Source organism: Leifsonia sp. CL147, from assembly GCF_900114565.1.
Taxonomy (GTDB): domain Bacteria; phylum Actinomycetota; class Actinomycetes; order Actinomycetales; family Microbacteriaceae; genus Leifsonia.
This window is the reverse complement of the sequence record NZ_FOTM01000015.1, coordinates 1-55,575: the sequence shown is the minus strand read 5'-3', so window position 1 is coordinate 55,575 and position 55,575 is coordinate 1. Positions and strand designations below refer to the sequence as shown.

General features: G+C 66.8%; 56 protein-coding genes and 1 pseudogene (1 of these 57 only partly in view). 26 read left to right on the top strand and 31 right to left on the bottom strand.

All coding sequences use genetic code 11. The annotated features are described in order from the left end of the window. Positions 1 to 268, bottom strand: the 5' portion of a protein-coding gene (locus BM287_RS13045; RefSeq protein WP_090040358.1) for a tyrosine-type recombinase/integrase. It extends 896 nt beyond the left edge of the window; 268 of the gene's 1,164 nt are visible here — the first part of the coding sequence; its start codon is at positions 266 to 268; its stop codon lies off the left edge, out of view. A gap of 506 nt (positions 269 to 774) precedes the next feature. Further along, positions 775 to 3,351, bottom strand: a complete 2,577-nt coding sequence (locus tag BM287_RS13040; protein ID WP_090040502.1) for an AAA family ATPase — start codon at positions 3,349 to 3,351, stop codon at positions 775 to 777. 1,523 nt (positions 3,352 to 4,874) lie between these two features. Between BM287_RS13040 and BM287_RS13030 the strand changes: the two genes are divergently transcribed. Continuing rightward, positions 4,875 to 5,300: a very short patch repair endonuclease gene (locus BM287_RS13030; protein WP_090040365.1), complete on the top strand. Its 426-nt coding sequence runs from the start codon at positions 4,875 to 4,877 to the stop codon at positions 5,298 to 5,300. A gap of 46 nt (positions 5,301 to 5,346) precedes the next feature. Here BM287_RS13030 and BM287_RS17615 read toward each other — a convergent pair whose 3' ends face one another. Next, entirely contained in the window at positions 5,347 to 6,957 is a 1,611-nt protein-coding gene (locus BM287_RS17615; protein ID WP_139230679.1) for a hypothetical protein, read from the bottom strand. 43 nt (positions 6,958 to 7,000) lie between these two features. After that, positions 7,001 to 7,294: a helix-turn-helix transcriptional regulator gene (locus tag BM287_RS13020; RefSeq protein WP_090040370.1), complete on the bottom strand. Its 294-nt coding sequence runs from the start codon at positions 7,292 to 7,294 to the stop codon at positions 7,001 to 7,003. A gap of 51 nt (positions 7,295 to 7,345) precedes the next feature. Between BM287_RS13020 and BM287_RS13015 the strand changes: the two genes are divergently transcribed. Next, positions 7,346 to 8,494, top strand: a complete 1,149-nt coding sequence (locus BM287_RS13015; protein ID WP_090040372.1) for a DNA cytosine methyltransferase — start codon at positions 7,346 to 7,348, stop codon at positions 8,492 to 8,494. Positions 8,495 to 8,608: 114 nt separating this feature from the next. Further along, entirely contained in the window at positions 8,609 to 9,448 is an 840-nt protein-coding gene (locus tag BM287_RS13010; RefSeq protein WP_090107324.1) for a hypothetical protein, read from the top strand. Between the two features lie 59 nt (positions 9,449 to 9,507). On the opposite strand, the gene BM287_RS13005 is transcribed toward BM287_RS13010, so the two are convergent. Beyond that, positions 9,508 to 9,759, bottom strand: a complete 252-nt coding sequence (locus tag BM287_RS13005) for a hypothetical protein (protein ID WP_090040374.1) — start codon at positions 9,757 to 9,759, stop codon at positions 9,508 to 9,510. Between the two features lie 89 nt (positions 9,760 to 9,848). Beyond that, positions 9,849 to 11,483, bottom strand: a complete 1,635-nt coding sequence (locus BM287_RS17610) for a hypothetical protein (protein ID WP_139230678.1) — start codon at positions 11,481 to 11,483, stop codon at positions 9,849 to 9,851. Positions 11,484 to 12,215: 732 nt separating this feature from the next. Here BM287_RS17610 and BM287_RS12995 point away from each other — a divergent pair. Genes BM287_RS12995 through BM287_RS12980 form a run of 4 tightly spaced genes read left to right on the top strand, consistent with a single transcriptional unit; the run spans position 12,216 to position 20,345 of the window. Then, positions 12,216 to 13,814 carry a TIGR02677 family protein gene (locus BM287_RS12995; protein WP_090040384.1) on the top strand — a complete coding sequence of 533 codons (1,599 nt, stop codon included), beginning with the start codon at positions 12,216 to 12,218 and terminating at the stop codon, positions 13,812 to 13,814. After that, positions 13,811 to 14,986, top strand: coding sequence for a TIGR02678 family protein (locus BM287_RS12990; RefSeq protein WP_090040386.1), 1,176 nt, complete (start codon positions 13,811 to 13,813; stop codon positions 14,984 to 14,986). The genes BM287_RS12995 and BM287_RS12990 overlap by 4 nt, the downstream gene beginning before the upstream one ends. Further along, positions 14,983 to 19,104, top strand: a complete 4,122-nt coding sequence (locus tag BM287_RS12985; protein ID WP_090040389.1) for a TIGR02680 family protein — start codon at positions 14,983 to 14,985, stop codon at positions 19,102 to 19,104. The genes BM287_RS12990 and BM287_RS12985 overlap by 4 nt, the downstream gene beginning before the upstream one ends. Next, complete coding sequence (locus BM287_RS12980; RefSeq protein WP_170857544.1) at positions 19,101 to 20,345, top strand: TIGR02679 family protein; 1,245 nt, start codon at positions 19,101 to 19,103, stop codon at positions 20,343 to 20,345. Before BM287_RS12985 ends, BM287_RS12980 begins: the two co-directional genes overlap by 4 nt. A gap of 74 nt (positions 20,346 to 20,419) precedes the next feature. On the opposite strand, the gene BM287_RS12975 is transcribed toward BM287_RS12980, so the two are convergent. Both BM287_RS12975 and BM287_RS12970 read right to left on the bottom strand, forming a co-directional pair. Next, the gene (locus BM287_RS12975; protein WP_090040394.1) at positions 20,420 to 21,019 is read right to left on the bottom strand and encodes a DUF6036 family nucleotidyltransferase; all 600 of its coding nucleotides are present in this window, start codon (positions 21,017 to 21,019) and stop codon (positions 20,420 to 20,422) included. Continuing rightward, a complete protein-coding gene (locus tag BM287_RS12970) occupies positions 21,012 to 21,587 on the bottom strand; it encodes a helix-turn-helix transcriptional regulator (RefSeq protein WP_090107321.1) in 576 nt (191 codons plus the stop codon). Before BM287_RS12970 ends, BM287_RS12975 begins: the two co-directional genes overlap by 8 nt. Before the next feature lie 240 nt (positions 21,588 to 21,827). Here BM287_RS12970 and BM287_RS12965 point away from each other — a divergent pair, with 240 nt between their 5' ends. After that, positions 21,828 to 22,409: a superantigen-like protein SSL4 gene (locus BM287_RS12965; RefSeq protein ID WP_090040401.1), complete on the top strand. Its 582-nt coding sequence runs from the start codon at positions 21,828 to 21,830 to the stop codon at positions 22,407 to 22,409. 38 nt (positions 22,410 to 22,447) lie between these two features. Here BM287_RS12965 and BM287_RS12960 read toward each other — a convergent pair whose 3' ends face one another. Genes BM287_RS12960 through BM287_RS18220 form a run of 8 tightly spaced genes read right to left on the bottom strand, consistent with a single transcriptional unit; the run spans position 22,448 to position 30,904 of the window. Further along, positions 22,448 to 24,082: a fucose isomerase gene (locus BM287_RS12960; protein WP_090040402.1), complete on the bottom strand. Its 1,635-nt coding sequence runs from the start codon at positions 24,080 to 24,082 to the stop codon at positions 22,448 to 22,450. Beyond that, a complete protein-coding gene (locus BM287_RS12955; RefSeq protein WP_090040403.1) occupies positions 24,079 to 25,047 on the bottom strand; it encodes a dihydrodipicolinate synthase family protein in 969 nt (322 codons plus the stop codon). Before BM287_RS12955 ends, BM287_RS12960 begins: the two co-directional genes overlap by 4 nt. After that, entirely contained in the window at positions 25,041 to 25,874 is an 834-nt protein-coding gene (locus BM287_RS12950) for an SDR family oxidoreductase (RefSeq protein WP_090040404.1), read from the bottom strand. Before BM287_RS12950 ends, BM287_RS12955 begins: the two co-directional genes overlap by 7 nt. 44 nt (positions 25,875 to 25,918) lie before the next feature. Next, a complete protein-coding gene (locus BM287_RS12945) occupies positions 25,919 to 27,049 on the bottom strand; it encodes a mandelate racemase/muconate lactonizing enzyme family protein (RefSeq protein ID WP_090040405.1) in 1,131 nt (376 codons plus the stop codon). Between the two features lie 34 nt (positions 27,050 to 27,083). Continuing rightward, complete coding sequence (locus BM287_RS12940) at positions 27,084 to 27,995, bottom strand: carbohydrate ABC transporter permease (RefSeq protein ID WP_090040406.1); 912 nt, start codon at positions 27,993 to 27,995, stop codon at positions 27,084 to 27,086. Then, positions 27,992 to 28,903: a carbohydrate ABC transporter permease gene (locus BM287_RS12935; protein WP_090040408.1), complete on the bottom strand. Its 912-nt coding sequence runs from the start codon at positions 28,901 to 28,903 to the stop codon at positions 27,992 to 27,994. The genes BM287_RS12940 and BM287_RS12935 overlap by 4 nt, the downstream gene beginning before the upstream one ends. Position 28,904: 1 nt before the next feature. Then, positions 28,905 to 30,173 carry an ABC transporter substrate-binding protein gene (locus BM287_RS12930; RefSeq protein WP_090040410.1) on the bottom strand — a complete coding sequence of 423 codons (1,269 nt, stop codon included), beginning with the start codon at positions 30,171 to 30,173 and terminating at the stop codon, positions 28,905 to 28,907. A 23-nt stretch (positions 30,174 to 30,196) separates the two neighbouring features. Next, positions 30,197 to 30,904 carry a FadR/GntR family transcriptional regulator gene (locus BM287_RS18220; protein WP_090040414.1) on the bottom strand — a complete coding sequence of 236 codons (708 nt, stop codon included), beginning with the start codon at positions 30,902 to 30,904 and terminating at the stop codon, positions 30,197 to 30,199. Positions 30,905 to 31,163: 259 nt separating this feature from the next. On the opposite strand from BM287_RS18220, the gene BM287_RS18090 reads away from it, so the two are divergent. Further along, positions 31,164 to 31,961 carry an SHOCT domain-containing protein gene (locus BM287_RS18090; protein ID WP_090040505.1) on the top strand — a complete coding sequence of 266 codons (798 nt, stop codon included), beginning with the start codon at positions 31,164 to 31,166 and terminating at the stop codon, positions 31,959 to 31,961. A gap of 68 nt (positions 31,962 to 32,029) precedes the next feature. Here BM287_RS18090 and BM287_RS12915 read toward each other — a convergent pair whose 3' ends face one another. From BM287_RS12915 to BM287_RS12905, 3 genes are all read right to left on the bottom strand, one after another. After that, positions 32,030 to 33,205: a DUF4190 domain-containing protein gene (locus BM287_RS12915; protein WP_090040417.1), complete on the bottom strand. Its 1,176-nt coding sequence runs from the start codon at positions 33,203 to 33,205 to the stop codon at positions 32,030 to 32,032. A 62-nt stretch (positions 33,206 to 33,267) separates the two neighbouring features. Continuing rightward, complete coding sequence (locus BM287_RS12910) at positions 33,268 to 33,921, bottom strand: response regulator (protein WP_090040419.1); 654 nt, start codon at positions 33,919 to 33,921, stop codon at positions 33,268 to 33,270. A gap of 68 nt (positions 33,922 to 33,989) precedes the next feature. Further along, positions 33,990 to 35,234 (bottom strand): sensor histidine kinase, encoded by a 1,245-nt coding sequence (locus tag BM287_RS12905; RefSeq protein WP_090040421.1) that lies wholly within the window; start codon positions 35,232 to 35,234, stop codon positions 33,990 to 33,992. 164 nt (positions 35,235 to 35,398) lie between these two features. Here BM287_RS12905 and BM287_RS12900 point away from each other — a divergent pair, with 164 nt between their 5' ends. From BM287_RS12900 to BM287_RS12880, 5 genes are all read left to right on the top strand, one after another. Further along, positions 35,399 to 35,944 (top strand): DUF4352 domain-containing protein, encoded by a 546-nt coding sequence (locus BM287_RS12900; RefSeq protein WP_170857543.1) that lies wholly within the window; start codon positions 35,399 to 35,401, stop codon positions 35,942 to 35,944. A gap of 175 nt (positions 35,945 to 36,119) precedes the next feature. Next, positions 36,120 to 36,770 (top strand): DUF1345 domain-containing protein, encoded by a 651-nt coding sequence (locus BM287_RS12895; RefSeq protein WP_090040425.1) that lies wholly within the window; start codon positions 36,120 to 36,122, stop codon positions 36,768 to 36,770. 261 nt (positions 36,771 to 37,031) lie between these two features. Further along, positions 37,032 to 37,442, top strand: a complete 411-nt coding sequence (locus tag BM287_RS12890; protein ID WP_170857542.1) for a DUF3060 domain-containing protein — start codon at positions 37,032 to 37,034, stop codon at positions 37,440 to 37,442. Between the two features lie 63 nt (positions 37,443 to 37,505). Further along, positions 37,506 to 37,769 (top strand): DUF4190 domain-containing protein, encoded by a 264-nt coding sequence (locus BM287_RS12885; RefSeq protein ID WP_090040431.1) that lies wholly within the window; start codon positions 37,506 to 37,508, stop codon positions 37,767 to 37,769. A gap of 181 nt (positions 37,770 to 37,950) precedes the next feature. After that, positions 37,951 to 38,388 carry a hypothetical protein gene (locus BM287_RS12880; protein ID WP_139230677.1) on the top strand — a complete coding sequence of 146 codons (438 nt, stop codon included), beginning with the start codon at positions 37,951 to 37,953 and terminating at the stop codon, positions 38,386 to 38,388. 8 nt (positions 38,389 to 38,396) lie between these two features. Here BM287_RS12880 and BM287_RS12875 read toward each other — a convergent pair whose 3' ends face one another. Continuing rightward, entirely contained in the window at positions 38,397 to 38,897 is a 501-nt protein-coding gene (locus tag BM287_RS12875; RefSeq protein ID WP_090040437.1) for a SixA phosphatase family protein, read from the bottom strand. A 65-nt stretch (positions 38,898 to 38,962) separates the two neighbouring features. After that, complete coding sequence (gene arfB, locus BM287_RS12870; protein WP_090040440.1) at positions 38,963 to 39,400, bottom strand: alternative ribosome rescue aminoacyl-tRNA hydrolase ArfB; 438 nt, start codon at positions 39,398 to 39,400, stop codon at positions 38,963 to 38,965. Between the two features lie 101 nt (positions 39,401 to 39,501). Here arfB and BM287_RS12865 point away from each other — a divergent pair, with 101 nt between their 5' ends. Together BM287_RS12865 and BM287_RS12860 are read left to right on the top strand one after the other, a co-directional pair. Beyond that, entirely contained in the window at positions 39,502 to 39,729 is a 228-nt protein-coding gene (locus tag BM287_RS12865; protein WP_090040442.1) for an RNA-binding S4 domain-containing protein, read from the top strand. 11 nt (positions 39,730 to 39,740) lie between these two features. After that, positions 39,741 to 40,112, top strand: a complete 372-nt coding sequence (locus tag BM287_RS12860) for a LysR family transcriptional regulator (protein ID WP_244528260.1) — start codon at positions 39,741 to 39,743, stop codon at positions 40,110 to 40,112. A 65-nt stretch (positions 40,113 to 40,177) separates the two neighbouring features. On the opposite strand, the gene BM287_RS12855 is transcribed toward BM287_RS12860, so the two are convergent. Then, entirely contained in the window at positions 40,178 to 40,771 is a 594-nt protein-coding gene (locus tag BM287_RS12855; protein ID WP_090040447.1) for a TetR/AcrR family transcriptional regulator, read from the bottom strand. Positions 40,772 to 40,836: 65 nt separating this feature from the next. Beyond that, entirely contained in the window at positions 40,837 to 41,190 is a 354-nt protein-coding gene (locus BM287_RS12850) for an SPW repeat protein (RefSeq protein WP_090040450.1), read from the bottom strand. Between the two features lie 326 nt (positions 41,191 to 41,516). Between BM287_RS12850 and BM287_RS12845 the strand changes: the two genes are divergently transcribed. Then, on the top strand, positions 41,517 to 41,789 hold the full coding sequence (locus tag BM287_RS12845; protein WP_090040452.1) for a DUF3311 domain-containing protein: 273 nt from the start codon (positions 41,517 to 41,519) through the stop codon (positions 41,787 to 41,789). Further along, positions 41,786 to 43,462: a monocarboxylate uptake permease MctP gene (locus BM287_RS12840; protein ID WP_090040454.1), complete on the top strand. Its 1,677-nt coding sequence runs from the start codon at positions 41,786 to 41,788 to the stop codon at positions 43,460 to 43,462. The genes BM287_RS12845 and BM287_RS12840 overlap by 4 nt, the downstream gene beginning before the upstream one ends. Positions 43,463 to 43,588: 126 nt before the next feature. Here BM287_RS12840 and BM287_RS17970 read toward each other — a convergent pair whose 3' ends face one another. Continuing rightward, a complete protein-coding gene (locus tag BM287_RS17970; protein WP_211772977.1) occupies positions 43,589 to 43,924 on the bottom strand; it encodes an MmcQ/YjbR family DNA-binding protein in 336 nt (111 codons plus the stop codon). 263 nt (positions 43,925 to 44,187) lie between these two features. On the opposite strand from BM287_RS17970, the gene BM287_RS12830 reads away from it, so the two are divergent. Beyond that, on the top strand, positions 44,188 to 44,730 hold the full coding sequence (locus BM287_RS12830; RefSeq protein WP_090040457.1) for a GNAT family N-acetyltransferase: 543 nt from the start codon (positions 44,188 to 44,190) through the stop codon (positions 44,728 to 44,730). 188 nt (positions 44,731 to 44,918) lie between these two features. Next, the gene (rox, locus tag BM287_RS12825; RefSeq protein ID WP_244528258.1) at positions 44,919 to 46,385 is read left to right on the top strand and encodes a rifampin monooxygenase; all 1,467 of its coding nucleotides are present in this window, start codon (positions 44,919 to 44,921) and stop codon (positions 46,383 to 46,385) included. A 7-nt stretch (positions 46,386 to 46,392) separates the two neighbouring features. Here the strand turns inward: rox and BM287_RS12820 are convergent, their stop codons facing one another. Beyond that, a complete protein-coding gene (locus BM287_RS12820; RefSeq protein ID WP_090040459.1) occupies positions 46,393 to 47,022 on the bottom strand; it encodes a class I SAM-dependent methyltransferase in 630 nt (209 codons plus the stop codon). 345 nt (positions 47,023 to 47,367) lie between these two features. Between BM287_RS12820 and BM287_RS12815 the strand changes: the two genes are divergently transcribed. The 3 genes and pseudogenes from BM287_RS12815 to BM287_RS12805 all read left to right on the top strand — a co-directional run bounded on the left by BM287_RS12815 (position 47,368) and on the right by BM287_RS12805 (position 49,240). Further along, positions 47,368 to 47,988, top strand: a complete 621-nt coding sequence (locus BM287_RS12815) for a DnaJ family domain-containing protein (protein ID WP_090040462.1) — start codon at positions 47,368 to 47,370, stop codon at positions 47,986 to 47,988. A 130-nt stretch (positions 47,989 to 48,118) separates the two neighbouring features. Continuing rightward, positions 48,119 to 48,322 (top strand): annotated as a pseudogene (locus BM287_RS12810) (zinc-binding dehydrogenase); the annotation flags it as partial. Positions 48,323 to 48,385: 63 nt separating this feature from the next. Continuing rightward, positions 48,386 to 49,240: an alpha/beta fold hydrolase gene (locus BM287_RS12805; RefSeq protein ID WP_090040464.1), complete on the top strand. Its 855-nt coding sequence runs from the start codon at positions 48,386 to 48,388 to the stop codon at positions 49,238 to 49,240. A gap of 66 nt (positions 49,241 to 49,306) precedes the next feature. On the opposite strand, the gene BM287_RS12800 is transcribed toward BM287_RS12805, so the two are convergent. The 4 genes from BM287_RS12800 to BM287_RS12785 all read right to left on the bottom strand — a co-directional run bounded on the left by BM287_RS12800 (position 49,307) and on the right by BM287_RS12785 (position 51,897). Beyond that, on the bottom strand, positions 49,307 to 49,909 hold the full coding sequence (locus tag BM287_RS12800; RefSeq protein WP_090040466.1) for a TetR/AcrR family transcriptional regulator: 603 nt from the start codon (positions 49,907 to 49,909) through the stop codon (positions 49,307 to 49,309). Between the two features lie 112 nt (positions 49,910 to 50,021). Further along, positions 50,022 to 50,747: a hypothetical protein gene (locus BM287_RS12795; protein ID WP_090040468.1), complete on the bottom strand. Its 726-nt coding sequence runs from the start codon at positions 50,745 to 50,747 to the stop codon at positions 50,022 to 50,024. After that, positions 50,744 to 51,310: a DUF6114 domain-containing protein gene (locus BM287_RS12790; protein ID WP_090040470.1), complete on the bottom strand. Its 567-nt coding sequence runs from the start codon at positions 51,308 to 51,310 to the stop codon at positions 50,744 to 50,746. The genes BM287_RS12795 and BM287_RS12790 overlap by 4 nt, the downstream gene beginning before the upstream one ends. Further along, complete coding sequence (locus BM287_RS12785; RefSeq protein WP_090040472.1) at positions 51,301 to 51,897, bottom strand: DUF6230 family protein; 597 nt, start codon at positions 51,895 to 51,897, stop codon at positions 51,301 to 51,303. The genes BM287_RS12790 and BM287_RS12785 overlap by 10 nt, the downstream gene beginning before the upstream one ends. A gap of 130 nt (positions 51,898 to 52,027) precedes the next feature. On the opposite strand from BM287_RS12785, the gene BM287_RS12780 reads away from it, so the two are divergent. Beyond that, on the top strand, positions 52,028 to 52,624 hold the full coding sequence (locus BM287_RS12780) for a TetR/AcrR family transcriptional regulator (protein ID WP_090040475.1): 597 nt from the start codon (positions 52,028 to 52,030) through the stop codon (positions 52,622 to 52,624). On the opposite strand, the gene BM287_RS12775 is transcribed toward BM287_RS12780, so the two are convergent. Together BM287_RS12775 and BM287_RS12770 are read right to left on the bottom strand one after the other, a co-directional pair. After that, the gene (locus BM287_RS12775) at positions 52,621 to 52,989 is read right to left on the bottom strand and encodes a hypothetical protein (protein ID WP_090040477.1); all 369 of its coding nucleotides are present in this window, start codon (positions 52,987 to 52,989) and stop codon (positions 52,621 to 52,623) included. The two genes, BM287_RS12780 and BM287_RS12775, sit on opposite strands and share 4 nt — an antisense overlap. Positions 52,990 to 53,184: 195 nt before the next feature. Then, the gene (locus tag BM287_RS12770) at positions 53,185 to 54,093 is read right to left on the bottom strand and encodes a DsbA family protein (protein ID WP_244528254.1); all 909 of its coding nucleotides are present in this window, start codon (positions 54,091 to 54,093) and stop codon (positions 53,185 to 53,187) included. 121 nt (positions 54,094 to 54,214) lie between these two features. Between BM287_RS12770 and BM287_RS12765 the strand changes: the two genes are divergently transcribed. Next, positions 54,215 to 54,898, top strand: coding sequence for a class I SAM-dependent methyltransferase (locus BM287_RS12765; RefSeq protein WP_244528252.1), 684 nt, complete (start codon positions 54,215 to 54,217; stop codon positions 54,896 to 54,898). A 440-nt stretch (positions 54,899 to 55,338) separates the two neighbouring features. Then, on the top strand, positions 55,339 to 55,575 hold a 237-nt coding region (locus BM287_RS17965), incomplete at its 3' end, for a transposase (protein WP_211772976.1).

The following is a 55,575-nucleotide window of genomic DNA, read 5'->3' as shown; positions in this document are numbered from 1 at the left end:
CGATGCGGATGGGGGAGAAGCTGGAGGGTTTGAGGGCCTGCTCCTTGTTGGCGAGCCATTCCTCGGCAAGCTCACCGACAGTGATCTTGGATTGAGACGCCTCGAAGTAGGTCCCCTTCATCATCGCTACTTCGACCGTCGCGTTATAGAGCTCCGCTTCACGCTTTGTGCGGAACCCTCGCTTCTCGCGCTGTTGATGCTCGGGGTCGCGCCAGCGCACACGATAGCGCCGGCCCTTGGCCGACTCGTAAGCGTCGATGCTTCCCACTTGCAGAACTTAACTCTTGCCACCGACGAGGGTGGCGCGCGTGGGCGGTCTTGATGCGGGTCGCCGAGCATCTGAGGATGGGTGCACTCTGGATGTGTGAGAGAGACACCTGAACCAAGGCCGCGAGGAGCGACCGACGACGAGGCCGTGGAGCTTTGCCGGGAGTGGATGCGCTACCTCGGTGCTTCGGACGCTGTCGTGGCAACGGGTGAATCGCGCCAGATCTGCGCCGTGTATTCGTCTGGCTATCTCGGTTGGGTCGAGAACAAGCGAGGGAACCTCGGACTCGACGTCGTCGAACGAGCTGGGAGGACTGTCGCAGCAGATGGGCGCCGGGGGCTGATCTTCATTCGCCACGGCGCTCTCCCGCATGCGGTCGATAGAGCTGATCACCTCGGCATGGCAATCTTCGGTTTCGATCCTGAGGGTGGGACTCTGGATGGAGTCAACTTGGTCGGCCGCGATTGGCGCGCAAGGGGTTTGGCCAGTTAGCCACTTCGGATCGATCACTTGAGGCCGGCCGCTGTTAGTCCACGGGCGGCCGTATTGATGACCGGTCCTGTTGGGTTCTGGGCAGCTCGCTTTAGCTCGGCCCGTGCTGCCGCTCGCGATTTCCCAATCGTCTCTTCCAGCGGCTGGCGTTGCATGGTCTCTACCAGCTGGGCCTTGGCGGACTCGGACGTCGGCGCGACTAGTACGGCGGCGTTGTGCTGCTTCCCGCGAGTGAGGCCAACGTAGAGTCCTGCGGCGTCGACTCCCGGCCCGACGAGGGCGCGGTCGGTCGTCTCCCCCTGGACTCCGTACACCGTTGTGGCGTAGGCGAGGTGCATGTGCGACGCGGCGTAGTCGAGGTTGACCCTCCTCAGATCGGTCGTGTCGGAGCTCGCCGCAAGGACCAGGTGGTCCGCACCGATGGTCTTCACGACCCAGTTCTGGCGGTTCTGGACGTCAGAAACCCGGTCGTTGCGTCGGGTTTGAACGACGTCGCCGACGAAGATCGCCTGACCCGATTGTCCAGAAAATGCTCGCTCAGGGCGGATCGCCCCGACTTCGAGTCGGCGGCGCTGGATTGCTTCGCTGATCTCCTGCGCTTCAGAGTGCGTCGCCGTCACTAGCGCGATCGTCTCGTGCCGCCGGGTGGCCTCGAACCATCCGTTGACCATCGCTTCGCGCGCTGCGGCATCACTATCCGTCAGCACGACATGACCGGTTCCGACGAGGTCCTCAGCAACCTCGCGTGTTTGGTCCTCGCTGTCGGGCTGGCGAAGCCGAAGCGTGAGCTCGGACCAAGCTGGATCCTTGAATCGGTGGATACTCGTGAGCTCGACGCGGCGCGAAGACCGGTGCCAGAACAACGCCATGGCACCCGAGTGTCCGACCGGCAGGGCTTGTTGCTGATCGCCAACGAGCGCCACGCCGGCACCGGTTGCGCGTACGACGTCAAGCAGTGCGGACGCAGCCTCAAGGTCCAGCATGCCGGCTTCATCCACGACGACGCGATCCCCAGGGTTGATGCTAATTCGGGGTCCGCGATAGATACCGCCCGATTTCGGGTCACTCTGGCCGATGGAGAGCCGCTGCCACTGGGTTGCGCCAGACGCAGCGGTCGACCACCGCCATCCGTAGTCGTAGAGGAGTTGGTGGAGAGATGACGAAGCGCTCATAGTTTCGCGACCCGCGACAGCAGAAGCCTTCTTGGTGGGCGCGACAATGATCATGTTTCGGCCGCGTCGCCGGAGAGCGGCTCCGGCAACTTTCAGCATCGCGGTCTTACCGGTGCCGGCCGGCCCGGACACTACCACGTTGCGCGAGGTGCCGGCGATTGCAGCTGCCCCGTCGAGTTGCGCGGCGTCGAGGGTCCGATCGGGCTCAATGGCGCGGCCGATCGCGTCGATCAGATCCGTGTCCAGGATCTGTCCGGGTGCGGAGAGCGCGTCGACCTTTTGGGCGAGGCCGGCCTTCAGCGTGGCGGTGGAGACCGCCATGAGGCGTTTGACGTGCTTCGGGGCGTCTAGTTCGGAGATGAGGGCCACCGTGTGCGAGTACGCCACGACTTCTTCGGCAAGCTTCGCGAGTTCGTCCCGATCGGCGACAACACCGCTGGCGGCGATCGCGCGGAGGGCGCCGGCCTGTACATCCATGATGCTGAAGCGGCCACCGCTGCCGGTCGATCGCGCGTCCGCATCGACTACGGCTTTAGCTGCCAGCAGCTCGAGGTCGAGATCCTGGACGGCGACAGAGGACAGCAGCGCAGGAGAACGCGGCATGCCCAGCGCAGGGTCGGCAGTCTGTAGTTCTTCACGGACAAGCGCGGCCCAGTCGTCTTCGTCCAGGTCGCCCGGTTTGTTGGGCCGCCCGACAGCCCAGGCCCAGTGATCAATCTGGCTCATCACATCGTGAGAGGGCTCTTGGCCAAGGTGCTGCTCCTTCCACCAGGCGGTGCGGATGGCCCTGTTGGCTTCGATCTGCGCGGACCGCTTCGACAGGGGCCGCACCAGATGCTGTAGCTGGGTGATCTCCCCGTCGTCGTTGAGCGTGAACCCTTTAGCTGCGAGAGCATTGATCCAGGCCGGGTCGGTGCGGGAGGCGAGGTCGCCTTCAGCGTTGATCACGTTCTGGAACCGCAACGCGACGCGAGTGTCGATGTTGGACCATTTGCCGTCGACGCCTTGGACTTTGACGTTGAGCCAGAGGTGGCGGTGCTTGTGGGGGTCCAGGGACCGGGAGCGTTCGTGGCGGAGTTCGGCGACTTCGATCCGGGCGAGGTCTTCGCGAATGGCTCCGCCCTTGCCGCGGCGGGCGTTGAGCTCGGACTGCCAGAGCTTGATGATCCGGTCGCGGAGTCGGTCTTGGAGGTCTTCATAAGCGGCGGCGAGGTCGGGGTCGAGCATGGCGGCGATCGAGAACGACTTCGGGGCGTTGATCGTCGCATCGAGAATCAGATCCGCAACGGGGAACTCAAGGTCACGCCCGCGGCGCTCCCCCGTGAGCGGGTCGAGTCCGTCAACCCAGGCTTTGAGCTGTTCCCGGGTGAGCAGGTCGTCACGGATGGCGCCGTTCTCAACGATGTACCGGGTCATCATCGCGTCGGCATAGCCAGCGGCGGCGATGACACCGTCGGCGGTCTTGGCGGTGAGGGTGGCGTCACAGACACCGCTGAAGGCGTAGTTGACTGCTTGCTTGACCCCGTGGGAGGACTGTCCTCGCTTCCACCTGGCTACTCCACCTCGCACCTTGCACTCACCTCCCTCCCTTGGCTTCCGAATTTGGGCAGTCTTGTCCTTTGTTCGGAAATGTCCCTCTACTTATTACTTCCGGTTCGGAGCGCGTTTTTGCGCGCATTTGGCGCGCAGGCGGGCCTTTCCGGCAAGTTGCGCTCTCCCGGGCCGGCAGGGAACAGGCTGGACCCGTAGGCCACGGAGCCCGCCGGCGAACTGTGCTGCGGTGCGGTGTCCGGAACCAATGCCCTCATACCTACACGTTGTGTTTCCCAGCAGGTTTTGACGCGCAAATCCAAAAATTCGTCGGATCCAGTTGCCCAGGGCAAGCCCTACCGGAGGGCGACTGAGGTGTGAGCCGAACCTCTTGGAGGCTCAGGATGCGCCGCGAGCCGGGTCAGATTGACGAACGGCACGCACGCGGTCTCTGCGGTGAGGGCGGCAAGCCAACCGATAGGGGTGTGCGGGTACGCGGCAATCGCCCACCCAGCCATCACGTACTGGCTTACGGTCTCCACGCATGCTTTCTTCTCTGCGGCAGTTGGCTTGGTGGGCCCTTCCACCCCGATGAGTCCGCCTTGCAGTTCCGGTGCCATGTTGCTGGTGTCGATGATGAATACCCGCATCCCACTCACTTCCAAGGTCGATCGTTTTTGAGCGCCTTTCCGGCGGGTGATCGAGAGCGAGTGGGAGGTGCGTAGTGCCGGGACCGTGGAGTACCGGGGGAGCGCAGCGGAGGAGGCTACGCCGCGAAAGCCCGGCACGGAACACCGGGAGCGAGCTACGATCGGGCGACGGAAAGGCCCTCAAACCTCAGCAGGGCAGCGCCGCGAGCGGTGTCCTCGATCAGAGTCCTGGGCCGAGATGGATGTGGCAACTGGGCCGCGCACGGAGAGTCGATGATGGCCGTCAGGCGCGAGTCCGCTGCCCGCAAGCAGATGATTTCGTCCTCGTGCAGGTGGGACTGTAGGGCGAAAGATCGAACTCCGAGCATCGCGCGGTCCGCTGCAACCAGGTTGACACGGGACCCCTTCGGAACCGGCCCAGCGCGGGTCGCTCCACTTAAGTGCCTACGTGCATTCGCTCTTCGTTTACTTCCTCTCGGTCTTGGTCCGTTCTACCTCTCCTTTGGTTCTATATCTGCTTCTGTTTCGTGATTGGCCTTCGCTTGGTTCGTCCTTCGTTAGATCTTTCTCCTCTATTTCCTCAGCGAATTTGGTCCCAACCTGCCAAACGGGTCGACCACGCGTTCCCTGTTCTGCCTCTCAATCGGGACCACAGGCCTATCCGGAGCAGCACTCGTTCCTACGAGACCCGGCGTCGGTGACGGGGTGTACAAGCCGTTCGAGGAGAGTGTGGGCAACGCTGAGGAGGCATACCTTTGACGTATGTATGTGCCGTGGGCGTCGAGCGCGGCCGTGCGCAAGGTGATGCAAGGCAACCGGAGTCGCGATACCAAAGCCGAAATCGCTGTACGCCGGCTCGTCCATGCCAAGGGATTGCGCTACCGCGTTAGCGCAAAGCCGGAAGCCGACCTTCGAAGATCGGCGGACCTGATTTTCCGTTCAGTGAAGGTCGTGGTCTTCATCGATGGTTGTTACTGGCATGGCTGCCCCGAACACTTCAAGAGTCCACAAACAAACGCTGCGTACTGGAGTAGCAAGGTTGGTCGCAATCGCCTCCGCGATGTCGAGACGACTCGCATTCTCGAGGAACGAGGGTGGCTGGTGATGCGCTTCTGGGAGCATGAAGAGCCGCAGCTTGTTGCCGACCGAATTGGAAACGTCGTGCAACAGAGGCGCGCGAGACTCTAGGGGCGAACTGCAGCGAGTCTGAGTTGCTCAGGTTTGAAAGGGCTGCCTAGATGCCGACCGGCGGCATGCCTGTAGCGATTATCTCGACAAACTTGTCACGCGCGGACTGGCGGATATTTGTTTTATTCAAAGCCGCCACAACCAACTCGTTGAATACTGCGAGATGCCACTCTGGGTCACCGTCGCCGATCGCGGCGTCACGCAATTGCGCATAGTCGATGTACTCGTACTGAACTCTCACGCCGTGCATTACTTCAATATCTGGCAGACCGTCGGCATCTCGGGAGTGCGCCACGAACACAACCCTGATTGACCAATTGGCGGGATCGTCAAGGTCCGCCCATGAATCCACCAGTCGCTGTTCAACGATTCGAGCCAGGGATCGCTGATGATCGCGAACGTACACGGCAGACAAGTGGCCACCGTGAGCTTCGAGTGCAATCGCCGTCCTCGAGTTCACGTTAGTGAACTCGACGTCGCCCAGCTTGTGCTGACTGAGATTGGTCCAGTTGATTCCATCGCCGATGCCCTTGGAACGCCAACCTGGTCTATCGAAAGCCAGCGTCGCAAGACAATCGACCACACACTGCTCAATGACCCCCTGGGTATTCGTTTCGGAGGTAGTGATGTAGCTGGTAACGGTCGTGAAGTCGTCGATGGTGGCGACCATATTGAGCAACGTTGGCTCGACGGTCTCAAGTTCGATCACGCGGATCAGCCAGGAACGGAAGACTCTCGCGACCTGGCGCCGGGCGCTGAAAGGCAGAGATTCCAACAGGCGGAGCAACTCGACCAGTGCGTGACTGTCATCCCCGCCGCGATTACGTGCCCACGTCGCGTTAAGCGTCTCAACCGCCTTGGCGTTGTTCAGGACTGGATTGCCAGTGACGGTCGGGTACCTTCCAAAAAGAGCAATACCGATAGCGCCACGTGGTCCAAACTCGTATAGGTAACTTGCGGGGTGGTCGTAGAATTCCAACGCCGTCGTGCACCAATGAAGTATCTGTAGATAGGGCCAGCGGATCTCTTCAGCCGCGTTTGCGCGGCACAGTGTGATGAGAAGCTCTGCGGTGTTAGCTTCGGGCGCCCACTTCGCTGCCTCGAGTCCAGTCACCTCGCATGTCTCAACGAGGTTGCTGTCAGGGAAAAGCGTGAGCGCGCGCTCCTGGTCGGTGCGCCAGAGATCGTCTCCGACCTCTGCGGCGTCCAGTGCTGGCAGTAGCGACAGTGCACGCGCTATAACCTGAACAGCGGCGTGAGGCACGCTAAGGCTGTTTTCCGTTGAATGGAGGAGCCGTGCGATTTGGGAGCACGACAAACGTTCTGCCGACAGAAGATGCGCGATAAGGCTAGTACGCGATAACAGGCGTCGTGCAAGAGTATGCGAAAGTCCCACGGCGTCGTCAGTGCCGGCCCGGAGGCGCTTATATAGGGCGAAATAGGTGCCGCCGTTGATGGCCCCGAATGAGTCGGCGCCGACTTGGAGAGCTTCTGCCACGGAATCGCGAAGCACAGGCGCGACCACCCCGTAGGCGCTCCAATCTCGCAGCGCTTGATCCAGCAGAATTACAAGGTCATCCTCGTTAACAGCGAAGCGAGGCGCTAGGGCGCGCACTGCATCGACCGCTTCGGACTCAAGCGCCGTGTCGAGAGGCAATTGGAGCTCGCTAAGAAGCTCTCCGAGACTTCGCGCCAATAGGTCAGGCATTGTGCTCCGTCCAAAAGCCGGGAGGGCGTCCTCCATGCGTACGCCAAAGCTCCGCAAGGGTGTCAGATGTGTCGTCTATGGTGAAGCCAAGCGCCTCGAACCAGGCGAACGTCTCTCCAACTGTCAATCGTCGGTGACCGGACTCAACTCGCGAGACAGCCGCCTGATCGATGCCGAGCTCAGCGGCAAGAGAGCCTTGCGACAGGTGCGCGTCGAGTCGGCTGCTTGCAAGAAGGTTCGCGAGCGCTCGATGGAAGTCGCCTTCGGCAGTGAACGAGGAAGACACGCCATGACGTTAGTGCGCTCGGATGTCGTTAGTTGCAATTAGGGTGAGGCTATGTCAAAAGCGCATAGCACTGTCCTCCCGACATCCGGGGCGAATGGCCTATCGTTCGTGTCCCTTTATTCGGGCGCGGGCGGCCTTGATCTGGGCTTCGCGCGGGCGGGGTTCACGCCGGTGTTTGCGAACGACATTGATCCATTCGCGGTCCAGACCTACAACAGGCTGCACGAGGTCCGAGACCCCGAATGGGCTGAAGCCGCTAAACGCTTTCAGGGCCACACTGCGGTCAGTGGCGACGTGCGGATTGCGGGTGCCGCTTTGGAAGAAGGCATGGCCGACCTAGTGATCGGCGGACCTCCGTGCCAGGGGTTCTCGGTTGCCGGGCGCATGGACCCGAATGATCCCCGATCACGCCATGTATTCGACTTTCTCGGTCTAGTGGCGCGAATCAAGCCGCAAGCGTTCGTTATGGAGAATGTGGCTGCGCTGGCGCGGAACAGACGTTGGGCCGACATAATTGCCGCTCTTAAGGACACCGCGGCACTCGATTACAAGGTGGAACTTGTCGTCCTCAACGCTTCCCATTGGGGCGTGCCCCAAGCCCGCGAGCGCATGTTTCTTGTTGGCGTTCCGCAGGACGGCGCTGATTTCCTTTTGCCCGATCCTCCAAGCAGCGATAAGCCCCCGACTGTTCGCGATGCGCTAGCCGAGTTGCCGCCCGCTGGAGAGGAGGGAAACGACTCGCTCTGCACGGCATCGATCACGCTGGCGAAGTCTCCGGTACTCCGACGCTCGCCATACGCCGGCATGCTCTTCAACGGGCAGGGGCGCGTTATGAACCTGGACCGGCCCGCGCCCACCTTGCCAGCGACGATGGGTGGAAACCGCACCCCGATCGTTGACGAAGGTCAGCTCTATCGCCGCGGGGATCCCTGGATTGAGTCATATCACGAGCGACTCTTCAAACACGGCATGCCGGCGCTCCCCGCGCTTCCGGATCAGGCGAGCTTGCGCCGGATCACGGTAGAGGAGGCGGCCGCAATACAGACGTTCCCTCACGACGTCCCGTGGCAGGGTCGCCAGTCGGCGCGCTACCGCCAGATCGGCAATGCTGTTCCGCCGCGTCTGGCGTACCACGTGGCCGCCGCGGTAGCGCGGGTTCTGCAGGAGAATGCATCCGAGGCTGAGCAGCCGGCGGCATAGTCGAACCTTTTGACGGTGCCGCGTTGATGTCAGGTGACCGGTATCGGGCATCGGGAGACCCGTGGAGCGACGTGCTCCAACGGGTTTCAGAGCAATAGAAGGGTCGGCACCGGCGTGGCGTTGGACGACGATGATTTTGCGCAATTCGTCTCAATGATGGAGGAGCTACGCGCGAAGGCGCGGCGGATAGAGGGTCAAAGACTACTCAGCCAAGCGAGCAAAGACTTGTCGAAGGTCCAAGACCTCATCGACCGTGTGCAAGTTGAGGAGGGTGGAGTCGCGGCCGCGCTAGATCAATCGTTCGCGGCATCAGGAACGCTCTTGCCGTCGACACTGATACGCACCCAACTCCGACTCGCGGCTCAATACCTTCAGGCTGCGCACCGCGCCGAACCCCCTGAGCTTTCGTGCTTTGTCGTATTACGCGCTGCGATCGAGTGCGCGGCTTCCGCGCACTGGTTGATGTCCGGCGGGAGCCACCGCGGGAACATGGGGCGAATTCTCAAACGCATGTGGTGGGACACCCTGAGTGCGGCGGATCTCGCCCGTACCGCCGACGAGAATCCCGACCTTAGCTCCTTGGAAGATCTCCGGCGAAGAATTGCGGACATCACTGGCCCGGTCAAGCGACTCGACGCAGAGTCGATCACAAACTCGCCGCGCGTTAGGCTGTCGGGCATCGTCAAGGACGCGAGTGAGGCACTACGTCCCGAGGATCCGACAATCCTTTATGCCACTTGGATGGTGTGCGCCGCCGTGTCCCACGGAAACGTACCCGTCTCGGCGGGTGCTGGAATCACCGCAGCGTCGATCCAACGACCCTCTCAACATCCCATCGACACGGTCGTATTCGCCCAGCTCGTATCGGTTACCACCACCAACCTTCGGATGACCGCTGAGTTATTCGAACGCCGAGCTGCCGAAAGGCACAAGCACGAACCTCGACGCCCTTAGTTGAGCTAAATAAATCGTCTCAATTGGGCCTAGTGGCGCTACGACAGACAGATTTAGCTCTAGCTGCGACTCCCGGTGATGGCGGGTGGAAGTTCGGGGAGGTCGATCACGTCAATGGGAGCAGTCTCAGGATGGTGGGATCCGTTGGCTTCGTTTTCGGCCCGCGCCAGCCCCTGCTGCATGGACTCCAGGAACACCTCGTACTCGGGGATCTGGGCGTTGGGTGCCGGGTCGGGTAGCGACGGAGCTGTCTGCAGGCTTTCTGGGAAGTACCAGCCGGTGCCGAACCCTGGGAACACCATCTCAACCACTGAGTAAACCTCGCTTGATCTCTTTCGTTAGTCGAAGTATAGGCATCGCCACTGACTCGCCCAAGATCGACACTGGCCCCAAGACGGGGTTAGTCTCTGGCTTCGACAAAATGCGACTGCAGACGCGCACGTTGGTACCAGGAGACGACCGGCGCGATGGCGTTCAGCGTCGCGAGTAGGGCCAACACCAGCCACGCCTGTTTGTGAGAAGCATCGCCAAGCATGATGCTGAACCATGCGGCGATGGCTGCTAAGCCAACAGTGGCCACAGAACTAACGCGCGCAGCTAGCACTCCTTCGCCAATGCGTCGCTCCGTTTGCACTCCGAGCCACAGCCCGATCGCCGACGGGAACGCCAGGACCAACGCCGCGAACTCCCAGTTATCGAATAGCACTCCGCGCCCCGACAGGACGGCGAAGAAGGCAAGCCATACAAGCACAGTGACCGAGCCCGCTGATGCGGCAGCCGAGCCCATCGAGCCGGGCATTCGCTCGTAATACTGCGTGTTATACACAAAGTCCTCGGTCTTCGATGCGGATCGAATATATAGGTGGGCATGTCGTTGGCCTAGGCGCTTTGGGCCTACGACGTGGCCCGAAATCGCTGCTGATGGCGCGGAGGGATTCGGGGTGCTTTGCCTGGCCAGGTAGGTGTTCTCTGGGCCGATGACCTCGAGATGGTAGCTTGCAGCGCGCTCCGCATTCACGAGGGGCACCGAGATCAGGGTTGGTCGGATGCCGAATACGACCCTAATCCGATCGATAGCCCGAGGTGCCGTCTTCCTCGAATGGGTTGAGTCGTAGTGGAATTCGGCGATGATTCTGCGACGAGCCGATAACCGAAGGGTCCGTTCGTACGTCGGCTGTGAAGACCCACGTTCCTCTTCAGCAACTGCGGAGCGATGCCGTGACTCTGCGGCGCGGGTGATTTCATCTGAGACCTCGGCGAAGCGCGGAGCCGTAGCGCCTGAATCGAACCTCGTTGTCATGTCTTCAATCGGCACGGCCACACAGATAGGTTCGCGCTTGTAGTAGGTGGCGAGAAACTTCGCGACAGCGTCTCGCTCGAATTGCGGCGAGTCTGTTTCAAGTTCCCTGATCGCCTCAATCGCAGTCGAAAGATAGCTTGGATCGGCTACACCATCGTAGAAGAGGAGGGATGCTAAGTAGCGTTCGAGCTGGCCCAAGTACTTCGAGTAAGGGATTGGCCCCCAACTCTGCACTGCTCGGCGCGTGACAGCGAGCGTATATGCGACGGTGTCTAGCCGAGTCATTGATGAAAGCCGGTCGCCCTTCGGCCCCACAAATCGCATGCCATCTTCGACGGTTCCGCGCCCCCGTAGCAACAAAGGAACGACTACCGTTTCCCGCGCCGTTGTGGGCAGTCTGAGCGTTGCTGTCGTGGTGATGCTGAAGGACCGAGTTAGCGCCTCGACAGACTCCGAGATCCGATCAAAGTACTCCTGCGGGCGTGTTGACAGGTAGATGAATCGAACCGCTTGAGCATCGGTGATACTCGCAAAGCGGTCGACTCTCTCCAATAGAGCATCGATTGCCTCCGCTCTCGCCGGCTCTGTCGTCGACCTATCTGCAAAATCAGGCTCGACGTAGATCTTCCACATCAGCCGCAGGTAGGCCGCGGCCAATCCAACACTGAGAACGGTACACATTAGGGCTAGAAGCCAGACCTTTATGGCAAGTACCCACAAGAATGCCGCGCTCACTGCTAAGACGATTGATGGGGTGGCGAGCCAGAGACGAAAGGAACGGCTAAGGATCCACCGCCGAAGGGTCCCCGTTGAATCGCCCGATGGCGAGCCGGTTTCCGCCGCCTCTTCTGTCATGGTCGCTCCCGTGCCCCACCGCAAAGCTGCAGCCCTGAACATACCGCAGTTAAGTCGCTCACGTGGTGGAACCTCGTGTCGTGTAGCGTGTCCGGGACCTCGACTCGTCGGAGCCGGTCAGGGGCGGACGCGTCTGTTGAGCCCTTCCGCGATAGTCGCCCTTCTGGCGAGATCTGAACATCGCCGGATGCAGACCGATGCGACGATCAGCGCCAGTCTGGATACAGTTCCAGGAATCGAGTGGCGGAAGTAGCAACTAGACAACCTAAATGGTTGTCGCTCGCGGTAGGTTAGATTTCAGATTTGACGCATGGCCTAATTTGCCCACAATTTGCCCACAATCGAGTGAGTTCCTATGTGATCGCAGTCATCTCGCCGAGGTCAAAAAGCGCGGAATTCCGCGGAATTTGGCATCACGGTAACAGTGCTTAAGGGTGGTCGCAGTTTTCGAGTCCCTCCAGGGGCACCTTGTCGTGGCCTCCACCCTTTCCGCATCCCTCCCACCACCTCCGTTCGCCTACCCCCCTTAACCGTCGTCGTCCCACCCCCCGCCCTATCGCCCGAACCCGACACCTCGACCTGACTGTCGCCCCATCGTGATAGACAACTGGTATGAGTCCCGATTCGGCATCCGGCGCTTTCGGCGTGTTCAGTCACCTGAACGCGCCGAACGCTGAGTTGTACCGGAGGGTGCTCGGCGCGTTCGTGGCGTCGAAGGAGCGGTTCCACCTTCATCTTCGCCCTGACGACGTGCTCGCACAGCTTCGCAGGTCCGCCGAGGGCGACGATGTGGTCCCGACGATCGAGGCGACGACAGCCGCGCTCGAGTCGCTCGTCGAGTGGGGGAATCTCATCGCGACCCCGGATACGGGGAGGGTCGTCCAGGTCGAGGACTTCTATTCGAAGCGGCAACTCTTCCAGCTGAGCCGGGCCGGCGACGCTGCCGAGCTCGCCCTGCAGCGATTCGATGAGGCGCTGGGGCGGCGTGGCTCGCTGCAGACAGTGGCGCTGGAGGACATCGCCGCGACGCTGGGACAGTTCCTCGGCCTGATCGGCGCGGACGAGCTCGACGTGGCGCTCATCCAGACGAGCCTCACCGCACTCACGACCCGCTTCACCGAGCTGGCCGAGAACGCCAGCGCCTTCATGGGCTCGCTGCAGCGGACGATCGATCTCACCGACACCGACGAGGACGCATTCGTCGCCTACAAATCACGACTGGTGGAGTACCTGGAGCGATTCATCCGCGACCTGACGGTGCGCGGGCCCCAGATCGCATCGATGCTCCACGACGCCGATCCGGACCTCGTAGAGCGCGCACTCCGCGCCCTTGCTGACAGAGATTCCTTCGCTGACGCGCCGGTGCTCGACGACGAGGAGGTGGCACAGCAATCCGACCGCTACTTCTCCGTCTGGATGAACCGCTGGGAGGGACTGAACGGCTGGTTCCTCTCCGACGGGCGCCGGGACAGCCAGGCGAAGCTGCTGCGGATGGCGGCACTCGCAGCGATTCCCACGCTTCTCAGCGCGGTTCAGGCCGTTCACGCCCGCCGTTCCGGCCGGTCCGACCGTTCCACCGACTATCTGAGGCTCGCCGTGTGGTTCCAGGAGGCCGACAACGATGAAGACCGTCACCGACTCGCGCGTGCGGCCTTCGGCCTCTATTCGGCCCGGCATCTGACGGTCGATTCCGAGACCTGGCAGCGATGGAACGAAGACCAGTCGCTGGCCGGAGCACGGTGGGCGGATGCACCGCCGGTCGAGATCTCCCCGCAGCTTCGGCGCACGGGGAGCTACGAGCGCAAGGGCCGACCGAATCAGGTCGTCGACCGCTCAGCGGAGCGAGCGATGCTCGCCCTGCGCGTGCGGCAGGAAGCGGAGCAGATCGCGCGGGCCCGACGGCGACTGGCCACCCGCGGCGAGGTTCGGCTCAGCGCGCTCGCGGGTCTCGACCGCACCTCATTCGGCCTCTTCCTCTCGCTTCTCGGGGACGCTCTCGTCGCGAAGAGGCCCGGCGAGCGGACCGTGAGCACCGCCTCCAGTGACGGCATGATGCACATCGAACTCACCCAGCTCGACTCGGATGCGATGGTGGCTCTCGAGACGGCGTCGGGCACGCTCTGGGGGCCCGATCATCGAGTCCGGATCACGGACCTCAGCCAGGGCGCCGGAGAGCAGCTCGGCTCGACCGCGGTCGAGCGCGCATCGTGAGCGTCGTCTCGAGCATCGATGACCGGCAGCGCGCTGCGAGGCTTCTGCTGCGCCATCCGCTCATCCGCTCCTCCGATGCGGACCGGTTTCGGCTGGTTCGCCGTCATGCCGGCGACCTGGCCGAATGGTTCGACATCAACACAGGCTGGGTGCTCCACCGGGACAGCGAGGTCGTGCGCCTCGATCGCGAGCCGGCGACGGTCACCGATGCGACTCATCCCTTCGCGACGAAGGCGTCCTCGACCCCGTTCTCGAGGCGGCGGTACGTCGTGTTGATGCTCTGCCTGTCCGTGCTGGAGCGCAGCGACAGTCAGATCGCGTTGGGCCGCCTGGCGGAGCAGGTGATCCTGGCGGGAGGCGCGGACGAGCTGGTCTCGGCCGGATTCTCCTTCGGGCTGACCAGCCGGGAGGAGCGCGGCGACCTGGTCGCGGCGGTTCAGCTGCTTCTCCACTGGGGAGTCCTCTCCCGCGTCGCCGGTGATGAACAGGATTTCGTGCGGGAAACCGGAGATGCCCTCTACGACGTATCGCGGCGCGTTCTTTCGCAACTGCTCGTGACACGTCGTGGTCCGTCGACCGTCGGCGGCCGGACGCTCGACGAACGCTTGAACGGGATGCGTGACCGAGGGGCCGCTCCGACCGACGAACTGCGCAACCGTCGCCTGCGGCACCGCCTCACTCGTCGGCTCCTCGATGATCCGGTGCTCTATTTCGCCGAGCTGACCGACGAGGAGAACGCCTACCTGCGCAGTCAGCGTGCAGCGATCTCCCGTCGTATCACCGAGCTCACCGGCCTGGTGCCCGAACAACGGGAGGAAGGCCTTGCGATGGTGGATTTCGACGACGACCTCAGTGACGTGCGCATGCCCGAGAAGGGGACCGAGGGACACGTGACCCTGCTCATCGCCGAACATCTCGCGCGATCGGGTGAGGTGATCCACGATGTGGACCGCCTCGTCGGCGCGGTTCGCGCGTGGGCGCCTCAGTTCGCCAAGTATTGGAGGGCCGGGGCGCGCGACTCCGCCGCGGCACCGGAACTCGTGGAGGTCGCGCTCGCGCGGCTCGCGGCCCTCCGTCTCATCACTCGTGGCGAGGACACGGTCGAGGCGCTTCCGGCGCTCAGTCGCTTCGCCCTCGCCGAGCCGACCATCCTGGGGAATCCGAAACTGTGACCATCGAAACCACTGCATCCGTGCCGACCACCGGTTCCGCGTTGCAGACCCCGACGAGCGTTCGCTGGCAGCCCCTCCGCTTGGGGATCGTCGACCTCTTCTATTACGAGGACGAGGAATTCCCGTTCGTCGACGGTCGCCTGCTGCTGCGCGGGAACAACGGCGCCGGCAAGTCGAAGGTCCTCGCGCTGACATTGCCGTTGCTGTTCGACGGCGACCTGTCGCCGCAACGGGTCGAACCGGACGGTGACCGCCAGAAGCGCATGGAGTGGAACCTCCTGCTCGGGGACGAGCACCCGAACAACGAACGCGTCGGCTACAGCTGGCTGGAATTCGGGCGCCTCGACGAGAACGGCGAGCCGCACTTCACGACAATCGGGCTCGGGCTCAAGGCCGCGAGAGGCCGCGCCATCACCAAGCATTGGTTCTTCGTCACCGAGCAGCGAGTCGGCGAGCAGTTGCAGCTCATCGATAAGGGGCGACTGGTGCTCGGGCGAGACCGCCTGGCGTCCGCACTCGAAGGCTCCGGCCGTGTCTACGACAGCAAAGGCGAGTACCGGCACGCGGTCGATCAGCGGCTTTTCGGCTTGGGGGAGCGCCGGTACGCGGAACTGATCGAGCTCTTGCTGCAGATTCGCGCCCCGCAGTTGTCGAAGAAGCCGAGCGAGGCTGCGCTGTCGGAGGCTCTCACGCGAGCGCTCACTCCGGTCGGGGACGACGTGATCAAGGCTGTTGCCGATGGGCTGCGGTCGCTCGACGAGGAGCGCGACGAGGTCAAGCAGCTCGTCGCGGACCAGAAGGCGGTGCGCGGATTCCTGGACCATTACCGGGAGTACGCGAGGGTGATGCTCAAGCGCCAGGCGGAGCCGCCGCGCGCCCATCAGTCGGAATACGAGCGCTATGGTCGCGACATCATCCAGGCGACCGCGGAACTCGACCGGCTGGACGAGCAACTCGCGGACCTCGGAACGCAGCTCGCCCTGTTGCGTCAGGAACGCGTCGAACTGAGCGGCGAACGCGAGGCCCTGCGAGACAGCGAGAACGCTGAAAGCGAGCGCTTGCTGGAGATGGCAGTGACGGCGGCCCAGGAGGCGGACGAGCGCGCTGACTTGGCGAGCGACGCGAAGAAGCGCGCGGAAGACCGCCTCAATGTCGCGCGGGAGGAGGCTGACGCCGATCACGATCGCACGGACCAGGCGCGTCGTCGTGCACACGACGCGACACGCGCTGCCGATCAGGCGGGCGCCGCAGCCGGGGTCACGCGTCGCCACGACGAGCTGCTCCAGGTGCCGGCCGAGCAGCTGGCCGACGCGATCGAGGAGGATCGTGCGGCCACCAGCGCCGAGATCGGCCGCATGCGCGAGGCACTGGAGCGGGTGAAGGCGCTTCTCGAGGCAGTGGCCGGAGCCGAGGCCGCCGTGGCCCAGAGCGCGCTCCGCGAGGCCGAGGCCGAGACCCGACGGTCGGATGCGATGGAGGAGCGGGTCGTCGCCGATGCCGCGGTCGATGAAGCGGTCGACTCCTATCTGTCTGAGGTGGAGATCACGCTCGCCGCTCTCACGGAACTGTCGATCTCCGCTGCCGCTTTCGAAGAGCTGGCCGATTGGGTCCGGGTCCGGACCGGTGAGAACCCGGCGGTCAAGGCGCTCCGCGCGTCCGCGGACGAGGTGATGGACGATCTGCGGGCGCAGCGCGCCTCCGCGGAGATCCAGGTGGAGGAGCTGGTCCGTCGATGCGACGAGCTCCAGACCGAGATCGAGGCGCTGGAGTCCGGAGAATCCGTCGAGCCTGAGGTGCCCTCGATGCACCGCGCAGCACCGGCGGAGTCGATCCCGCTGTGGCGGGCGGTGAGTTTTCGCAACGAGGTCGACGACGCAGCTCGTGCCGGACTGGAGGCGGCGCTCGAGGCGAGCGGATTTCTCACCGCTGCCGTCGTCTCCGACGGCTCCGTCCGGAGCGCCGAAGACGGCCAGCTTCTCCTGCTCGCGACCGGGGCGCCTGCGCCGGGCGCGCCGGGTCGGACTCTCGCCGACGTCCTGATCGCGGAGCCTCCGACGGGTTCTCCGGTGACGGAACCCACGATCACGATGGTGCTCCGAAGCATTGCTCTGAGCGAGGGGCCGGATGCGGATCCCGCGCCGGTGTGGGTGGGTACCTCCGGCCGTTACCGCCTCGGAGCGGCCTACGGTGCATGGTCCACCGAGACCGCACGGTTCATCGGCGAGACCGCCCGATCGGCCGCGCGCGAGCGCCGGCTCGCTGAGGCGCGCCTCGAACGCGACCGGCTCCTCGCCGAGCGGTCCGCGGTTGAGGAGATCCTGGCCGCGATTGCCGGACGTGCAGCGACGGTCGAACGGGAGAGAGCAGCGATCCCGTACCCGCAAGCGCTGCAAGACGCGGATCGGGCCGCTCACGCCGCTGCCGAGCAAGTGAGACGCTGCGAGGTGCAGCTGACCGCGGCTCGTGAGGCGGTCCGGGTTGCCGCGGACCGCGCTCGGTCGGCTGCGGAAGAACTTCGGTTGGACGCGGAGGTCCTCGGGCTTCCCGCGGACGCGCAGAGCATTCGAGCGCTCGATGGGGCGCTGTCCGTGTACGAGCGACGCGCCGAGACCGCCTGGAACGACCTGGACCGGCTCGCAACCGCCGAGAGAGAGTCGGTGCGCTCCGCAGAACGACGAGAGCAGGCTCAGCAGGATGCTGCTCGTGCCTCGGAAGCGAAGGAGTCCGCGGATACCGATCTGATCGCCAAACGTTCGCACGCCGACGCCTTGCGGATGTCTGTCGGCAGTGACGTGGAACTCCATCGGCAGCGCGTCGCGGAAAACGCACACCGCATCAAGAAGGTGGAAGGAGAACTCTCGCGGCTGGATCGGGAGGAGCGCGGGTTCAGCGACGCGCGCATCCGGCTCAGTGAGAGGCTCGACGGGCTGCGAGGCGACCAGGAGCGCAGCAACACCGCCCGAGTGGCAGCCGTCGAGGGCCTCCGTCGAACGACAGCGCTCGGGCTGGCGCGCGTGGCCGAGCTCGCAGCTGAGGAACCCGAAGGAGCGGAGTGGCCGGTAACCTCCGGCGTGCTGTTCGCACGCGCCCTCGATGCCGAACTCGCGAACGTCGACGCGTCGGTCGAGCGGTACAACCGGCTTCTGTCGCAGGTCCACACCGAGTTCACCGAGCTCCAGCGTTCGCTCGGCCGTCATGGGGACGAGGCGGCGTACATCCCGACCGACGACGGCGTGCGCGTGGTCGTCACGGTGTCGGGCAAAGAGATGCTGCTCGTCGACCGAGCAGCCCAGCTGGGCGAGCGTATCGAAGAGCATGAGCGTCTGCTCAACTCCAAGGAGCGGGAGATCATCCAGACCCACCTCGTCGCCGAGGTCGGGGCTCAGCTGTCGGAGCTGATCGGCGAGGCCGACCAGCAGAGTGTCGAGCTGAACAAGGAATTGCGAAACCGCCCCACCTCCACGGGCATGATCCTGCGGGTTCTGTGGAGGCCGCGCGCCGACGGTCCTGCGGGCCTCGCCGAGGCGCGGCGGATCCTCGGAACGACGGCGGATGTCTGGAGCGAGGAGGACCGCACCGTTCTGGGTGCGTTCCTGCAGGCGCGGATCGCGGAGGTCCGGGACGCGGACGAGGGCGGCAACTGGTACGACCACCTCGGTGAAGCTCTCGACTACCGGCGCTGGCACCGCTTCGCCGTCGAGCGTCTGCAGGGCGGAAAGTGGAAACCGGCGACGGGTCCCGCTTCCGGTGGGGAGCGCGTGCTGGCGGCGAGCATCCCGCTCTTCGCCGCCGCCTCCTCCCACTACCGAACCGCTGCGAACCGCCATGCGCCGCGGCTGATCATGCTCGACGAGGCTTTCGCGGGAGTCGACGACAGTGCCCGAGCCGACTGCCTCGGGCTCTTGGCGGAGTTCGACCTCGACGTCGTCATGACCAGCGAGCGGGAGTGGGGATGCTATCCCGAGGTTCCCGGGCTTTCCATCGCACAGCTCACGCGCTTCGACGGTGCTAACGCCGTTCATGTACAGCGCTGGAGGTGGGATGGCCGGCAGCGCACGCAGGCAGTCGAACGCATGTCGATCGGCGAGCCCGCCGGCGCAGCGGGTGAACTGTGGTGAGCGAGGATGCTTCCCACGTTGAGCGGCTGCGCGGAGTTCTCGGCACGCCGGACACCGCGTGGTTGCTCAACCGGTTGCGATCGCGCCTGGAACAGAAGGGTTCTCTGACCGGCACCGTCAGCAAACGGTCCGCGAGCACCGCGGAGCGGATCGCCGTCTCCCGGCTGTTCGGGAATCCCGTCCGCACGGGGTCCAGCGCGACGGTCTCGCTGGAGATGCTCGACGCGAAGCTGCGTCGCGGAGCCTGGCCGGACGGGCTGGAGTCCGCCGTCGTCGCCCTCACAGGGCCGGTGATCGGACCAGACGAACGCCGAGCCGAGCGCGAAGCCTGGGATGAGGCCTCCCACGTGCTCCGCCAGGTCACCGGCATCCACCTTCAGCTCGCAGATTGGGTGGAGCAGGCCGAGCGCTGGGGCACGCTCAAACGTGCCGTTCGGTCGCCGGCCGAGGCCAGTCGTCTGGCAGGTCAGCTTGTGATGCTGGCCAAAGCGCTCCCCGCGGAAGGGGAGGTGCTGGGGGTGCTCGCTGCGCGGCTCTTCGGGGACGCCCACGCGCTCGACCCGAAGACGACGCTCGGTGCGCTGGCGGCGGGCCTCGCCGCAGCGCTCGGGGAGCGGCCCAGCCCGTCGAGCGCCCACGACCGACGGGAAGCATGGCTTGCGTGCGGCGTCGTTGTGGACGACCTCTCCTCGACAGTCATCGCACTGGGACTTCCCGGCGGCGACTCGTCACCGACGGCCCGAGCCCTGGCGGCACTATCCGATTCGGGTCAGCCGGCCGTGCTGACCTATCGGCAGCTGGCCGTCGATGACATCGGCGTCTGCCCGGGGGTGGTCTGGGTGTGTGAGAACCCCGCGGTCATCGCATCGGCTGCAGACCGCTTTCGGGGTTCGGCGCCGGCGCTCGTGTGTGTGAACGGACAGCCGGGCGCTGCTGTGGTCCGCTTGCTGAGCCGGCTGATCGAGGGCGGTTCCCGTCTGCGCTACCACGGTGACTTCGATGCGGGCGGTGTCTCGATCGCGCGAACCTTGGCACGTAGGGTGCCGTGGTCGCCGTGGCGCTTCGACGAGAAGCACTACCGTGCCGCGTGCGCGGGTGGGGAGTCGTTCTCGAGTTTCACGGGAATGGTGGGGGAGACGCCTTGGGATCCCGGTCTGTCGGCCGCAATGCAGGAGTTCCGCCTTCGGGTCGAAGAGGAGTCGGTTCTTCAGGAGCTCTTGGAAGATCTCGAGGAACGCTAGGTGGCTGTTGATCGGTGCTCTGTTCGCTGACCTTTCTAACCGATTAGAGGGGCACGGACAGTGACCGCCAGGGCTCACGGCGCCTGTGGATTCAACTTCGGTTCGGGGAGTGTCGGCACGTGGAATTCTGCGCGGTGCGCCACGGCGCGACCCACGAGTGCGTACACACGGTCGTTCAGAGCGTCGCCAGGATAGTAGGCCGAGAAGATGGATTCGGCGTCGTCGGCGCTTTCGATGTCAAGCTCGGCGACGAGGCTGACGATGTCGGCGGTGTCGCGCCCAGGCCGGCTCATCGCGGCGCGGAGTTTCATGGCGAGGAGCGCGTCCGCCGGCGCCACTTCGACTCGGATGCCGTCGCGGTCGTAAAGCGGTCTCCAGTCCACGGACCTGCCCCAGTCGGGGAAGAACTGGGAGGCATTCGAGTTCAGCCAGTCCGCAGGCCAATCCCGCTCGACAGCGATCCTCTCTGCGATACGAACGAGTGCGTCGTGCGGGTCTAATCGCGCGTCGACGTCGACCGTTCGGCGGCGGTCCACGTGGGAGAGCGCGAGAGCTGCGCCTCCGACGATACTGATCCGAACGGGCCCGATCTCCGCGGCCCGTATTCGCTCGATGAGATCGTTCAGTCCGGCAATGAGTGACGCCCGGTCTAGCCCTGGAGTTTGGTCAGACACTTGCCAGCGTGCCTTCCTCGATCAGGATGCCGCGCTCCAGGAACTCGGGCGGGACACGGGTGACGTCTGGCGCATCATCCAGGGGGTGCAGATGCGGGGCCCGCAGCTCACGGTCATCGGTAATCGCTTGCTTCGTCCAGCTGGCAGCGGGGAGGCCCGCCTGGCGAAGTCGGTAAGCAACAGTTCCGGACAACGCGGCGTCCCACTCTCGGCTGCCAGTGCTTCGTGGCTGGGCGACGACGAGCGCGGCGACGACCAAGGGAGGTTCCTTGGCTAGCCCATCGGAGAGGTCGAGAAGCGCCCGGAATGCGCCATCTCTGCTGTCTTCCTCGAGGGCGTCCGCGATTCTCGCCGCGGTTTCCACTGCGCTCGGATGCGTCGCCGGAATGAGAAGAAGGCGGTGCCGGGCAGCGCGGGCGAGGTGCGCGGCGGAGGCGACCCCCGTGTCTCGCTTGCCGCGTTCCACGCCAGAGACGATCGGTTGGTACGTGTCCGCCCGGTCGGCGATCTCTGCCTGACTGTATCCGGCCGCCGCGCGCGCAGCGCGAATGAGATCCGCGAAAGCCATGCCGATCACCTCCTTATGGTTATACTCAATGCAGTATAGCAGGCACTCGGGCGAACCAGGTGGCAGTCGGTCGGCGGCCAGGAAGCACTTGCGCCCACGGCCGCGATACATCTGCGGGTACCTCGCACGGGGGCTTGCAGCCTCTCCCGGCAAGCCGCAATCCTGGTCCCTGACCGCGATTCCCGACGACGGTTGCTCGTGCCTACGCAGGTACCAACGGAGATCAGGAGAATCCAGGCCATGTCGCTCATCACCGCGGTCGTCGGCAGCAAGCTGGCCATTGCGCTTATCGCGCTCGGAACGATCACGGTGGGCGGCTCCGCAGCCGCCGCGTACACCGGCTCGCTTCCGCCCGGTCTGCAGGACGATGCGCATTCGCTCCTCGGCGCTCCGGCCGCGGCGCCTACCGACACTGCCACCGGAACGCCGACTGCAGAGCCAACCGACGACGCCACCGAAACACCGACACCGGATCCCAGCGCAACAGCCCCGGCGGGGCCGGACGCGACGGGTCCGGCAGCGCATGGATTGTGCACCGCGTTCCAGCACGGCGGCCTCGCCCCGACGTCGGTTGCCTACGCCTCGCTCGCGAAGGCCTCCGGAGGCGCGGACGGCATTGCGGCCTACTGCGCGGTGGTCCTGACGCCTAAGCCCGCAGCGGGACAGGGCGCGGGGAAGGGTGCGACGCCAACGCCGGACCCGACTTCTGATGCTCCCGAGGCAGCTGCGCAGCCGAACGGGTCCGCCGATCACTCGAGTCATGGCGCTCCCGCGGCGCCGGGCGGTTCCGGCCACTCCGGCGGAAGTCACGGGCGCCCGTAGCCTCGCCTCGATCGACCGGCGAGATGGAACAGCCCGCCTCAGAGGTTCACACGGCCCACCAGGTTGACCCGGATCCCGACACGGTCGAGCATCGCCGCCTTCGCCGCGAGCGCCTTGTCGGCGGTCTCCGCGTCCGGCGCGTAGGCGACCTGGGCGTGGTTCGCCTTATGGCGCGCCATGAACTGGTCGCGCGTGACGTCGTGCAGCACCACGTTGGCGATCGGCCACTCCGGGTTGGTGGCGTCCTTCCGTCGCTGCGTCTCCTCCGCCGGCAACTCCACGACGGTGGCGCGGAAGATGTCGGCCTGCAGGATGCCCTCGGCGATGAAGACGCGCGAGATCACGACCTCGCCGGGCTGGGAGACGCCGTTGATCGTGGCGCCGCCGGCCGGGAAGAAGACGTGGCCCTGGCGCCATCCCTCCGCGTTCTGCCAGCCGCCCAGGTGAGAGGCCGGCACCGAGCCGGAGATCTCGTAGACCCATACGAACTCGCCGTCGAACTCCTCGCCCCAGCGGACATCGTGGAGGGTGTTGTCGGGCACGAGTCCCATCGCGCGCCACACGCGGTCGGTCACGAGCGCATCGACCGCGACGCCCTCGTCGGCCTCGTTGAAGTGCGGGAAGGCGCGGCCGGCGTGCAGCTCCCGCGATCCGTCCCGGCTGAGGACCGGCGGCCGCTCGGTGGAGTTCAGCATGCCCTCCGCGAGGTCCGACGCCGGAACGAGGTCCTTCAGGCCCTGCTGGTACTGGATGCCGACGGCATCCAGTCCGAAGTCGTCCGCGATGCGCAGGGCCGCGATGTACATCCTCAGCTGCCACTGCACCTGATCGCGGGTGAGCTCGGTTGCCGCATCCTCCCCGTAGACGAAGGTCATGCCGTGGCCGATCAGCCAGTCGTAAACGCTATCCGCCTCGGCATCCGTCACGCGCAGCATCTCCGCGTACAGCGCGGATTGCGAGAGGCGCTCCTTGTACACGCCGATGCGGTTCAGCAGCTCGTCGTCGAAGATCGCGTTGTACATGCCCATGCAGCCCTCGTCGAACACGCCGATGATGGCCTTGTCCGTCAGGAGCTGATCGCCGAGCGCGCGTCCGAGGGCCACCTCCGGGGTGCCGGGCAGCTCCGGCAGGGGACGGACGTGGGAGGCGTCGTGCACGATGGCCCCCGTCTCCACCCACTCGCGCAGGCCGTCGCGGAACCAGTCGTCGGTGAAGTCGACCGACCAGGTCGTCGCGTACGGCTTGCCCATCTTCGTGAGGCCCGCGTTCAGTCCCAGGAGGCCGACGAGCCCCGGCCAGTCGCCGGCGAAATTCGCGACCGTCAGGATCGGCCCACGGTGCGTGCGGAGCCCGGCGAGGATGTGGTGGGAGTACTGCCAGTTCGCGATCGCGACGACGAGCGGCGACTCCGGCGGGATCTTCGTGAAGATCTCCATGCCCATCCGCTGGCTCGAGATGAAGCCGTGCCCGGTCGCCGGGTCGACACCGAACGGCCGGATGACCTGCCAGCCCAGCTCGTTCAGCACGCCGGTGACCGCGGCCTCCAGTTCGACCTGTGTCGGCCATCCCGCGAGGTTCGCGGATTCGCGCAGGTCGCCGGAGGTGATGAGATAGGCCGTGCGCTCCGGGGCGTCGGGCCGCACGGGGGTCGGGGGCAGTGCGTAGTCGGTCATGTCGTCTCCTGTGGTGTGAGGTTCTGCGTGCCGTGTGGATGTCGCGCGCGCGCCGCGTCTTCGGCTGCCGTGGCCGCGATGCTGTCCTGCAGCCGGCTCCAGAGCGCATCGAGGTTCGCCCGGTTGCCGGCGGTGAGCGCCGCCATCGGTCGACGGCACGAACCGCACGCAACGGCGTACTTGCCGACCAGGTACTTGGCAGCCGGGAACACTCCTTCGCGGATCATCCCGTCGAGCGTCTCGTTGATGCGCACCTGCACCGTCCGTGCGCCGTCGAGGTCGCCGGCCTTCACGCGCGCCCGCAGCGAGCGGAAGAGCTCGATCTGCAGCCCGACGGTCGTGCCGATGGAGGCGGTCGCACCCATCATGAGGGCGGGCAGGTAGAGCTCGTCGAAGCCGTTGATGAGCTTCACGTCCGGATACTGGGCCACGAGACGTTCCGCGCCGAACAGGTTCTGCGAGGTGTGCTTGATGCCGACGACCTGGGGGAGCGACAGCAGCGCCTCATACCCTCCCTCCACCACGTCGCGACCGGTGAACTGGGGGATGTTGTAGACGATGAACGGGAGGCCGACCTGGTCGATGACGGCACGGTAGTGAGCCACGACCTCCTCCGTCGAGTAGTGGTAGTAGAGGGGAGGGATCATGGAGACGGCCGCGACGCCCGCCTCTTCCGCCGCCTGGGCCAGCCGGATCGCGTCGCGGGTCGTCATGGCGCCGACGTGCGCGATGACGGGGACGCGTCCCGCCGCGGCGTCGACGGCGGTGCGTGCGGCGGACTCGCGCTCTTCGAGCGACAGGAGCATCCCTTCGCCGGTGGACCCTCCGATGTAGATGCCCTCGACTCCGCGCGCGATGTCGATGTCGACGAGTGCCGCGAGGTTGTCCAGATCGACCGACTCGTCCGCACGCATCGGAGTGGGGGTCGCGGCGATGATCCGCTCACCGATGACGTCGCTCACCATGCGGTCCAGCCCCCGTCGACCACGAGGTTCGAGCCCGTCATGTAGCGGGAGGCGTCCGACGCGAGGAAGATCAGCGCGCCGTTGTACTCGTCGGCCTGCGCCATCCGGCCGATCGGGATGCGGGCCTCGTAGTTCGCGTGGAACTTCTCGTCCTGCGTCTCCCGCCACACTCCGGCCGGCGTCAGCGTATTCACGCGGATCCCGGTCCGGCCCCAGTAGGTGGCGCAGTACCGGGTGAGGTTGTAGATCCCCGACTTCGCGGCCGAATAGGCGACCGGCTTGATGAACGGCACACCCGTATCGACCGCCTTGTACGCATAGATGTCCTGCACCGGCGATACCATCCCGTAGATCGATCCGACGTTGATGAGCGACCCTCCGAGTCCCGCCTCTCGCATACGGCGGCCCGCTGCCTGAGTGACGAGGAAGGTGCCCACGAGATTCGTGTCCACGACCTCCCGGAACACCTCGGCGGGGAACTGCTCGAACGGGCCGGACACCTCCGGTGGCGCGCTGGGCTGCGTGTCGATGCCGGCGTTGTTGACGACGATCGTCGGGATGCCCCAGGCATCGACGACCCGATCGAACGCGGCCTCTACGCTCGCCTGGTCGGTGATGTCCAGCTGGACCGCCATCAGCCGGTCCCGGTCCTGCGCGATGCCCAGGCGTTCGCCCGCGTCCGCGTCGGCATCGCGGGAGGTCACGACGACGCGTGCCCCGCGTGCGTGCAGCGCCCGGGCGAACTCGGCGCCGATCTGGCCGAACGCACCTGTCACCACCGCGATTCTGCCCGCCACCGAGAACAGCGGATCTTCGGTTCCATCCATCGAGTTGATCTCCTTGCCCGTGGGACTTGCGTCCACGTCCTGTGTCAGATGCGGTGTTCCGCGAGGTAGTCGCGGTCGAGGACCAGGCCGTGTCCGGGCGCGGTGGGCGGGTAGTAGACGCCGCGGCGCGTCTCACCGGTCGACGAGAAGATGCCGAGGTCGGTCCACGTCCCGCCGTCCGTCATCTCGGCGTACGAGATGTTCGGGACGGCGGCGAGGATGCTGGCGCTGAGCTCCATCACGAAGTGCGGCGTCATCGGCAGGTTGCGGGTCCGCGCGGCCGCGGCGATGTCGAGGTATCCGGTGATGCCCCCGACGCGCCCGAGGTCGGCCTGCACGAAGTCGACTCCGCCGCCGTCGAAGTACTGGACGAACTGGTCGACCGTGTAGACGTTCTCGCCGAGTCCGATCGGGGTGCGCACCTCGCGGGCCAGCCGCGCGTGGCCGGAGATGTCGTCCGCGGGGAGCGGCTCCTCGATCCACAGCAGGTCGAACTGCTCGAAGCGCGAGAACGCGCGGAGCGCCTGGGGGTAGTTCCATCCCTGGTTGGCATCGACGGCGAGCGGGAATGCTCCCACCGCTTCGCGGATCCGCGCGAGCCGCTCGACGTCCTCCTCGAGGTCGGGCTTGCCGACCTTCACTTTGGCGGCCGCATAGCCGTCGGCCTTCCAGCGGCGCACCTGCTCGACGACCTCGTCGGCGGAGAGGTTCAGATTGATGCCGCTTCCGTACAGAGGGACGCTGTCGCGCACCCGGCCGATGATGTCGATGACGTTGACGCCCAGGCTCTTGCCGAGGAGGTCCCAGGCCGCGATGTCGAACGCGGAGATCGCGTGGGTGGTGACACCTGCGCCGCCGATGTCGTGCACGAAGCGGTACGCGCGATTCCACAGGCCACGCGGTGACACCCGCTGGCCCACCAGCGTCGGCGCGATCTCGTGCGCGAGCGCGCCGATCGTGCGGGCGCCCATCCCGGAGGTGTGGCTGAAGCCCGTTCCGACCAGGCCGTTGTCGCCGTGCAGGTCGACCACGGTGACCTCGATGTCGGTCACCCGGTGGATCTGGTCGCCCCACGGGCCCTGGGGGAGAGGCACGCGCGCGAGCGAGATCTCCGCCCCTTCGATACGGGGGATCCCGGTGGTCAGCCGACCGGATCCTGTCTGCAGAATCGTCATGTGTTGCCTTTCGAGAGGTGGAGCGGGGAGCGGCTCAGCCTTTGACGGCGCCGGCGGCGAGACCGCCGATGAGCTGCTTCTGGACGAGCATGAAACCGAGGAGGACGGGCACCGCCGCGATGACGCCGCCGGCCGTCAGCAGGTCCCAGCGGATCTGGTAGTCGCCGATGAACAGCTGCAGGCCGATCGGGATGGTCTGGCTCTTCGTCGACGAGGTGAACGTCAGGGCGTAGAGGAACTCGTTCCACGAGAAGATGAAGATGTAGGTTCCCGCGGCCGTCAGCCCCGGCCTCAGCAGGGGGAAGAGGATGTGGCGCACCATCTGGAACTTGGTGCATCCATCCACGGTCGCTGCTTCGTCGAGCTCCGGCGGCAGCCCGTCGAGGAAGCCCTTCAGCAGGTAGGTCGCGAACGGGGTCGCGAAGGTCGTGTACACGAGGATCAGGCCGGCGGTGGTGTCGAGCAGGCCAGCGCCCTTGAGCATCGTCGACAGCGGGATCACGAGCAGCACTGCCGGGAACAGCTGAGCGATCAGCAGGACGGTCAGCAGTGCGCCGCGGCCACGGAAACGGAAGCGCGACAGCGAGATGGCTGCGGCGGACGCGACGATCAGCGACAGCACGACCGTCCCCAGCGCAGCCAGCAGACTGTTGCGCATGTAGGCGAGGAACGGCGTCGTCGTGAAGAGCTCGACGTAGCCCTGCACGCTGAGCGCGGACGGGAGCTTGCTCATCCCGTTCGCGACCAGGTCCTGATTCGGCGTGAACGAGGTCAGCAGCATCACGAGGTAGGGGCCGATGGTCGCGATCATCCACCCGGCGATGAGGACATACAGCCCCACCCGCCCGACCCGGCGCGCGGAGGAGGATCGACGTCCCGGCGGCGTGACGGCCGGCATGCGCTCGGTGCGCGGGCCGTCGATCGTGCCGAGAGCGTTCGCGGTCATCGCTTGACCCCCTTCGTCTGGGTGAGGCGCAGGTAGATCACGACGAGGATCGCGAGCACGATCGCCTGGACCACGGCGTAGGCGGCGCCGCTGCCCAGCTGTCCTTGCTTGTAGGCCGTGAGGTACGACTGCAGCGGGATGGTCGTGGATGCGATCCCCGGGCCGCCTCCGGTGAGGACATACGCGAGATCGATGTAGTTCGCGGTCCAGATGAGCCGCAGCACCAGCGTGATCAGCACCGTCGGGAGGATCGACGGGACGACGACGTGCCGGAACACTCCGAGCGGGCCGCATCCATCCGTCCTCGCCGATTCCTTCAGCTCCTCGGGGACCGCCTGCAGCGCCGCGAGGACCATCACCGCGAAGAACGGGATGCCCTGCCACGCATCGATGACGATGAGCGTCGGCAGCGCTGTGTGCGCGTCGGAGAGCCAGGCGACGGGATGCGTCATGATGCCGAGGTGCTCCAGGACGGTGTTGACCAGTCCTCGGTTGGGGTCGAGCAGCCAGAGCCAGATCAGCGCCACCAGCACGCTCGGGGTCGCCCACGGGATCATGGCCAGGCCCCGGACGGTGCCGCGCAGCCGGAACTTCTGGTTCAGGAGCAGCGCCCCGATGACCCCGAAGATCAGCTGCAGGCAGACACCGCCGACGGTCCAGAAGACCGAGTTCCCGACGAAGGCGCCGAACTGCGGATCCTGGAACAGGGCGACGAAGTTGTCGAACCCGAGGAAGCCGACGGTGCCCCCGAGGAGGGTGGTCTTCGTCAGCGAGAGCCAGATCGCGCGCAGGAACGGGTACGCGACGAAGACGAGCAGCAGGATCAGCGTCGGCGAGACGAAGAGGAGGATCGTGGGGTCGAAGCGACGTCTGACGCCGCCTCGACCCCCCGCGACTGTGGTCGTCATGTCACTTCTTCTTGAGCCCTGCGGCGAGCGCCTGCAGCATCTTCGCGCTGGTCAGCTGTCCGGAGAACGCCTGCTGGATGGTGGGGGACCAGGTGGCGTTCACGACGGTGGTCGTGCCGGGCAGCTGCGGCCAGCTCTTCGCCGTCTTGGCCGCGGTGATGGCGACCTGATAGGCCGGGTCCTTCGTGAACGCCGCGTTCGCTGCGACGGCTTTGGTGACCGGCAGCTGCCCCTGCGGGGAGGTGCTCATCTTCAGCATCTGCGCGTCGCCCAGCAGGAACGTCTCCCACTGCCAGGCGAGCTCCTGCTTCTTGGAGTTCGCGAAGATGACGTTGCCGCTCATCGACTGCACGGTGGACGGCTTGGAGGGGTTCGCGGCCGGCACGGGGATGACTCCGACGCCGTCGCCGAACTGCTTCCGGACGGCGGCGAGCGAGCCGATGTGGTGGATCATCGTGGCCGTGGTCCCGGCGAGGAAGTTGCTCTGCACCTGCGAGAAGGCGGCCGTCTCCGATCCCGGAGGCGCGTACTTCGCCAGGTCGAGGTACTTCTGGTTCACCGACTCCGCCGGAGCCTTGTCGAGGATCACGTTTCCGGACGAGTTCACGAACTGTGCTCCGCCCGCGAGCATCCACGCGGCCCACTGGTCCTGGCCGCCGGCGCCACCGCGGACGTCGAACGCGTAGTGTCCGTTGCCGGTGAGCTTCGGAGCGTCGGAGAGCATCTCGCTCTGCGTGGTCGGCGGCTGGAGGCCGGCATCCGCGAACAGCTTCTTGTTGTAGTACATGTACAGCGCGGTGTTCTGGTGCGGCATCATGTAGATCCGATCGCCACCGGGCACCTTGCCGGCGTCCCAGGCGCTCGGCTCCACCGACGACTTGCCCTTCCACGCGTCGATGCGGTCGTTGAGGGACGCGAGCACCCCGGCGTCCACGAACTGGCCGATCCACGAGTCCTTCATGCGCGCCGCATCCGGGCCGTTGCCGCTGCTGATCGCAGTGGACAGCTTGTCCAGGTACTGCGCGGCGGGAACGACCTGGAGGGTGACCTTGCCGTGGCCGCTCTGAGCGTTGAACTCGTCGGCGAGCTGCTGCCAGGTCGTGTCGGTCGCGTTGTCCTGCCAGAGCCAGTAGTTGATGGTCTGGCCGGTCGTCGACGCGCTGGTGGTCGTCGTCGAGCCGGCGCCGGTGGCGGAGCATCCGGCCAGCGCCAGCGCGGATGCCGCGATCGCGCCGATGACGACGGATGCGCGAACCTTGTGTTGCTTCATTGCAATGCCTTTCGGAAGGGTTCTCAGTGCGTTCGGGGGGAAGGACCGGATGGATGCGCGGCGCGCTGCGTCTCTCGCGAGGCCGTCAGCCGCGCACGCACATCGAAGAAGTGGACGTTGAGCTCGTGGACCGCGAGAGGGGTGTCGCCGGCCTCCAGAGCTTCGACGATCGCCGCATGGTGGCGGGCGGATGCCGGGAGGTCGCTGCCGACCTGGAGCTGCTCGGACGACTCGTCGAACATGTGCCAGAATGCGGCCACGAGGCCGTGGAAGGTCCGGTTCTCGACGTGCGTGTACAGGACCTGGTGGAACGCCGCATCCTCGTGGATGAAGGGAAGCCCCTGGGCGGCTTTGGACTCCATCCGATCGACGAGGCGCCGGAGCTCGCGCAGCGTCGTCGGCGACATGTCGGCGACGGCCGCGGAGAAGAAAGCCACTTCGAGCACGCGCCGGACATCGAGCATCTCCTGCATGAGCTCGATCGACGGTTCCATGAAGCGTGTCAGCGTCTCGACGACGGACTGCATGCTGAACTCGCCGAGCACGCGCCGCGAACCCTGCTTCGCCACGACCAGCCCGAGAGCCTGGAGCGCTGCGAGCGCCTCCCGCAACGCCGGCCTGCTCACGGACAGGTCGTGGACGAGGTCCTGTTCTGACGGCAGCGGCTCGCCGGGCAGCAGTTCCAGCTCACGGAAGTGCTGGAACAGCCGCAACTCAAGTTCGATAGGCATCGCTGGCTCAACTTGTCTGACATTGGAGGGGTCGATCCGGTTGTAATCGCGTCACCACGCTACGAATACGTGGAGATTCAGGGCAATGTCCGGCGGCGAATTGTGCCGAATTGTCTGACAAGTGCGGCCTGCGGTGTGCGCGCTCGTCAGGCAGTGTGTGGGGTGATGCACCACGTGATTCACCACCCCTGTACTGGGGTCCCGATCGTTGTCCGCCCGCAACTAGCGTGGATTCGCCCGACAGTTGCGAGGAGAACACATGAGCACGCCTGCTGATTGGTACGACGACGGTTCCGGACGACTCCGGTGGTGGGACGGCACACAGTGGACGGACCACTTCGCCGACCAGCAACCGCAGATCGTGGACACGACCGGCGATGTCATCGATACCGCTCAGAGGCAGGGTGTCTTCGCGAAGGTGAAGGGAGCGGCCGTGTCGGTCGCTGCCGAAGCTCGGGCGAGCATCGGCTATGCGGCGAGCACTGCAGCTGCCGTGCCCGACGATGCCGAGGTGGAGGTTGCCGTCGCCGGCGATGACGTCCCGCTGTACGAAGTGGTCTCCCACATCGACGGGAAGAACGCCAAGGTGAAGCTCTGGCCGGACCGGATCGAGTGGGAACGCGGCCGCGGCGTCTCCGCGGGAAAGATCACCGCTGGTGTCTTTACCGGTGGGTTCTCGCTGCTTGCCACGGGCGTGAAGGGTGGCAAGGACGCGTACGAGATGCTGCCGATCAACCAGATCACCTCCGTAAGCAACCGCAAGGACGGCATGCTGTACCACCTGGTCGAGGTTCAGAGCGCCGGCGGGACGGTCGGGTTTCGCGTCAACCGCGACGATGCCGCCAAGTTCCGCGAGGCGATCCTCAACCTGATGCAGGCGCGTGCCGCGACCCCGGTCACCGTGCAGGTCGCGAACGCAGCACCGGAGCAGCCGGCTGTCGCCGCCGCTGCAGACCACGTCGCCCAGTTGCAGCAGCTCGCTCAGCTGCGCGACGCCGGTATTCTCACGGACGACGAGTTCACGACCAAGAAGCAGGAGATCCTCTCCCGCATCTGAGCGATGAACCGAAAGACGGGGCGCCTCCGATCTGGAGACGCCCCGTCTTCGTGTCGGTGGCCGGGGGATCAGCCTGCCGCGACAGTCCAGGCGCCGTCGGACTTCACGACCACGACGGTCGGTCCGGCGAACATCGGCACCTTGCCGGAGTACGCACCGATCGTGTTCACTGCAAGGTTCGGGATGGCACCGCCGTACTGAATGACGGCGAAGTTCCCCTGGCCCTGGTTGGCGAACGCCCAGTTTCCTGCAGCACCGCTGTACTTGTACACCTGATCGCCGGTCGCCCCTCCGGGGAGAGCCAGATCCGGTGCCGCGCTGATCGGGCTGATCGTGATGTTCCATGCCCCGTCGGCCTTCACCTGAAGGTTGACACCGGCGTTGCCGATGGCGTTCATGCCGTAGGCGGTGACACCGGAGTAGTTGCCGATCGTGTTCACCAGGAGGTCTCCGGTCGGCTGATTGGACGCGTCGAGGACGTTCAGCGAGAAGTTCGACGCGCCCTGGTGGCTGGCGGTGACGATCGCCGCTTTAGCTCCGGCAGGCAGAGCGATGACGCTGTCGCCGGTCCCGGTCTGGTTGACCGGCGCGAACGTCCCATATGTCGTGTCGTAGGCAGCGTTCGGGTTCACGGTCGCCTTGGTCGGTGCGGGTTTCGGCGCCGCGGACTGCGACGGCTGTGCGGCGGACGACGATTCAGGAGAGCTCGCGGGGAGGTTGCTCGCGGTGTTGGCGCCGTGGGACGCGTAGATCGAGGCGAAGATGATCCCGAAGAGAAGCGCCACTCCTCCGAGGATCGTGCCCGTCAGAGGGATGGTGCGCTTCGCGGGCTTCCGGGTGAGGGTGATGATTCCGAAGATCAGGGCGAGGATGCCGAGAATGATGCTGAGCGGGGCGCTCGGGGTGAACGAGAAGATGACGCCGATGATCCCGAGGACGAGGGAGGCGACGGCGAGCCCGTTGCCCTTCTTCTTCGCGGGCGGAGGCGGCGGGACCGTGCCGACGGCGGCGTACCCCGCCGGGGGCGGCGGGACAGCTCCTGGGGCGGCGTAACCGGCCGGGGGCGGCGGGAGAGCTCCAGCGGGAGCGTTGGCATATCCGGGTGCTGGTGGGGCCGGAGGCGGCGGAACTGGGCCGGCGGGCTGGAAGTTCGGGGTGGGAGCCGGGGGCGGCGGCGGGGCGGCTCCTCCGTCGGGCTGCGCTGCGTTGGGGTTCTGGGGCTGGGGCTGGTTCGGATCGCTCATATCTCTCCCAGCTTGGCGAACGCTAAGGAAACATTCAGCCCCCAGAAAGGGTGAGCGGTGCGTTACGCCCCGGAACGGGCGACCACCACCGCCAGTTCCGTCCTCGTCCGCACACCCCACTTGGTGCGGATGCCGGAAAGGGTGGACTTCACCGTTGTCTCCGCGACGAAGAACTGCTGCGCGAGTTCCGCGTCGGATGCTCCGGTGACCAAGGCCAGCGCGAACGCCTTCTCGCGCTCGGTCAGCTGCGTCATTTTTGCCCGCGCGTCTCGGCGCACGTCGTCGCCGCGGGAGTCCTGCACCCAGGCCGCCAGCTGTTTCGCCGCCCGCGGGGAGAACGCGGCATCTCCGGCCGCAACCTGGCGGACGGCCTCGAGGATCCGGTGGGGGTCCTCGTCTTTGAGCATGAATCCTGCAGCGCCGGCGGTCACCGCGTCGAGGACACGTCCGTCCTCGTCGAAGGCGGTCATCATCAGGAATCGTGGACCGGTCCCGTGGAGTGCTTCGACAACAGCGACACCATCCATCCGCGGCATTCGCACGTCGCAGAGAACGACATCCGGGCGATGGGCCGCAACTGCTGCGGCGACCTCGTTTCCGTCCGCGCATCGGCCGACGACCTCAAGATCGGTGGCCGTGCTCAAGATCATCGTGAGACCGTTCGCCGCCATCGTGTCGTCGTCAACGACAAGGACACGGATGGGATGGTCGGCCACGGAGCAAGCCTAGCGATCAGCGGCGACAGGATGGGCTGGCCGCAGCACAGAGTCTCAGCGGGAGGGGATCACCGCGTCACCCAGGGCAGCCACGCGATGAGGGTGAACGCTCCATCGGGAGTCGGCCCAGCTTGAAAGGACCCGCCGACCAGGGCGACCCGTTCGCTCATGCCGGTGAGGCCGTGACCTCCGCCGACCGATGTCGGGTGCGCGCCAGGGGTCAGCCAGTTCGTCGCGGTGATGCTCACTCCCGTCTCGGGTCCGCCGCGGACCTCCACGCGGACGGCCTGACCCGGTGCGTGTCGGCGGACGTTGGAGACGGACTCCTGCACCAGCCGGTAGCAGGCGTGCGCGACCTGCGGGTCACAGGTCGCCGCATCGGATACGAGAACCTGGGCGCGAACATCCACGCCGTCTCGGAGCGCCTCGTCGATCAGGCTGGCGATGTCGACCAGCCCGCTGCTCGGGCCGGCGGCGCCGGGGTTGCGGAGGACATGGACGACGTGGCGCAGCTCGTCAAGGGAACCTTGCGCCGTCTCACGGACTATTCGGGCGGCCGCAGTCGCCTGCTCGTTCCCGTCCACCGTCAGTTCGAGTGCACCTGCATGCAACGACAGCGAGGAGAGACGGGCCGCCAAGGTGTCGTGGAGCTCGCGAGCGAGCTCCTGTCGTTCGCGTTCCAACTCCACCTCCCGGTGGAGGACGGCGACGTTCCGGGTCGCCGCCGCGGTGTCGAGCTGAGCGGCGTCGCGTTCCCGGCGGATGCTTCGGAGGAAGCCGAACCCCGCGAACGGCCCGACAGCGAACGCGGCGACGATCGGAACCGACCAGAACAGCGCCAACCGGGCCGGTGTCCCCTCCGCGGGCTCACCGACGAAATCGGACAGCAGCGACACATGGGAAGCGACATCCCAGCAGAAGCTGACAACGGTCGCTGCGTACACCCCCACGATGAAAAGCCACCGTCGCCACCCAGCCGTCACGGCGGTCACAGCCGCGCAGGCGACCAACGCCGTCAACGGGGTGGTCGGGAAGACGAGGGTGAGGGCGACGGCGATCACTGTGACGAGGACAGGCCACCGATGTCTCCAGACCAGCAGCACGGATGCGGCGATCATCAGCCACGTTCCGGCCAGCGCCAGTGTCTTGATGCCTGCCGGGAACGTGGAGGGCGGCGTCCCGTGCATCCCGCCGGCGGAGATCGCGAGCAGGGAGCACAGCACCGCCAGCGCGATCGACCCGACCAGCGCCCACGCACGCCGAGCACGGGAGCGCACCGGGGCGGCGGAGGCGACAGCAGGCGGAATCGTCATGGACCTGATCGTAGAGGCGACCGCCGACCAGCCCCACCGGCTTTCGGGGGATGCGGTCCCCTCCTTTCGGTCACCCCAGCCGGACCGAACCGACGTGGCAGCCTCCTGACGCGCTGCGGTCTGCTGGATCACGTCGAACAGACCACACACCAGGAGGCCAGATCATGTCCCGACGCACCACTATCACCCTTGCCGCTGCAGCCGTCATCGCCACGGCGCTCACCATTACCGGCTGCTCGGCCGGGAGCGGCACGACCACAGCGGGCGGGGCCGCCGCCGGCGCCGCGACCTCGGCGCCGGCAGCGCCGAAGGCGCCCGGATTGAACACGCCGGTGACGGTCGGCTCATTCGAGTACACCGCAACCGGTTCCAAGGACGCAGGTACCACCGTCGGCACGGCCCCGCTGTCGCAGACCGCGCAGGGCACCTTCATCGAAGTGGACCTGACCGTCAAGAACGTCGGCAACAGTGCGGCGACGTTCCTCTCGAACTACGTGAAGCTCGTCGACGGTTCCGGAAAGACCTTCGACGCCGATCCGACCGCCACGCTGTACGCCAGCCCGGACCAGTCCGCGTGGATCGCCGCGATCAACCCCGGCAACAACCTCACCGGTCCCATCCTTTTCGACGTCCCCGCCGGGACCAAAGCGGTCAGCATCGAGGTCTCCGACAACGCATTCTCCGCGGGAAAGACGATCGACCTCGGCTGAGCTCCACAGACTGGGCGGCGGACACAACCCGAACTGTCCGCCGCCCGCCCGCGTCGAAATCAATTGCTCCCCGCGCGTCAGATCCGAGGCCCTCGTCCGTCTATGAAGAGAAGCCGTCGAACGCGCTGCCCTCGTGCTCGCGCGTCGCCGGCGCCGTGGTCGAGAGGAGGGTCGGATGATCGGTCTGGTCGTGGGGGCGTGCGTCGAGGCGGCGCTGGTCGGTGGAGGGGTCTGGTGGCTTCTCAGTCCGACTCTCGAGGCGAGCATCGGGATCCAGGCGGCCTGGGTGCTCTTGGCGTTCCTGTACGTCGCTGCGCGGTGGACGGTACTGGGGCGCGAGGCGCGACGTGGTGCGCGACCCCGGCCCCGGAAGTGGGTGGTGATCCGCCTGCTGAATGCGATCGTCAGTCCGGCCGTCGCGGTGGTCGGCGTCCTGTCCGGATTCTTGATCGTCACGGGAACGATCGCTCCCGCCGCGGTCAGCGAGAACCTGAGAGCTGTCCCGCTCGCTCAGATGGTCGCGGTGTTCGGCATCTTCGCGGGGTGGGCGGTGATGCACCTCGGCTACGCAGACCGCTATCAGCACCTCAACGAGAAAGAGATCGCCCGCGCGGGCTCACCGGGTTTCGCGTTCCCCGGCGACGCCAGTGCGTCGCGCGTCTCCTTCGCGTACTTCGCCTTCACCGTCGGAACGTCGTTCGCGACCTCGGATGTCAACGTTCTCACCCCGCGAGCCCGGCACATCGTCACAGGCCACGCCGTCCTCTCATTCGCCTACAACACCGCGGCCCTCGCCATCGCCATCGGCTTTCTCACCAGCGGCTGACCTCCGGCCGGTCGTGACGACGCGTCTTGCGATGACAGGCGTCAGCAATTGGAGAGAAAGGCGTCTAGGTACACGGGTGCAGCGTTCGGCCTTGGCCTTGCACTGTTCCACACGGGCCGCCTCGGCCCTGTACCTCCATAAAAAGGAAAACATTCAATGCGAAACAAAACTCTGTCCCTGTCGGCTGCCGCGGTTCTCTGTGCACTCACCATCGGAACACTCGCGGGTTGCGGTGCCGTCGCTTCGTTCACTGTCGACGGGGTGTCCATTCCGGAAGGCAAGGCGACGGTGAAGACCAAGGGTGCGGCTTCCGAGATCGTCGACTCGGGTGCGACCGTCCACGCCAAGGCGAATGCCCCGGTGGCTCTGACGCTGAACAAGGCGAACGCGAACGTGATCTGTGACGACTCGACGTCTGAGATCGACATCCAGGGACTCGGCGGCACCGTCAGCGTCTCCGGCGCGTGCAACGTGGTGAACATCTCCGGCTTCGGTGCCACCGTGAACCTCGGCGCGGTCCAGGACATCACGCTGGAGGGTGCGAGCAACACGGTCGATGTGGACTCGGCAGAGACTCTGTCGGTCGCCGGCGTCAGCAACAAGGTCACCTACGGCAAGGTCACGACCATCGGCCGCGTCGAAGGCATCGACAACCGCACGCGCGTCCGCTGAGCATCCCGCGGACCGAATCGGCGTCCGCATTCCCGCATCAATCCAGACCACGAAGGAATCTTCATGACAACAGTTGAGAACGACCAGAAGTCCCTCTTCCAGGCCAGCTCGAGGTGGAACAAGATCGCAGTCGCGGGGTTCGTCCTCGTATTCTTCTCCGGCGTGCTCGGCATCATCTTCGGCGCCATAGGGCTCTCCCAGACCAGCCGCACCGGCGACCGGGGTCGCGGCCTGGCCGCCTCGGCGATCGCAATCGGCATCCTGAAGACCATCGGACTCGTCAGCAGCTTCGCGTTCTGGGGACTCTGGGGATACTGGGGCTTTTAACCCGCCCCGCCACACTGGGAGGTCCTGCGTCGCGGGGCCTCCCTCCCATCTCGCCGGGTCCGAAGCCGTTCTCGCCCCCCCCGGAATTCCTCTTGACACCGTCACCGCCCGGCGTAACCTGAGGCTTGCTCATTAATCCGTGCGTCGAGCGCGGTCGAATGTGGATGTCGAAGGAGTCATCATGCGCGAATTATCGAAGTGGAAGAAGAAGGAGGGAATGGGCCTCGGCCGGCGCATTCTCGTGACGATGGCAGCGACCGTGGCGCTCGTGGGAGTCGCCGCTACGCCGGCCCTGGCCGATTCCTGTGCGAACGTGAGCCGTCCCGCGCCGCAGGGATGGACGCCCGCGACGACCTACCAGGCGCCGCTGGTCCAGGGAGGCTGGGTCTGGCTCCCGAGCCTCACGTCGGTTTTCGGACCCGGTGACTTCCCGCCGTTCTGGGGCAAGGTCACTCCGGGAACCGAGGACTCGATCCTGCTGAACGCCCCGGGGAGCAACGGAAACTTCACCAATGGGAAGACCCTCTCGCTGCTGGGAGTGTCCGCGATCTGCGATGGGAGCAGCCAGGCGTTCGTCGTGCGCCAGACGGATCACGGCATCCAGACCGGGTGCGAGTAGCCGTCACCTCAGCGCAGGTCGTGACCGTCCGACCGTCCCGCAACGCGGAGCGCCGTGGATGCGGCGTCCAGTCCGGACCACGGTCCCTCACCGTCGAAGACGGCGATGCCGGACGTCCGCAGGACCACCTCCTCGCCGGCGAGAAGCGACGCCAGCTGTTCCATGCCGGGATTGTGACCGACGAGGAGCAGCGTCTGCACGGTGTCCGGCACGCCATGGACGATGTCGAGGAGCTGGTGCGCGGATGCCGCATACACGCGGTCCTCGGAACGCGCTGGAGGGAGCGGTTCGAGCTGGGCGGACGCCAGCTCCCAGGTCTCGCGGGCGCGCCGCGCGGGGGACACCAGGGCCAGGTCGATCCGGCCCGCGTGGTCGGCGAGCCATCGGCCGGCGAGCGGAGCCTGGGCCGTGCCGCGCTCGGCGAGCGGCCGGTCGATGTCCGGGACGGATCCGGACCAGTCGGACTTGGCGTGGCGCAGCAGGATGAGGATGCGGTCGGTCGTCGTCACGCTGCCAGTGTCCCGCACGAGGGGGCGGCTGGGTACTGTCGGGGTGGATTTGGATTTCCCGGTGGTCAGTCCTGAGGGGGACGACGCAGACGCTTGACGTCGGTGCGGCGCTTCTTCGCATCCAATCGCCGTTGCTTGGCGCCGCGGCTGGGCCGCGTCGGTCTGCGTGCAGGCGCCGGCGGCAGGAGGGCGTCGGCCACCAGGTCGGCCAGCCGTGTGAGCGCGGCCTCCCGGTTGCGCAATTGCGCGCGATGCTCGGATGCCGCGATCGTCAGCTTCCCGTCGGCCAGCCGACCGCTCAGGCGCTCGAGGAGCCGCTCCCGCTGAACCGGTGACAGAACGGCGGAGCCCGCCACATCCCACACGAGTTCCGCACGGGAGTCGGCGGTGTTCACTCCTTGCCCGCCCGGGCCGGACGACCGCGAGAACCGCCACGCGAGCTCGGACTCGGGGATCGTGAGCCCGGCGTCGACGCGAAGGCCGGGGCGATGGGCAGCGGGCATGGGTCCATCATCCTCTCCAGGCTCGGGACGCGGAGGCGCGCCGCGCATCCGCCTCCGCCGACCAGGTCCGGGGCCGGGACGGGGTGGGCTAGCATTTCGGAATGACCAACCCGGCTCGGATAGACGACGTGTCGATCGGTGGCGACGCCATCCGCCTCGGGCAGTTCCTCAAGTTCGCCGGGCTCCTCGACTCCGGCGGAAACGTGAAAGAGGCCATCATCGACGGCTACGTGACCGTGAACGGCGAGGTCGACCGCCGCCGCGGACGGCAGCTCCAGCTCGGAGACGTCGTCACCTTCGAGGGCCGCAGCGTCCGCGTCTGCGCGTGAGGACGATGTCGGTGGACGGTTCGATCGAACGCAAGGGAGGCGTGACCCTGCTCGTCCGGTTCGTCGCCGTGGCCGAGGAACTGCACTTTCCGCGTGCGGCGAATGCGCTGAACATCCCTCTCGCCTCTCTCTACTCATCGATTGCGAAGCTCGAAGAAGAAGTGGGATCGCCCCTCTTCGTCCGAAGCTCCACGGGCACCCGGCTCACCACCGCCGGAACCCTCTTTCTCGCGACGGCGCGGGAGGAGATCGCTGCGGCCCCTGCGCCGCCCCAGAAGCCGGCCGTTCCCGCCGGCGGAAAAGCCAAAGCCTCCAAGGGCAAAGGCCGTGCCCCGGCGGTGAAAGGGCAGCCGAAACCGTACAAGAAGCGTCAGGGGCGCTAGCCTTCGCATCCACATGTGCGGGTCAGTGGTGCTCGGGGAGGAGCGGCGTCGACGGTGCGGGGCCTTTAGTCCGACCCGTGCTGCAGGCCGGCGCACAGCAGCTCGGCCAGCGTGGTCAGGTCCTCGAGGGGGTCGTCCACCTGTCCGTGCGGTTCGCCCTCGACCGGCTCGTCGGTCAGCGGGGGAGTCGTGACGATCGCTCCCCACGCCAACGCGGCGGCACGGAGTCGCTTGCCGCCGACCGGGATGTGGAGGCTGCCGGCCAGGACCTTCTCGATCGTCGCGTACAGGGCGCGCCGGTGGGCGGCCAGCTTGGCCTTGACCTCCGGATGCGAGTGCTGCTCGCGCCACACGATCACGCGGATCACGTCGGAGTCCGCCTGCACGCGGAAGAGCTTCTGGCTCAGATTCAGCAGGGACCGGACGGGCTCGCCCGGTTCGATGAGCGGGTCGGGATCGATCTTGCCCGGGCCCAGTCTTTCGCCGACCAGAGCAGCGAGGATGTCCTTCTTGGACGGGAAGTAATAGAACAGCAGGCCCTTGGGGACTGCTGCCGCCGTGGCGATGGCCGACGTCGCCGTCGCGTCGAAGCCGCGTTCGGCGAACAGGGTTTCGGCTGCGTCGAGGATCCGCGTGCGCGCTTCTGCTGTGGTTTCCACGGTCTGCTGCCGCCGCTTCGATAGGGCGCGAGGGGCCGGAAGCCGGCCCCTCGCGGTGGGGTGTTCTAGTGCGTTGCCTGCGGGTGATGCGTGTGCATTGCCGGCTGGAGGGCCAGGAGGCCGACGACCAGCGCGACGACACCCGTTATCCACGATGTCCAGGCGGCTCCCGTCGCCGTGGCATAGCCGCCCACCCACGGGGAGATGATGAGCAGGACGCCGAGAACGGCGTGGATCCATTCCATCGCGACGAGTCCCGGCATCGCCAGGCTCCACACTCCCGATGCGATCAGCAGCACACCGAGGACGATCATGATCGGCATGGATGCGCCCATCTGGTGCGTCCAGATCGTCGACAGTGCCGCGTAGAGACCGGCGGCGACAGCCACCCAGTCCTGCCAGCGAGTCCACTTATTCATCGAAACCAACATCCCTTCGCCAGTTGGCTCCCGGTCTGGGGGTCACCTCCATTATAGGTTGATTGACCGCCCGATCAAATAGTTGTTTCTCTTGAAGGAGATTCGAAGGAGTTCCGTTCGAATCTCCTTCAGTACTGCCATTCGAAGGAGATTCGACACCCGATCTCCTTCGATACACCCGGAGCGGTGACGGCAGACGCGCGTGGCAAAACGCCTGCGTCAACGCAAAGACCGGTGTACCGTTGCGGGCAATAGACCGGTCTCCCCGGCCTCCCTGTGGCCCAGCGGGCAGCGGGAGCCGGCGGGTTCGAGGTGAAGGGACACTGATGTCATCGCCTGAAGTTCCGACCCGGGGGCCGGCGCGCCCCCTGCCCTACGTGATCTCCGGCATCCTGATCGCGATCGCGATCGTGGTTCCCCTGATCGTCCCGATCTACGCGCGGAGCGAGCCGACCCTGGCCGGCATCCCGTTCTTCTACTGGTATCAGATGCTGTGGGTGCTGATCGACGCCGGGCTGCTCTGGATCTGCTACGGACTGATCAGTCGCGAGGACCGGCGGCGCCGGGCCGCGGTGAGAGGACCGGAGGTGGACGAATGATCGCCGCAGCAGCCTCGGGCGCGCGGCCCGTGAACGGTGTCGCGCTCACCGTCGTCATCATCATCTTCGTGATCGTCGCGATCATGGGGTTCGTCGCGGCTCGCTGGCGGATCACGCCGGAGGAGCGCGGGATGCGGACCCTCGACCAGTGGGGCCTCGGCGGCCGGGGCTTCGGGAGCTGGATCACCTGGTTCCTGCTCGGCGGCGACCTCTACACGGCCTACACCTTCATCGCGGTTCCCGCGGCGATGTGGAGCACCGGTGCGGTCAGCGGCTTCTTCGCCGTCCCGTACACGGTGATCCTGTATCCCATCGTCTTCCTGCTGATGGCGCGGCTGTGGTCGGTGTCGCACCGCCACGGCTACGTGACACCGGCGGACTTCGTGGGCGGGCGCTACGGAAGCAAGACGCTCTCGACCGCGATCGCCGTGACCGGGATCGTGGCGACGATGCCGTACATCGCCCTCCAGCTCGTCGGCATCAAGGCGGTCCTGACGGTTCTCGGCCTGGGCAGCGGCGCCAACGCCTTCACGCAGGACCTGCCGCTGATCATCGCCTTCGTCGTCCTCGCCGCGTACACCTACACGGCCGGACTGCGTGCGCCGGCGGCGATCGCGGTGGTCAAGGACCTGCTCATCTACATCGCCGTGATCGTCGCGATCATCTGGCTGCCCACGCAGTTCGGCGGATGGGACGGGATCTTCAAGGCGGCGACCACGAAGATGACGGCGACGAACCCGGCGACGAACCTCCCGGTCGGTTCCGTGATCCCGGGGGCGTCGAGCTTCAACGCCTACTGGACGCTCGCCCTCGGATCCGCGATGGCGCTGTTCATGTATCCGCACTCGGTGACCGGTGTGCTGTCCACGAAGAGCCGCAACACCATCCGCCGCAACGCCGTGGTGCTGCCGATCTACTCGCTGATGCTCGGGTTCCTCGCGCTCCTCGGGTACGTCGCCATCAAGGCGGGCACCAAGCCGATCGGATTCGACGGTGTCGTCAACCCGCAGCTGGTGGTCCCGCAGCTGTTCATCGACAACTTCCCGTCGTGGTTCGCCGGTGTGGCGCTCGCCGCCATCGCCGTCGGCGCCCTGGTGCCGGCCGCGATCATGTCGATCGCCGCATCCAATCTGTTCACGCGCAACATCTACCGCGACCTGTTCAAGCCGAACGCGACCGAAGGGGAGCAGGCGAAGGTGTCGAAGTTCGTGTCCCTCGTGGTCAAGTTCGGCGCCCTGCTGTTCGTGATCCTGATGGACCAGTCGGCGGCGATCAACATGCAGCTGCTCGGAGGCGTATGGATTCTGCAGACGTTCCCGGCGATCGTCGCAGGACTCTACACACGGTGGTTCCATCGCTGGGCGCTGCTGATCGGATGGGCGGCCGGGATCCTGTACGGCACCGTCGCCGCGTACAACGTGGTGAACCCGGTGACGCACGCGCACTTCGGCGGCTCGATCGCGCCCATCCCGTTCACGAACGTGCCGGTCTACATCGCCGTCACCGCGTTCGTCATCAACGCGCTCGTGTCGGTCATCCTGACGGTCATCTTCCGGGCGGCCAAGGTTCCGGACGGATGGGACCGCACGACGCACTCGGACTACGGTGCGGACGAGGGCGACCCCCGGGTGGTGGAGGTGCTCGAGCCGTACGAGCCGACGCTGGATCGGTGAGGCGCTTCCGCCGGCGGGAATCGAAGGAGATCGGGTGTCGGATCTCCTTCGAATGGCAGTAGTGAAGGAGATTCGAACGGGAGCCGTTCGGATCTCCTTCGCTGCGGGCTCGGCCGGAGGCGCGGACTAGGGCCGGGGGCTGCGGTCCGCGCCCACGAAGGACAGCGCCTCGTGGGTGAGCTGGGACCAGTCCAGCGTCGAATCCTCGCCCAGGGACAGCCAGTTCTTCATCGGCGTGCCCTTGTTGGCGTCGAAGAAAATGCCCTCGCCGGCCCCGACGAGTATCGCGACGCGTTCGGCGGGCAACTTCACGACCAGGCGCCCGCGAACGAGCATGGCGAAGATCTTGCCCTGGATGCGGAGGGCGCCGGAACCGAATCCCTTCGTGGCGCCGGGCGGGATCACTCCGGGGAGGTCCGCGAACTCCGCGACGAGCGCCTCGAAACGTTCCGACGGGTCCATGGGCAGCCTCCTCTGAACGCCACCCTAGCGGCACACCCGGCTCCCGCCCTCCGTCTGCGGTTCCCCGGGCGTGCGCGCGCGGTGTCTGCGGGTGTTTGGAACGTATGCGGCGGGGCGAGCGCCCGCAAACGTTCCGAGCCGCAGCAGTCACCGCGGACTCTGCCCCGAACTGGGGCACAAGGGGGGACGTCACGGGAGGCACGCGCCTGACCGCGCACGGGTCGGCTCTTCCCGTGGAGGCCCGGGTCGGCTAGGAACGAAGCATGCTGACCGGGACCACGGTCGGGCTGCGCGCCCGGCACGAAGACGACATCCCCATCCTTCGCACCGAGCTGTACGACGACGTGGTGAACTCGTCGCGGGCGGAGGGCGGGCCGTGGAGGCCGATCCGGCCCGAGTCGAAGGATCCGCGCCTGGTCGTGGACGAATCCAAGCTGACGTCCGTCACGTTCTCGGTGATCGAGCTGGAGGGCGGGAGCCTCATCGGCAGCGCGGACCTGTGGGGCATCGACACGCACAACCGGTTCGCGCACCTGGGGCTCGGGCTGCTGCCGGCGGCCCGCGGCAAGGGATACGGCACGGATGCTGTCGCCGTGCTCTGCCACTACGGGTTCGACGTGCGCGGGATGCAGCGGCTGCAGGTCGAGACGCTGGCGGACAACCACGCGATGCTGGCGGCCGCCGAGCGGAACGGGTTCGTCCGCGAGGGCGTGCTGCGGTCGTCGGCGTGGGTGCTCGGCGAGTTCCTGGACGAGGTGCTGCTCGGGATGCTCGCCGACGAGTGGCGGGAGCGCTCGAAGCGCTGACGCAGACGATGCGGTGAGGGCATCGCGCGGTCCGACGAGCTGGGGCGCGGATGCCATCGCGCTGCGCGCCTCCCGCATTTCCAGGATACCGTCCGGGACGGGGCTTGCGGCAAGGGCCCTCCGCTCCGCCAGAATGGCTGGTCGCGCACGGAATCGCGCGCGGGATCGACGGGGAGAGCGGGTAGGCGATGGGTTCTGACGTGTTCGACGTGATCATCAGCGGGGGCGGTCCGACGGGGACCATGCTGGCGGCCGAGCTGCGGCTGCACGGTGTGGATGTGGTGGTGGTGGAGCGGGATGCGGAACCGACGCGGCTGGTCCGGTCGCTCGGGCTGCACCAGCGCAGCATCGAGATCCTGGACCAGCGGGGACTGCTGGAGCGGTTCCTCGCGAACGGCACGCAGTATCCGGGCGGTGGACGCTTCGCCGGCATCGCGAGCCCGCAGCCGGTGGCCCTCGATACGGCGCACGACTACATCCTGGGCATGCCGCAGCCGGTCACCGACCGGCTGCTCGAGGAGCACGCCGCCGAGCTGGGCGCGCACCTCCGGCGCGGCACCGAGCTGATCGGATTCGAGCAGGACGACGAGGGCGTGACCGCGGAGCTCGCCGACGGCAGCCGGCTGCGCTCGCGCTGGCTGGTGGGCTGCGACGGCGGGCGCAGCCTGGTGCGGCGGCTGCTCGGGATCGGGTTCCCGGGCGAGGCGGCGACGAACGAGTGGATCCTCGGCGAGGGCGAGGTGACGGCCGCGGCGGACGAGGTGGCTGCGGTGTCGGAGGTGGTGCGCACGACGCACCGCGGCTTCGGGATCGGGCCGAGCGGCGACGGACGGTACCGTGCGGTCGTGCCGGCCGCCTCCGTGTCGGAGGACCGTTCGACTCCGCCGACACTCGACGAGTTCCGGACGCAGTTGCGCGCGTATGCGGGGACCGACTTCGGCATCCATTCTCTCCGTTCGCTGTCGCGCTTCACCGATGCGACGCGGCTGGCGGAGCGGTACCGGGACGGGCGGGTGCTCCTTGCGGGGGATGCTGCGCACATCCACCCGCCGCTCGGGGGGCAGGGGCTGAACCTGGGCATCCAGGATGCGTTCAACCTCGGCTGGAAGCTGGCCGCCGCCGTCCGCGGATGCGCGCCCGACGGGCTGCTCGACAGCTACTTCGCGGAGCGGCATCCGGTGGCGGACGAGGTGCTCACGCTCACGCGGGCCCAGAGCGTGCTGATCTCGGCGGAGCCCGGGGCGCAGGCGGTGCGGCGGCTGCTGACGGAGCTGATGGGGTTCGCGGACGTCGGCCGGTACCTCGCGGAACGCGTCGCCGGGATCGGGATCCGTTACGACTTCGGCGACGGGCCGGAGCTGCTCGGGCGCAGGCTGCGTGACGTGCGGCTCTCGCAGGGGCGGCTGTACGAGCTGACCCGCGATGGCCGCGGACTGGTGGTGGACCGGACCGGCGCGCTGACGGTGGCGGGATGGGCGGATCGCGTCGACTACGTGTCGGATCGCAGCGACGAGCGCAGCGATGACGTCTCGGAGCTCATCGCCGAGGTGGATGCGCCGGCCGTGCTCCTGCGACCGGACGGCCATGTCGCGTGGATCGGGGAGGAGCAGCAGGGTCTGGAGCGCGAGCTGCGGAGGTGGTTCGGGGCCGAATAAGGGCGGCTCAGCCTTCCGGCGCCGGCTCGGCCTGGCGCAACTCGGCGATCAGCAGCTCGTCGTCGCCGTCCCTCCACGTCTCCGTTCGCGCGATCGTGAAGCCGGCGGGTGCGACCGTCGCCGCGAGGTGCTCGACCGAGTCGAAGGGGATGTGGTCGCTGAGCCCGGGCTGCGGGGCGCCGCCGTGACGTGACCGGTCGACCGACAGGAACGTCGCCGTGATCGCGCGGCCGCCCGGACGCAGCACGCGCGCCCACTCCGCGATCGCGACCTCGGGATGCGCGAACAGCTGGAGGCCGGTCACACAGGTCACGAGATCGAAGGCATCGCCGGGGAACGGGAGCCGGGTCGCATCCCCGACCGACAGGTTCGCGTCGGGGAGATGGCGGCGCGCCTCCTCCACCATGAGCGGTGACAGGTCCACGCCGGCGACGTCGCCGCCGAAGCCGCGGTCCCGGATCGCGCGCAGCACCAGGCCGGTGCCGGTCGCCACGTCGAGCACCGCATCCACGGGGGAGAGGTCGGCGAAGGCGGCGACGGCCCTGGCGAGGCCGGTGTGCATCGAGCTCTCGTCGTAGGTGGCGGCGCGGTCGTCGAAACGCTCGCGCACCATCCTCAGATGTTCGTCATCGCTCACGTTCGCCAGCGTAACCCGAGGGATGCGGCGCGCGCGAAGCGGCGGACCATGTCGCCGCGAAGCAAAAAACGGGGGAAAACGTTGCGGCGGTCGGCTCACCCGAAAAGCCGACCGCCGCGCACCGGGAACGCAGTACAGCTGCCCGACCCCTGCGGTTCAGCCTGCCATCCGGTTGCTTAGTGCACACACTAAAACGCTTTCGGGGAAAGTCAACCCGTCTCCCGGCACCAGCTCCGGATGTTCACCTCTGGTTCACCACGCGCGTCCAGCGGCGCGCGCTCGGCGGGCGCTGCGGGCGCTGAGGACGACTCCAGCGGCGTCGGAGGTCGGGCGTACCCTGGTTCCATGGCGCGCGACCGTGACGAATCCCGTCGCGCGGCTGGCGAGTCCGACCCGCTCGTCGAGGCCGCGCGGTACCGCGTGCGACGCGATGCCGAGGCCCGTGGCGAGCAGGTGGAGGAGGCGAACGCCGGCCAGCCGAGCATGGAGCAGCGCGCGCAGATCGTCGAGACGAGCATCCAGCAGGCGATCCGTCGCGGCGACTTCGACAACCTGCCGGGCGCCGGCAAGCCGCTGCCGGGGCTGACCGGGACGCACGACCCGGACTGGTGGATCCGGCGCAAGATCGAGCGCGAGCAGCTGACGGGATTGGGACCGCCGGCCCTGACGCTGCGCACCGAGGACAGGGAGCTGGACGCCAGGCTCGACCGGCTGGCGTCGGAGAGCAGTGTCCGGGAGCACCTCCACGACTTCAACCGCCGGGTGATCGAGGCGCGCCGCCAGCTGCAGGGCGGCCCGCCGGTCGTGACCGCGACCCGCGATGTGGATGCGGAGGTCCAGCGCTGGCGGCAGCGGCGGGACGAGCGCCTGCGGCAGTCGGAGGCGCGACGCCGCGCCGAGCGGGACGCCGAGTCGGGACTGTCCTGGCGCGAGCGGCGGAGGCGCCGACGGGAGGCCGGCCGCTGAGCGCAAGGGACGACGGCTTGACAATTTAACTGAGCGCACTCATAATTGAGTCGACTCGCATTCCTGAACGGACGCCGACGCGAGCCGTGAGGAGAGCCAACATGCGAGCGATCGTGCTCGACGCTTACAAGCAGCCGCAAAGCTCGGCGTCCGCTACGAGTTCCTCCTGATGCATGCCGACGGTGCGCAGTTGCGGCAGATCGCGGACCTGGTGGATGCCGGTGCGATCCGGCCCGTGGTCGGCGCCACGGTCCCGTTCGCGGACGCACCGGATGCCGTCGCCTCGCTCGGCTCGACCCGCATCCGCGGCAAGGCCGTCGCCACGCTTCCCTGACCTCCCCCACCGCTCCCGCTCCCACCCCACTCAGAACCCGAAAACCAGAGAAAGAAGACGACCATGAGCGTCGAAGAATCCGTTATCCGGTCGTATGCGCTCGCCCCGGCGAAGACGATCACCGCCGGCGGCGTCCGCTTCGCCTACCGCGAGTTCGGGCCGAAGGGTGGCATCCCGGTCGTCTTCTTCGTGCATCTCGCGGGCACGCTCGACAACTGGGACCCCCGGATCGTGGATGCGATCGCCGCGAACCGCCACGTGATCACCTTCGACCAGCAGGGAGTCGGCGCGTCCTCCGGGCGGGTGCCCGGCACCATCGAGGAGGCGGCCGACGACGCGTACGCGTTCATCCGCGCTCTCGGCCACGACCGGATCGACGCGTTCGGGTTCTCGGTGGGCGGCATGATCGCCCAGGATCTCGTCCTCGCGCATCCCGAACTGGTACGCAAGCTCGTGCTGACGGGCACCGGACCGCGCGGCGGCACGGACATGGACAAGGTCACCCGCGTGACGTACGGGGACATCCTCCGGTCGGCCATCGCGCGCTCCGACCCCAAGGAGTTCCTCTTCTTCAACCGCGACCGGATCGGCAAGGCGGCAGGCAAGGCGTTCGTGGCCCGGCTGCGCGAGCGCACGGCCGACCGCGACCGGCCCTTCAAGGTCACCACGCTCGGCACGCAGCTGAAGGCGATCCAGCGGTTCGGGCGCTCCGCGCCATCCGACCTGTCCACCATCACCCAGCCGACCCTGATCGCCAACGGCGACAACGACCGGATGGTCCCCTCCGTGCTCTCGCGCGACCTGCACCGGCGGATCGCCGGATCCGAGCTGATCATCTACCCGAACTCGGGTCACGGCGCCATCTTCCAGTACTGGGAGAAGTTCGCGCCCGTCGCGGCGGCGTTCCTCGCGGCCTGACCCGTCGTGTGACTCGCCGTGACCCGCGCGGTCACGGCGAGTCACTGCGGCCGTGACCCGTGCGGATCAGCGCGCCAGGATGCTCTCGAGCTGAGCGCGGATCCCCTCGACGACCTCCGCAACCTTCACGGACTCGTCGGCGGCCAGGGCCATCGCGAGGAGCATGACCGCCGTGACCACGTGTGCGAGCAGCGCCGCGTCGGTCTCCGGGCGTCCGGCGAGATCCGTCAGCACGCGGGCGATCGCCTCCTCGGTCCGGGCGACGATCGAGAGCGCCTCGGCATGGTGGGGTTCGCTCGCATCGCCGAAGGTGAGTTCGCGCAGATAGGTCCGCCCGTTCTCCACCTGGACGCGGTTGCACTCCACGATGGGCGTGACGATGGCGATGACTCCGTCGACGGCGTCCGTCGCCGCGCGGGCCGCACGGATGCCGGTCTCGAGGCTGTGGGCGTAGTTCACGTTCTGGACGAGCAGCAACAGCTCGCCCTTCGTCTTCGCGTAGAGGAAGAGCGTGCCGGCGCCGACGTCGGCGGCCTCCGCGATCTGCTGGGTGGTGACCTCGTCGACGCCGTGCCGCGCGAACAGCTCGGACGCCGCCTGCGTGATCCGTTCGAGCTTGGCCTGCTTGTTGCGCTCGCGGCGGCCGGGCGAGACGGATGTGGACGTCATGAGAGCTCCTCGCGCTGAAAACTGACTGCGCTCAATTATTGCACGACACATCCACAGGCGGGCTGCTCATCCGGCGCCTCACGTGCTCCACCCGCTCCTTCGCGGAAGGCGGCTAATCGGTCAGGTGCTGGTGGGGGTTCGTGAAGTGGATGCTGTCGGCCGTGACTCCGACGAGGCCCAAGGTGACGCGCAGCAACTGCGTCGGGAGGCCGTCGGCCGGGGGAGGGGTGGCCGCGCCGAGCGTGTACGACTTACCGTCCGATCCCGTCGCCGTCGCCGAATCGAGGTAGACCTGCACGTTGCCGCGCAGCGCCATCTGGTCGGCGGTCGTCGCGAGTTTCGGTCCGGTCTCCTTCCGCACGGTCAGGCTGAAGCCGTCGATGGTGATGCTGTCCGCCGAGATCTTGAGCACGGGGATGCGGCTGCCGTCGGCGAGCGGGACCGTCACGGCCGTGATGCCCTTCAGGCCCGAGAACGACAGCGACTGGCTGCCGAGCTGCGCGGCGGGCTGGGTGAAGACGGGTGCGCCGGCGTCCGCTCCGAGCGGCAGGGTGGGCGCGGCGGGCGCGGTCGTGCCGGGAGCCGGAGTGGTGGAGGAGCCGGGCGTGCCTGGTATGGCGGGGGCGCCGGGAAGCGGCGGGAGGCTCGGGACGCCCGGGAGGGTCCCGCTGGGAGTGGGCGACGGAGCCGGGCTCGGCGAACCGCAGGTCATGAGGAGCGGGATGCACAGAGCGGCGGGCGCTGTGCTCGGCACGCGGGCGGCGCCGAGGCCGGCGATACCGGCAGCGATGCACGCGATCAGGGCGCCTGCGACGACGCCGGAGCCCGACCGCTTCATACGACGGTCCCGTCCGCGCGGGCAGCGGGCGAGGCTCCTGAAGCGTCCGCGTCCGCATCCGCATCCGCGTCCGCATCGACCCCCGCGTGCGCGTCCACATCGGCATCAGCATCCACATCCGCGTCGGCATACTCGTCCGCGTCTCCGGAAACCTTCTTCGGCATCCACGCCACGGTGAGGATGCCGCCGACGGTGCTCAGCAGCATCCCGACGAAGAAGCCGCCGAGGTTCACGCCGACGAGCGAGTAGACGGCGACCGCGAGCGCGATCACGCCGTAGAAGATGCGGTGCGCCGGCATCGCGATCACGAGGATCCCGAGCAGCACGAGCAGGATCGGGATGATCGTCGCCTGCAGCCCCTCGATGCCGAGCTGCACGTGGATCTTGCCGATGTCGAGCTGGCCGGAGAAGAACAGCTCGACGCCGCCGAGGGCCGTCAGCAGCCCGCCGACGAACGGGCGTGCGCGACGCCAGGCGCGGAAACGGGTTCTCACCGAATCCGGTCCGGGATCGCGGGCGGACTCGCCGTCGATCGCATGCGCGGCGGCCACGATCAGAAGCATCCCTTCGAGCCGTCGGTCAGCTGCACGTGCATGCCCGTGAGGGTGAAGACCGAGGCCTGCGTGCTCCACGCGGTCTGCTGGAGGTTCGTGATCGTCACCGTGTCGGAGTCCTGCGCGAAGTCGCCCGCGGATCCCTTCGCCGTCGTGTTCACGGTCGATGCGTCCACGCCGATGCGGATGTTGTGGAACTCGGAGTCGCCCTTGAGGTCCGTCATCCCGATCTGCAGGTCGGACGCCGAGGCGGGGTTGCCGCCGCCGCCCGCCGTGATCAGCATCCCGACCTTGCCCATCGGGGTGTCGGTGACGACCGACTGGCAGAGGTCGGCGAGCGTCGCGGACTTGATGTTCGCGATGGCGACCTGATGGTTCTTGCCCGCGGTGTCGGGGGCGACGCCGGCATACTGCGAGAAGCCGGTGCCGTCGAGCTTGGATGCGCTGATCTGGAACTGGCTGCCGGACACGGCGAACGAGACGGGCACGGCGCCCTGCGCGACTCCGGCCATGAGCAGGGTGGAGACGACGGCGACGGGGACGGCGGCGAGCACGATCCGCCCGGCGTGCGAGCCGGCGAGCTTTCGGAACTTCATCGATCCTCCTGTTCGGGGGACTTGACAGCCACAGCGCAGTCAGTCCACGAGTGAGCTTAGACGTTATTGACCGCCTGTCAATAGCTGGACGGCGCATCCTGTTCGCACAGGCGGCGGTTAGGCTCGATGCATGGAGACCGACCGGCGCACTCGGCTCACGCCCGACGAGCGCCGGGCGCAACTCGTCGCGCTCGGTGTGGCGTTCCTCGCGGACAACCCGCTGGAGGACCTGTCGATCGAGGAGCTGTCGGCGCGCGCGGGCGTCTCGCGCGGCCTGCTGTTCCACTACTTCGGCTCCAAGCAGGGACTGCACCGGGATGTGGTGCGCACCGCCCGGGACAGCATGCTGCACGCCACGGAGCCCGTCGCCGGGCTGGCGCCGCTGGACCGGCTCCACGACACGCTCGCCCGGATCGTGGAGTTCGTCCGCGAGCACAGCGGCACGTTCTACTCGCTCGTGCGCGGTGTCGCCTCCGGAGACACGGAGGTGCGACAGGTCGTCGAGGAGGCGCGCGGCGAGCAGGCGGAGCGCGTGATCGCGGTCTTCCTGGAGCTCGGCGTCCCGGACTCGCGGATGCTCCGCATCGCCCTGCGGTCGTGGATCGCGTTCGCGGAGGAGGCGCTCGTCGAGAGCGCGATCGGCACCGACCTGCCGTCGGAGGAGATCGTCGGATTCCTCGAGCGCAGCGCGCGGGGAGTGGTGGAGGCGCTGGCCGCGCCGGGCTAGATGCCCTCGTCCTCGACGTCGTCCTCGGTCAGCGCTCCGTCATCCGCGCCGTCGTCGCCGTGCTCGTCGTCGACGGGCTCGTCGTCGCCGTGCTCGTCGTCGCCGTGCTCGTCGTAGACGGGCTCGGCCTCGCGGGCCTGGCCGCCGGTCGGCCCGTTGTTGCCGTCGCCCGGACCCGGCCACACCGTCTCGCCGGCGACCGCATCGTTCGTGACCAGTTCGTCCGCGAAGTCGGCCTCGGCCTCGCGGTCGTTCAGCGCGTAATCCGTGTCGCCGTCGGCAGGGTCCGACCAGCCGGGCGTCTCACCGGCATTCGTCTCGCCGACCTCGACCCCGTCCACGCCGTCCTCCGGTACCCGCTCCATCCGCAACCCCTCCTCCGCTCTCCGCATCCGTCTCCGCATCCGTCGCCAGGGACCGTACACCCCCGAACGCGACCGCCCCACCGCCGAGTACACACAGATTGCACGGTGCGTCGGCGTGTCGCGTGCAGTCTTCGTGTACTCGGCGGTGGGGCGTGGGGCGCGGGGCGCGGGGCGTGGGAGGGTGGGGGCGCGGGGCTACTTCGAGGTCGGGAAGGTGATGGACTTGCCGGAGCCGGCGTCCTTCACCGCGGTGTCCTTGAATGCGGCGAACTGGGCCGCGTCGGTGAAGCCGCCCTGGTAGCGCTCGCCGTTGACGAACACGGTCGGGGTACCGAAGCCGCCCGAGGTCGGGTTCTTGAGCTGCGAGTTCGTGGTCGCGCCCTGCGTCATGTCGCCGATGAAGGAGGCGAAGGTCTGGTTGTTCACGCAGTCCGTGATCGCCTTGGAGCTGACCCCCGCATCCTTGAAGATCGACAGGATCTGCGCGTTGCTCAGGCCGCCGCCGGTCTGCTCGTCGGGCTGCTTGGCGAACAGTGCCGAGTTGACATCCCAGAACTTCTCGGGCTTCGAGTTCGCGACACAGGAGACAGCGGCGCCGGCGCGCGTCGAGTACTGCTTGTTCGCCGTGCTGTCGAGGATGGCGACCGGGTGGATCTCGAGGGTCGCCGATCCATCGGTCAGCCACTGCTTGATCTGGGCGTCGTTCGTGGTCTCGAACTGGTCGCAGAACGGGCACTGGTAGTCGAGCCAGATCTGAATGTGCGCGGTCTTGCCGTCGAGCTGCGTCGTCGTCGGCGTGGGCTTCGCGCCGCTCTTGATGGCCGCCGTCGTGACCGCTGTCGTCGGGGACTGCAGCAGGATGCCGCCGCTCAGCATGTTCTTCGGATTGGCTGCACCGCCGCCTCCCGCTCCCACAGTGGTGAAGACGATGAGGCCGATGATGGCGAGCACCGCGATGACCCCGCCGATAACGGAACTCTGGATGACGACCTTGCGGCGCTTGGCCTTCTTCGCCGCTTCTTCGCGCATCCGCCTGGCGGTCTCGCGGGCTTCCTCACGTCGGTCGCGTTTCGTCGGACCGGCCGGTCCCCTGCCAGTTGCCATTCAGCTTCATCCCATCGAACAGTGGACAGTTCTCAGATGAATCGTAGGGGGACTTTGCTTTGAAGGCGCTGTACCGCGTGCCCTACCGTGGGCGTATGCACTTTACGGACCGAGCGAGCTGATGTCGGGCGCGACCGGCGGCGACGAGAGCGGCCCCGGCGACGGCGGCGACGACCGCGACGACCGCGTGGGCGGCCGCGCTCAGCCGAACGGCAGCGACACGGCCGGCGCCGAGTACGCCGAGCGCCTGCGCCGGCTGGACACCTCCTGGTGGCGGCGGACCCTGAACGTGCAGGCGCCGTACCGCTGGAACATCCGCCGGCTCCACCTCGGACGGGTGCTGGATGTCGGCAGCGGTCTGGGCCGCAACCTCGCCCATCTCGGCAACAACGGCGTGGGAGTCGACCACAACCCCGAGTCGGTCGCGATCTCGCGTGCCCGCGGGCTGACCGCGTTCACGAGTGCGGAGTTCCCGTCGACCGAGTACGCGGTCCCCAGTGCGTTCGACTCCCTCCTCCTCGCGCATGTCGTGGAGCATGTCGACCCGGACTTCGCGGTGGAGCTCGTGCGGACTTACCTGCCGTACGTGAAGCCGGGAGGCCACGTCCTCTTCATCACGCCGCAGGAGCGCGGCTACGCGAGCGACCCGACGCACATCGCGTTCACCGACTTCGCGGGGCTGCACCGGCTCGCGGACCGCCTGGGCCTGACGGTCGAGCGCGAGTACTCCTTCCCGCTGCCGCGGTTCGCGGGCAAGGCGTTCACGTACAACGAGTTCGTGGTGCTCACGCGCATCCCGGGCTGACGCTCCCGTGCCGCCCCCCCCCGATTCGTCACGAATGTCGTGTTGGGGGCGGGCGAGTTCAGGTGATGAGTGCAACGCCCTTGGTTCTGGGTGAGGGGTTGGGATGGCGTCGCATTCGTCGTTGGAGGTTCGTGTTCAGGCGTTGAGGTTGCTGGTGGGGGGTGCGTCGGCGGTTCGAACGCGTGCGGTGTTGGGGTTGCCGCCGGGGCGGGTGGAGCGGTGGGCCAGGCTTGCGGGTATGAGGTTCGCTGCGGGAAGTCGTTCCGGGTTGGCGTTGAGCCCGCCGGATGTGGTGGGTGTTGCCGCCGGTCATGGCAGGCGGTTGTCGTTGGCGGATCGGGCGCTGATCCAGACCGGGCTGGCGCAGGGGTTGGGACTGGTGCAGGGATAGGTGACAACTGACTTGTGGTGCTGTGTGCATCGCGAGAGAGGATGTCATTATGCCCAAACCCTTTCCCCGTGAGTTCCGCGATGATGTCGTGGCTGTCGCGCGGCGTCGTGAGGACGGTGTGACGCTGAAGCAGGTCGCGACCGACTTCGGGATCAGCGAGACCTGTCTGCAGAACTGGTTGCGCCAGGCCGATGTCGAGGACGGCAACCGTCCGGGCGTGACGACGAGTGAGTCCGCCGAGTTGCGCGAGCTGCGGAAACGTAACCGGCTGTTGGAGCAGGAGAAC

Excerpts from the sequence above, each read along its gene's own strand:
- BM287_RS13040 (WP_090040502.1), bottom strand. The coding sequence starts at position 3,351 with ATGATGACCCGGTACATCGTTGAGAACGGCGCCATCCGTGACGACCTG.
- BM287_RS13030 (WP_090040365.1), top strand. The coding sequence starts at position 4,875 with ATGTATGTGCCGTGGGCGTCGAGCGCGGCCGTGCGCAAGGTGATGCAA.
- BM287_RS13015 (WP_090040372.1), top strand. The coding sequence starts at position 7,346 with ATGTCAAAAGCGCATAGCACTGTCCTCCCGACATCCGGGGCGAATGGC.
- BM287_RS12995 (WP_090040384.1), top strand. The coding sequence starts at position 12,216 with ATGAGTCCCGATTCGGCATCCGGCGCTTTCGGCGTGTTCAGTCACCTG.
- BM287_RS12970 (WP_090107321.1), bottom strand. The coding sequence starts at position 21,587 with ATGGCTTTCGCGGATCTCATTCGCGCTGCGCGCGCGGCGGCCGGATAC.
- BM287_RS12965 (WP_090040401.1), top strand. The coding sequence starts at position 21,828 with ATGTCGCTCATCACCGCGGTCGTCGGCAGCAAGCTGGCCATTGCGCTT.
- BM287_RS12960 (WP_090040402.1), bottom strand. The coding sequence starts at position 24,082 with ATGACCGACTACGCACTGCCCCCGACCCCCGTGCGGCCCGACGCCCCG.
- BM287_RS12955 (WP_090040403.1), bottom strand. The coding sequence starts at position 25,047 with ATGGTGAGCGACGTCATCGGTGAGCGGATCATCGCCGCGACCCCCACT.
- BM287_RS12950 (WP_090040404.1), bottom strand. The coding sequence starts at position 25,874 with ATGGATGGAACCGAAGATCCGCTGTTCTCGGTGGCGGGCAGAATCGCG.
- BM287_RS12945 (WP_090040405.1), bottom strand. The coding sequence starts at position 27,049 with ATGACGATTCTGCAGACAGGATCCGGTCGGCTGACCACCGGGATCCCC.
- BM287_RS12940 (WP_090040406.1), bottom strand. The coding sequence starts at position 27,995 with ATGACCGCGAACGCTCTCGGCACGATCGACGGCCCGCGCACCGAGCGC.
- BM287_RS12935 (WP_090040408.1), bottom strand. The coding sequence starts at position 28,903 with ATGACGACCACAGTCGCGGGGGGTCGAGGCGGCGTCAGACGTCGCTTC.
- BM287_RS12930 (WP_090040410.1), bottom strand. The coding sequence starts at position 30,173 with ATGAAGCAACACAAGGTTCGCGCATCCGTCGTCATCGGCGCGATCGCG.
- BM287_RS18220 (WP_090040414.1), bottom strand. The coding sequence starts at position 30,904 with ATGCCTATCGAACTTGAGTTGCGGCTGTTCCAGCACTTCCGTGAGCTG.
- BM287_RS18090 (WP_090040505.1), top strand. The coding sequence starts at position 31,164 with ATGAGCACGCCTGCTGATTGGTACGACGACGGTTCCGGACGACTCCGG.
- BM287_RS12915 (WP_090040417.1), bottom strand. The coding sequence starts at position 33,205 with ATGAGCGATCCGAACCAGCCCCAGCCCCAGAACCCCAACGCAGCGCAG.
- BM287_RS12905 (WP_090040421.1), bottom strand. The coding sequence starts at position 35,234 with ATGACGATTCCGCCTGCTGTCGCCTCCGCCGCCCCGGTGCGCTCCCGT.
- BM287_RS12900 (WP_170857543.1), top strand. The coding sequence starts at position 35,399 with ATGTCCCGACGCACCACTATCACCCTTGCCGCTGCAGCCGTCATCGCC.
- BM287_RS12895 (WP_090040425.1), top strand. The coding sequence starts at position 36,120 with ATGATCGGTCTGGTCGTGGGGGCGTGCGTCGAGGCGGCGCTGGTCGGT.
- BM287_RS12885 (WP_090040431.1), top strand. The coding sequence starts at position 37,506 with ATGACAACAGTTGAGAACGACCAGAAGTCCCTCTTCCAGGCCAGCTCG.
- BM287_RS12880 (WP_139230677.1), top strand. The coding sequence starts at position 37,951 with ATGCGCGAATTATCGAAGTGGAAGAAGAAGGAGGGAATGGGCCTCGGC.
- arfB (WP_090040440.1), bottom strand. The coding sequence starts at position 39,400 with ATGCCCGCTGCCCATCGCCCCGGCCTTCGCGTCGACGCCGGGCTCACG.
- BM287_RS12865 (WP_090040442.1), top strand. The coding sequence starts at position 39,502 with ATGACCAACCCGGCTCGGATAGACGACGTGTCGATCGGTGGCGACGCC.
- BM287_RS12850 (WP_090040450.1), bottom strand. The coding sequence starts at position 41,190 with ATGAATAAGTGGACTCGCTGGCAGGACTGGGTGGCTGTCGCCGCCGGT.
- BM287_RS12845 (WP_090040452.1), top strand. The coding sequence starts at position 41,517 with ATGTCATCGCCTGAAGTTCCGACCCGGGGGCCGGCGCGCCCCCTGCCC.
- BM287_RS12840 (WP_090040454.1), top strand. The coding sequence starts at position 41,786 with ATGATCGCCGCAGCAGCCTCGGGCGCGCGGCCCGTGAACGGTGTCGCG.
- BM287_RS17970 (WP_211772977.1), bottom strand. The coding sequence starts at position 43,924 with ATGGACCCGTCGGAACGTTTCGAGGCGCTCGTCGCGGAGTTCGCGGAC.
- BM287_RS12830 (WP_090040457.1), top strand. The coding sequence starts at position 44,188 with ATGCTGACCGGGACCACGGTCGGGCTGCGCGCCCGGCACGAAGACGAC.
- rox (WP_244528258.1), top strand. The coding sequence starts at position 44,919 with ATGGGTTCTGACGTGTTCGACGTGATCATCAGCGGGGGCGGTCCGACG.
- BM287_RS12815 (WP_090040462.1), top strand. The coding sequence starts at position 47,368 with ATGGCGCGCGACCGTGACGAATCCCGTCGCGCGGCTGGCGAGTCCGAC.
- BM287_RS12805 (WP_090040464.1), top strand. The coding sequence starts at position 48,386 with ATGAGCGTCGAAGAATCCGTTATCCGGTCGTATGCGCTCGCCCCGGCG.
- BM287_RS12800 (WP_090040466.1), bottom strand. The coding sequence starts at position 49,909 with ATGACGTCCACATCCGTCTCGCCCGGCCGCCGCGAGCGCAACAAGCAG.
- BM287_RS12795 (WP_090040468.1), bottom strand. The coding sequence starts at position 50,747 with ATGAAGCGGTCGGGCTCCGGCGTCGTCGCAGGCGCCCTGATCGCGTGC.
- BM287_RS12790 (WP_090040470.1), bottom strand. The coding sequence starts at position 51,310 with ATGCTTCTGATCGTGGCCGCCGCGCATGCGATCGACGGCGAGTCCGCC.
- BM287_RS12785 (WP_090040472.1), bottom strand. The coding sequence starts at position 51,897 with ATGAAGTTCCGAAAGCTCGCCGGCTCGCACGCCGGGCGGATCGTGCTC.
- BM287_RS12780 (WP_090040475.1), top strand. The coding sequence starts at position 52,028 with ATGGAGACCGACCGGCGCACTCGGCTCACGCCCGACGAGCGCCGGGCG.
- BM287_RS12775 (WP_090040477.1), bottom strand. The coding sequence starts at position 52,989 with ATGGAGCGGGTACCGGAGGACGGCGTGGACGGGGTCGAGGTCGGCGAG.
- BM287_RS12770 (WP_244528254.1), bottom strand. The coding sequence starts at position 54,093 with ATGGCAACTGGCAGGGGACCGGCCGGTCCGACGAAACGCGACCGACGT.
- BM287_RS12765 (WP_244528252.1), top strand. The coding sequence starts at position 54,215 with ATGTCGGGCGCGACCGGCGGCGACGAGAGCGGCCCCGGCGACGGCGGC.